Genomic DNA, 56,669 nt, shown 5'->3' with positions numbered 1-56,669 from the left:
TTTCATTATTAAACTTTTGAATGTTCCCAAAAATACAAAAAAATAAAACTTGCGAAGTTTGCTTGCTATTGTGACTAAAGTAAAAGTTCTTAATCCGTTAAAAAACAAAATTAAAAATGAATTTTTGATATGACAGATCTCTGAAATTAATCCCAAATTAAGTGCACGATTTTTCTTAAATTTGCAGGTCTTTCTGACAATCAACAAATCTTATAAATATGTTACCAAAAATAAATCCTACACAAACATCTGCATGGAAAGCCCTGGATCAGCAATTTGCCAATAACGATTTCGAACTTAGAACATTGTTCCATTATAATCCGAATCGTTTTCAGGAGTTTTCACTACAGACAGACAACTATCTTTTCGATTATTCTAAAAATCTGGTGGATACTAAGACTTTAGAATTATTATTGAAGTTGGCTGAAGAATCTCAACTGAAAGAAGCGATTGGGAAAATGTTTTCTGGCGATAAAATCAATGAAACAGAAGGAAGAGCAGTTCTTCACACCGCTTTGAGAGATTTTTCTGATAAGGAAATCATTGTGGATGGTGAGAATATCAAACCCGGCATCAAAAAGGTTCTTGATCATATGAAAACATTTTCGGAATCTGTAATTTCCGGTTCTCATAAAGGTTTTACGGGTAAAGAAATCACAGATGTGGTCAATGTGGGAATCGGAGGGTCAGATCTTGGTCCGGTGATGGTTTGTTCTGCATTAAAACATTTTAAAACAAGGCTTAATGTTCATTTTGTATCCAACGTAGATGGCAATCATATGGCCGAGGTTGTGAAGAACCTGAACCCTGAAACCACTTTATTCATCATTGCCTCCAAAACATTTACCACACAGGAAACTATGACCAATGCCAACTCAGCAAAAGAATGGTTTCTGAAGTCTGGTGCTAAGAATGAGGATGTCGCCAAACATTTTGTTGCATTATCAACGAATATTGAAGCTGTAAAAAAATTCGGGATTGCGGAAGAAAACATTTTCGAGTTCTGGGACTGGGTTGGTGGCCGATATTCGCTTTGGAGCGCTATTGGATTGAGCATTGTTTTATCCGTAGGCTATGAAAATTTTGAACAACTACTTAGAGGTGCCTATGAGACAGACGTACATTTCCAGACCAAAGATTTTAAAGAGAATATACCTGTGCTGATGGGACTTTTGGGAATATGGTACAGGAACTTCTATGCAGCCGGAACCTATGCGATTTTGCCATACTCACAATATCTTGACCGTTTTGCGGCCTATTTGCAGCAAGGTGATATGGAAAGTAACGGAAAATCTGTGGACAGGAACGGCGAATTCGTGGAGTATGAAACGGGCCCAATAATCTGGGGAGAACCTGGAACCAACGGTCAGCACGCTTTTTATCAACTAATCCATCAGGGAACAGAGTTGATTCCTGCGGATTTCATTGCTTATGCAAAATCTCCGAATGATGTAGGCGAGCATCAAGATATTTTGTTGGCAAACTTTTTTGCACAAACCGAAGCTTTGGCTTTTGGAAAAACTGAGGATGAGGTTTTTAATGAATTAAAATCATCTGGAAAAACTGAAGAAGAGACAGAATTCCTTTTGCCATATAAAGTTTTCGCAGGAAATACGCCAACCAACTCATTCTTGTTTAAAGAATTGAATCCGTTTACATTAGGACAGTTGATTGCTTTGTATGAGCATAAAATTTTTGTTCAAGGTGTGATTTGGAATGTGTTCAGCTTTGATCAATTTGGCGTTGAACTAGGAAAAGTTCTGGCCGGAAAAATACTCCCAGAGCTGGAAGCAGAAGGCAATGTAGAAACACACGACAGCTCTACAAATGGTTTGATCAATTTTTATAAATCTAACCGATAAAAAATATAAAAAATGAAATGTTGGGAAAGGAACATTTCATTTTTCTAATAAATCAAAAAAGTAAAAAGAAAGTAAAAATGGCACAAATTCTAGACGGACTGAAGGTCTCAAAAGAGGTAAAAGCTGAAATCAAAGAGGAGGTTGAAAGAATCCTCGCCAACAATAGAAGGGCACCGCATCTGGTGGCAATCTTAGTTGGAAACAATGGAGCGAGCAAGGCTTATGTGAACAGCAAAGTGAAAGATTGTGAAGAAGTTGGTTTCCAGTCTTCACTGATCAAATTTCCAAGTACGGTTTCGGAATCAGAACTATTGGAAAAGATTGATGAACTGAACAAATCAAAAGCTGTGGACGGCTTTATCGTTCAGTTGCCTTTGCCTAAACAGATTGATCAGGAAAAAATCATTATGGCCATCGATCCGAGAAAAGATGTGGATGGTTTCCATCCGGAGAATTTTGGAAAAATGGCTTTGGAAATGGATACTTTCCTGCCGGCAACACCATTTGGAATATTGACATTATTGGAACGGTATAATATTGAAACCAAAGGTAAGAACTGTGTGATCATCGGTAGAAGCAGAATCGTTGGGAAACCAATGAGCATCCTGATGGGAAGGAAAGATTTCCCGGGAAATTCTACGGTAACGTTAACACACTCTTACACAGAACATATAGAAGAATATACAAAACAAGCCGACATTGTGATAACAGCTTTGGGCGATCCGAATTTCCTGAAAAAAGAAATGATCAAAGAAGGTACGGTTATCATAGATGTCGGAATTACAAGAGTAGATGATGATTCTGAAAAAGGTTATCATCTTGCAGGCGATGTAGATTTTGAAAGCTGTGCACAAAAGGCTAGTTGGATCACGCCAGTTCCGGGAGGAGTTGGGCCAATGACGCGAGCGATGCTAATGAAAAACACTATCATTGCCTATAAAACTTCGGTTTATAATGACTAAGGAAGAAGAAGATATTTTATTACAAGAAGGTAAAATGCTCCCTGTAATGGAGCATTTTTACACTATTCAGGGTGAAGGATTTCATGCCGGCAAAGCAGCCTATTTCATTCGTTTGGGCGGATGCGATGTGGGCTGTCACTGGTGTGATGTAAAGGAAAGCTGGGATCCGAAACTCCATCCGTTGATGAATACGGAAGAAATTGCAGAAACTGCGGCGAGATATTGCAAAACAATTGTTCTCACGGGTGGCGAACCGTTGATGTGGAATCTGGAGATTCTTACGTCTAAGCTGAAAGAATTGGGTTGCACCATCCACATTGAAACTTCGGGAGCTTACCCTATGAGTGGTCATCTGGACTGGATCACACTTTCGCCAAAGAAAACAGGGCTTCCCCTCGCGGATATTTATAAAGAAGCAAGTGAGTTGAAGATGATTATCTTTAATCAAAATGATTTTAAATTTGCTCAGGAACAAGGCGGGAAAGTGAATGACAAGTGTGAACTCTATCTGCAGAGTGAATGGAGCAAGCGTGATGTGATGTATCCGAAAATTACAGATTTCATCCTGGAACACCCGAAATGGAGATCTTCTATCCAAACGCATAAATATCTAAATATTCCTTAAATTTGATTCATGCAAAGACTCCGATATTCGCGTTATTTCAAAGCATTTGTGATTTTACTGGACATGATTCTGGTATCATCCGTTTTTGTAATTTATTATTGGAGGAATTTTGAGGTTAAATATGATTCGGAAACGCTGGAGCAAAACATACTATCCATCCTGCTTCTTTGCTTTTTCTGGATTTTACTGAGCGGGAGGACAAGATTGTATCATATCCCGAGAAACGTTACTTACACCATATATCTGGAAAGAATACTCATTCATGTTTTTTTCTTTTTTATAGGCGTCATCATGCTCGGAAAAGTCAGCAACAATGACTTCCTGAAAACCGAGCGTTTCTACCTTGCTGGTATTCTACTATTGGTAGTGATACCGATTAAAACATTTATTTATTTTCTGTTAAAATACATCAGAAGTATTGGTAAAAACCATAGGAATGTAATGTTCATAGGCGAGAGTGCTTCTTCTAACATCCTTAGTGATATTATCAACCAGCGTAAGGATTACGGCTATAGAATCTACGACTATAAGGAAAATGATTATGATCTGCCAAAAATTATAGAGTTCTGGAAAGAAAACGGAATCCATACAATCTTTCTGCCCTCGGAACACAGTCTTGAAAAAACTTTCGAAGATGATCTATTCCGTCAGGCAGAACTGAACAAGGTTAAAATATCACTGGTGCCTAATATTATTCAGAATCAGTTTTTTGAGTATGAATTCAATTACATAGAAACTGTCCCGATATTATCCCAAGCCAAATATCCCTTGGATTTTTTCACAAATTCTTCCATCAAACGTCTTTTTGATATTATATTTTCAACCATTATTCTGGTTTTTGTCTGCTCCTGGCTTTTCCCGATTATTATCTTGCTTATCAAATTAGATGGTTCAAAAGGTTCTCCTTTTTTTATCCAGAAAAGATATGGCTTTCATGACGAAGTGTTTGACTGTTTGAAGTTCAGAACCATGAAGATAAATGAAAAGTCTTCTGAGAAAACAACAGATTATAATGATGAGAGAATAACAAAAATTGGTAAGTTTCTGAGGAAAACCAGTCTGGACGAGATGCCGCAGTTCATGAATGTTCTCAAAGGAAATATGTCTGTCGTAGGTCCCAGGCCGCATATGCTTCTGGTGGATGATTTTTACAAACCCAAAATAAGCAGATACAGCCTGAGAAGTATGGTAAAACCCGGTATTACAGGTCTAGCACAGGTAAGCGGACTGAGAGGCGATGAAGGTGATATGAACATCGGAATGAAAAAAAGAGTACTCGCAGATTCTTTTTACGTCAGAAACTGGAGTTTTAGTATGGATATTGTAATCATTCTGAAAACAGTCTTTCTAATTGTAGTTGGCGATAAAAAAGCCCGTTGATTATTAGAAAAAAAACCTAATTTAGCCGTATGTTAAAAAGATTATTTGAATCTGTCGGAGAATACTTTATGCTTTTGGGAAAAGTTCTGAATAAGCCTCAGAAGCGTAACGTTTATCTAAAACTTCTGGTAAGAGAATTTTATGACCTTGGCGTCAATTCTTTTGGCCTGGTTTTATTCACCTCTTTTTTTGTGGGTGCAGTGGTTGCGATACAGATGTTCAATAATTTCAGTGCTTCATCATTCCCCATTCCGAACAGTTTTATCGGCTATGCAACGAAAGTGGTTCTGATTCTTGAGTTTTCACCAACCATCATCTCCGTTATCCTTGCCGGCAAAGTTGGATCATATATTGCTTCCAGTATCGGAACGATGAGAGTTACAGAGCAGATCGATGCGTTGGATATCATGGGAGTGAACTCGCCCAACTTTCTTATTTTGCCAAAAATCGTTGCCAGTGTGATCTTTAATCCATTACTGATTGCAATTAGTATCGTTGTCGGAATATGGGGCGGTTACATCGCAGGGCTTGCTACAGGAAACTGGACCAAAGCAGACTATATCACTGGAATCCAAATGTATATGCCATCCTATTTTATCTGGTATGCCTTTCTGAAAACTGCGGTTTTTGCCTTTCTGATTGCAACCATCCCGGCTTATTTCGGGTATAATGTAAAAGGAGGATCACTGGAAGTAGGACGGGCTAGTACACAGGCTGTGGTCTGGACAATGGTCTCTGTTATCATCATGGATTTATTATTAACCCAAATGTTACTGAGCTAATGATTGAAGTAAAAGAATTAAGAAAAAGCTTTGATGATGTTGAGGTTCTCAAAGGGATTTCAACAACATTCGATACGGGCAAAGTAAATCTCGTGATCGGTCAAAGTGGCTCGGGCAAAACGGTTTTTCTTAAATGCCTTCTGAATGTTTATGAACCTTCCAGCGGCGGGATTTTGTTCGACGGAAGAGATATCATGAAGATGTCCCGAGAAGAAAAACAGATCCTACGTTCAGAGATTGGAACGGTTTTCCAGGGAAGTGCGTTGTTTGACTCAATGACAGTGGAGGAGAACATCAGCTTTCCGCTGGATATGTTTACCAATCTCACTTACAGAGAAAAGAAAAGAAAAGTTCTGGAAGTAATAGGCAGGGTGAACTTGGACAAAGCGAATAAAAAATTCCCGTCAGAGATATCCGGAGGAATGCAAAAGAGAGTGGCCATTGCCAGAGCAATTGTCAATAATCCAAAATACCTTTTCTGTGACGAGCCTAATTCCGGGTTAGATCCTTATACCTCCAATGTAATTGATGATCTGCTTCTGGAAATCACCAAAGAATATAATACAACAACCATCATCAACACACATGACATGAATTCTGTAATGACCATTGGTGAGAAGATTCTTTATCTGCGTCTTGGGATCAAAGAGTGGGAAGGAAACAAGGATATACTGGCTACAGCAAAGAATAAAAATCTTCTGGATTTCGTTTATTCTTCAGAACTATTCAAACAGTTGAGAGAGTTTATGCTGGAAAATGAACAGACAAGTTTAACACACAACAATAATAAAACCGAAAACAATGAGTAAAAAACTGATTAGTACATTAGCTTTATTTTTAGGAATAATGGCTTATTCGCAGGTTACAATAGGACTGAGAGCCAATGCGCTTTTCAATACCTCGTCTGCAAAATGGAAAGATATCGAAAGTACAGCAACCAACGCCTGGGAAAACAAAGGAGATAATAGTGCGGGCTTCAATATCGGGCTGGCGGCTAAGATCGGGTCTCCGGTTGGCGGTTGGTTTGTAATGCCGGAAGTTTATTATACTACATTCAAGAACAGCCTGACCGTTGACGATGTAACGGTAGAAGCGAAAAGTAACCGTATTGATGTTCCGGTATTAGTGGGACATAACTTTCTGCTAGGAAAATTGGCAGCTTTCGTGGGGCCTGTTGCATCATACAATCTATCATCAAAAAAGACTTACGATGATTTTAAAGTCAATGCAGAAAACGAATTCACCGTTGGTTATCAATTCGGAGCTCAGGCAACGCTTTCAAAATTTGTAATCAACGCCAGATATGAAGGTGCTTTCTCTAAAGATACCAGAAATGTGATAGATGCTGTCAGTGGAGATTATGTAGTAAGATATGACAACCGCCCGAGCATGTTTATCGTGGGTATTGGTTATAATTTTTAATTACATCTATCTTATTTAAAAATGAGAAGGCTGGAAATTAATTTCCAGCCTTCTTCATATATAGACCTTAAAAATTCACAAAAATTACTTTCTCTTGAGAAATCATTTTTGTAATACGAAAGTATAGGGTTTTATTCAACATTTATTTAACATAATAAATAAAAAATAGAACAATATTAATAGCTTTTACTTATTTTTGCTTTCAAAGAAGATTAACTGGAATGAAGGTTATACTTGAGCACATTACACCAGATGAAAATAGCTCTTTCAGAGTTTTACATATCAAAGATGTTCCTATCTCCGAACTGAACTGGCAGTATCACTATCACTCTGAAATTGAGATTGTTTGTGTTCTTAATGGTAAAGGCACAAGACACGTAGGCTATCATAAAAGTCATTTTGAAGACGGAGCGCTGGCTCTTATAGGCTCCAATATTCCACATTCCGGTTTCGGGCTCAATGCAACAGATCCGCACGAAGAAATCGTAATACAGTTCAAGGAGGACATTCTTTCCCTACCGGAAGGCGAGCCTGAATCTAATGCCGTCAGAAAACTTTTGGAAATCTCAAGATACGGCGTCCTTTTTTCCTCACAGGTAAAAAAACAACTCATCCCGAAGTTAGAATTGATAGCTGAATCTGAAGGATATAAAAGATATTTGTTGCTCTTGGAAATTCTTTTTGATTTGTCTAAGAAAGAAGATTTTGAACTGATGAATACTGAAGTGATGCCTTACACTATTGTATCCAGAAACAGGAATCGCCTGGAAGCTGTATTTACATACGTAGAGAACGGTTATCAGAACGAAATAGATATTATGCAGGCTGCAGATCTCGCTAACCTTACAAAACCGGCTTTTTGTAATTTTTTCAAAAAAGCAACATCTCTTACATTTGTAGAGTTTGTAAACAGGTATAGGATAGATAAAGCTTGCATATTGCTTTCACAAGAAAAAAGCATAGCAGAAAGCTGCTATGCTACAGGTTTTAATAATATCACTTATTTTAATAAGATTTTCAAAAAATACACAAACACTACTCCTGGACAATTTATAAAAAACTTGTAGTCATTCTAATAGGTCCTGTTAATTTCGGTTTGCGCTTTTTGTTTTTCAAGTTCAGCCTTCTCATGCTGAAGTTGCTTTAGTTCGCGTCTGATCTGTTCTTCTTTTACAGCACTGCCTTTGCTTACATAGCCCACTAATCCTCCAATGATCAGACCAATTCCTATTCCACAAAGAGAACCATACACCACACGCAGATCAACGGCCATGTCATTAAGATAAAACAATAATCCGCCAATGCCGAATAATATTATACCGATAATAATTAAACTTTTCATAGTTGTGATTTTAGTTTTTAAAATTAATTAAAAAAGTTTAAAGTTTACCGCCTGCTGCTTTATAATATTGCAAGGCTTTTGGCATATCGGCATTCAGATCTGCAATTCTGTTAGCCGGATTCGGGTGGGTAGATAAAAATTCAGGCGGTCTGTTTCCTGTAGAAGACGCTTCCATTCTTTGCCAGAAAGATGTAGCCGTTCTTGGATCATATCCGGCCATTGCCATCAGATAAAGTCCCATTTCATCGGCTTCTGATTCCTGTTTTCTCCCATAAGCCATCAAACCTACCTGTGCACCGATTGGATAAACTTTTTCAAAAACTCCTGCCCACTGGCTGTTGGACATTGTTCCGCCCAGAAGACTTCCGCCGTACTGAGCAAGCATTGCCTGAGATATTCTTTCGTTTCCGTGACCTGCAAGAGCATGTGATACTTCGTGCCCCATCACTACCGCAACCCCATTATCATCTTTACAGACTGGCATTATGCCTGTATAGAAAGCAACTTTTCCACCAGGCATACACCAGGCATTAAGCTGGCTGTCCTGTATGAGATTAAATTCCCAGTTGTATCCTGATAAGGCCGATTCTCTGCCAATGCTTTTGTAATAAGCATAAGCTGCATTTTTGATCTTTCCACCAACATTTTTTATACGATTGGCATCTGTAGTTCCGGTAATTACTTTTGCTTTTGAAAGCGTGGATCTGTATTCTGAAGCAGCAGCAGTAGCAATTTCCGAATTGTTTGCTATCTGCACAGATGATCTGCCGGTAATGGGGTTGGTAACACAAGCCATCAGGCCTAATCCAACAAGGGCATAAGAAGAAATTTTAAGGATTTTCATCGTTTATTTTAATATTTAATTGTGTTTTACAAGTTTTATTCCAAAAAATTATTCTTTATTCAGAAAAGCATCCCAGCCTTGTGCCGTAAGCGGAATCAGCTGGTTTGATCCTCTTGCGACCAGGACATTGTCAGTTGGATTATCGGTTGTATGACCAATGATTGTAAAGTCCGGATGATTTTTAATCTTCTCAAAATCTGAAGGAGAAATTGTGAAAAGAAGTTCATAATCTTCACCACCGTTCAGGGCTGCCATTGCCGGATTGAGGTTCAGTTCGTCCGCAGTATGAATTGTCGATTCATCCATCGGCAATTTTTCTTCATACACATGGAATCCGACTCTCGACTGATCGGAAAGGTGAAGAATCTCCGAAGCCAATCCGTCAGAAATATCGATCATAGAAGTCGGGAGAATATCCAGTTCGGCTAATTTTGCTTTGATATCTGTTCTCGCTTCAGGCTTCAACTGTCGTTCCAGGATGTAATCATAACCTTCCATTTCCGGCTGCATATTCGGATTTGCCAAATATACTGCGTGTTCTCTTTCCAGAATCTGAAGTCCGAGATAAGCTCCTCCCAAATCTCCGGTTACGACTAGCAGGTCGTTTGCTTTTGCGCCGCTCCTTTTGACGATTTTTTCTTCATTTTCAAGACCGATTGCAGTTACACTTAGCACCAGTCCGGCGTTGGAACTTGTTGTGTCACCGCCAATTAAGTCAACTTTATATCTGTTGCACGCCAGGGCAATTCCGGCATATATCTCTTCCAGAGCTTCTACAGGAAAACGATTGGAAACTGCAACGGAAACCAAAATCTGTGTTGGCATTGCGTTCATCGCAGCAATATCACTGAGGTTTACCACAACGGCTTTATAACCCAAATGTTTCAAAGGAACATAACCCAAATTGAAATGAATACCTTCTGCCAGCATATCGGTAGAAATTACAACTTTTTGATTTTCAGGATCAATCATTGCAGCGTCGTCGCCAATGGAAATTTTGGTTGATTTCTGAATTATCGGAAAATGTTCCGTCAAATGCTTTATCAGCCCAAACTCTCCGAGCTTAGAAATCGGGGTCAGTTCCTGAGATTTATCTTCTAACATAATTTTTTTTAGATAATTAATTGATTAGGGATTAAAAAGCTTCACAATGCTTTATTTGATACCTTCTGAAAATATTGAGGCATCGACGTTGTCTGGACGGAACGGCAGTGTTTTCAGGAAATCCCTGGAAATAGTCTGCACATTCTCAGATTTAAATGCGTTCATGACCTCCATAATATCTTCTGGCGGCGTTGTTGTTTTTCTTAACATAACATCGATCCAGACACCAGTCGCTTCCGCTGTTGCACAGTGGGTTCCGTCTGGCAAATAGAATTTGTGAACAAACTGGTAGATAGAACCGTCCTCTGACAAAGCAGCAACTTCCAGACCCACAAAAACCGTCTGATCTGCATAGATTTCTTTAAAGAAAGAATAACGCTCATGCAGCATAACAGGTCCAACGCCCCAGCGGTTGAGCTGTGTCAGTCCGATTTTGTTTTTGTTAAGAAAAGCCATTCTTGTTTGTGAGCAGTAGTCAACATAGGTCGAATTGCCAAGGTGACGGTTGGCATCGATATCACTCCATCGCACTTCAAATTTATGATAATATACAGACATTCTTTTGATTTTAAGATTCTTCAAAATTAACCATTTGAGGTGGATATTAAAAATGTAATTTTGCAACGATGAATTCTCAAAAAAGAAAAATTATAATCATTGGAGGTGGCGCTGCGGGAATTTTCACAGCGGCGAATCTCGACGAAAAGAAATTTGACGTCATTATTCTCGAGCAAAATTCGGATGTTTTGCAAAAAGTAAAAATATCCGGAGGCGGAAGGTGCAATGTGACACATGCCTGCTTCGATCCCAGAGAACTGGTACAATTCTACCCGAGAGGAAACCGTGAATTGTTGAGCGTTTTCACAAAATTCCAGCCCGGGGATACAATGGATTGGTTCGAGTCCAGAAATGTCCCGCTGAAAATCGAAAAAGACAATCGGGTATTCCCGGTTTCGGACTCTTCGCAAAGCATTATTAATGCAATGACCATCGAAGTAATTCGTAAAAATTTTGAAATAAAAACCCAGGTTTCAGTTTCGGAGATCATAAAACAAAAGGATAATTATTTAATAAAAACCAAACAAGGCGACTTTTCCGGAGATATCATTATCTATGCAACAGGTAGCTCCCCAAAATCTCTTAGGATTATTGAAAATCTGGGGCATACAATCGTTGAACCGGTTCCTTCTTTGTTTACTTTTAATATCAAGGATGATCTGTTGAAAGACATTCCCGGGACTAGTTTTGGGAATGCAGAGATCAGAATCCCAGGTTTGAAAACCGAAGAATCCGGCCCATTATTGATTACACACTGGGGACTTTCCGGACCAGCCGTTTTGAAAATTTCTGCCTGGGAAGCGAGAAAGCTTGCACAATTAAAATATCAGTTTGATATCGAGGTCAATTTTATTTCGATGCCGATAGCAGAAGTTGAAAAACAATTCAAGGATTTTAAAAACAGCCATCCCAAAAGAACAGTTGGGCAGTCAAAAATCTTCGATGTGACTAACCGGTTTTGGAACAGGATTCTGGAGGTCAACAGGATTGATCCGGAAAAACAGATTGCAAATCTCTCCGGAAAGGAGATGAATCATATCTTTGATTATCTTTGTCAGAAGAAGCTGAAAGTTACAGGTAAATCGACTTTCAAAGATGAGTTTGTAACAGCAGGAGGCGTAGATTTAAAAGAAATTAATTTTAAAAAAATGAGTTCTAAAATTTTACCTGATTTTTATATGGCTGGTGAAGTTCTTGATATAGACGCTATTACGGGAGGTTTTAATTTCCAGGCTTGCTGGAGCGAAGCCTGGCTGATCGCTCAAGATATTAATATAAAATGATGAAATATTTTATTAAATTTGAAACCATATTTAATTATATCATAAAATAATGAAACTATTTAAAAAAATACTTTGGATTTTAGCGATTCCAATGATATTGATGTCTTGTCACACCAGAGTTGTCACACCTAATAAACCGATGACCGACAATTCACTGGACTTGTATAAAAAGTATACTGTCGTTACCAAAGATGCAAAAGTTCAGAAATTAGAAATTGTAAAGTTGGATGCAACGAAAATCTACGGGAAAAACAAGACTGGAGAAATGGTAGAAATCGAGAAAAGTGAAGTCCGGGAAATCAAAAAACCGGATATCCTGTCTTCCGTTATTATCGGTTTGGCTGCTGTTGCCGCAGTGGTTTTTATTCCGATTTAATTTTTGTGATTAAAAATAAAATCACACATCCGGCGAAATAACAGATAATATCCAGCCAACTGAATGAGTTGCCCAGGACAATCATCATCAATTGATTGTGCTTGAAACCGAGAACTTCGGCAAAGTGAAAGTACTGGGCAAATTCTATCAGACAGGAAAAGATTAAAATTCCGATAATCAGCTTTGCCGAATGGATGTCGAAGAATGCTTTGATAAAATAATATATCAGGATCACAACGAGAACATCGCCCAGATAAGTTCTTACAAAAAAGCAATCTTTGAGTTTTGTTGCGATAAGAACTTCGGTAAAGAAAATGGCAATTGCGATCAGAAAGTTTTTATAATCGAATTTAAAATTGATTTTCACGATATAGTTTTTCATAATAACAAAAAAATCGGAATAATTATATTTCAATTATATTTCAATTATATTTCAATTATATTTCAATTATATTTCAATTATATTTCAATTATATTTCAATTATATTTCAATTATATTTTATAAATATCTTTGAAAAAATTTTTAACTATGAAAAAAGTACTACTATTATTTCTCTTACTTTTCAGCATTCCAGTTTTTTCTCAAGAAAAATCTAATCAAGAAACAAAAGACATTATTTATGATAAAACTGATGTAGCTGCAGAATATGAGGGAGGAATTAATAAATTTAGAGAAGGCTTTCAAAAAAACTTTGACCCCAAAAATAGTTTTAAAGGGACTGGAACTTATCAGACACTTATCACATTTATAGTTGATGAGAATGGTATAATAAGTCAAGTGTTTGCAACAGGTAAGAATGATTCTTTTAATAACCTAGCTATTAATGCGATAAAGAAAATTAAAGGAAAATGGACTCCTGGTATGGTAAATGGTCAGCCAGTTAAAAGCCGATTTAAATTCCCTATGACAATGAATTTTATGAACTGATTTACATTTCAGATTTCGGTTCAATTTTTGAAAAAGAAATGCTAACCAAATCTTATTGTTATGAAAAAGTTATTATTAATCAGTTCAATCGCATTGCTAGCCGCCAGTTGTGTTCCCGACAAAGAGAAAAGGGATAAGAGAAAAGAGGACCACAGCGCAGAACATATGAGGAATAAAGGTGTGGATTCTGCGGCGATTTCTTCTGAGAAAAATGTTGATACAGTCAGCGTAAAATAATTACCGCCCAATCATTTTTTTAATCGAGTTCAGCTTCATCAAAGCTTCAATCGGTGTCAAAGTATTGATGTCGATTTTCGTCAATTCTTCTCGGATATTTTCCAAAACCGGGTCATCCAATTGGAAAAATGAAAGCTGAAGATTTTCTTCTGTCACACGTTTTATTTTTTCACCGGAATCCTGAGTTGTTCTTGTTGATTCGAGTGTTTTCAGGATTTCATTAGCGCGGTTTACAACTTTTGAAGGCATCCCTGCCAACTTCGCAACGTGGATACCAAAACTGTGTTCGCTTCCGCCGGAAATCAGTTTTCTGAGGAAAATAATATTGTCTTTCGCTTCCTGAATGGAAACGTGAAAATTCTTGATTCTTTCGAAATTCACAGACATTTCGTTCAGTTCATGATAATGTGTTGCGAATAAAGTTTTCGGTTGTGTCGGATGTTGATGAAGGTATTCCGCAATCGCCCAGGCAATGGAAACCCCGTCGTAAGTGGAAGTTCCACGGCCGATTTCATCCAGCAAAATCAAACTTCTGTCGGAGATATTATTAAGGATATTTGCGGCTTCATTCATTTCTACCATAAAAGTAGATTCGCCAGCAGACAAATTATCGGTCGCGCCAACTCTTGTAAAAATCTTGTCGAGAGTTCCAATCTCGGCGTGTTTTGCAGGAACAAAACTTCCGATCTGTGCCAGCAAAGAAATAATTGCCGTCTGTCTCAGGATTGCGGATTTACCCGCCATATTCGGGCCAGTAACCATTATGATTTGTTGGGAATCTCTGTCCAGAAAAACATCATTCGGGATGTACGATTCGCCAAGCGGAAGCGATTTTTCGATGATTGGATGTCGGCCTTCCTGAATGTCAATCGAGAAAGAATCGTTCAAAATCGGTTTTGTATAATTATCTTCAACAGACAATTCTGACAATCCAACAGCGCAATCCAGTTCGCCAATCAATTTCGAATTTTCCTGCAATTGGTCAATGTAAATCAGAACATTGTCACAGATATTTCTGTAAAGTTCCAATTCTAATTTTCCGATTTTTTCTTCTGCGCCAAGAATCTGATTTTCATATTCTTTCAGTTCTTCCGTGATGTAACGTTCCGCATTCACCAAAGTCTGCTTTCTGATCCAGTCTTCCGGAACTTTGTCTTTATGCGTATTTCTGACCTCGATATAATAGCCAAAAACACCGTTGAAATCGATTTTCAAACTTGTGATTCCGGTTCGTTCGATTTCGCGCTGACACATTTCATCCAGAAATCCCCGGCCTTTATTTTGAAGATTTCTCAGATGGTCCAATTCCTCTGAAATTCCTTCTCGGATGACATTTCCTTTGTTGATGTTCACAGGAAGGTCGTCATTCAGATGCTCATTAATCAGAGTAATTAATTCCTCGAGATTAATGAAAGGGTCGATCCAGGCTAAAACATCGGGGAAATCCAGGAGCTTTTTTCTGATTTCATTAATGTTAATGATGCTTTGACGGAGATAACCTAATTCTTTCGGTGAAATCTTTTCTGCCGCTAATTTTCCAATCAATCTATCCAGATCTGAGATACTTTTCAGCAAATCTTTGATATCGTATTTTAAAGAATCTTCGTTGTTCAAAAACTCAATTAGGTTCAATCTTCTGTTGATGTCATTGATGTTTTTTAAGGGCAAAATCAATCGCCTTCTCAATAATCTTCCGCCCATGGGCGTACAGGTTTTGTCGATGATATCAAGCAGCGATTTACCTTGCTGACCGGCAGAATAAACTATTTCTAGATTTCTTAGCGTGAAACCATCCATCATCAGATAATCATCCTGCGGAATCACCTGGATCCTTGTAATGTGTTGCAACAATGCGTGATGTGTATCCTCAACCAAATAAGCGAAAATGGCTCCGGCAGCAGTGATTCCCAATTTAGAATCCTCGATTCCAAAACCCTTCAGAGATTGCGTTTTGAAATGAGAAGTCAGTTTTTCGTAAGCGTAAGGATATCGGAAAGCCCAGTCTTCCAGCTTGAAAACATTTTTATTTTTCAGCTGACTAGGAATCTCGGAAGTTCTCTGATAAATAATTTCGCTCGGGTCAAATGTGTGAACGATGTGAAGTAACTTTTCCAAATTCCCTTCACTTACGAGAAATTCTCCGGTAGAAACGTCCACCAGAGCCATCCCGAATTTCTCTTTTTCTTTATGAAGAGAAAGCAGAAAGTTATTTTTCTTTGAACTTAAAACCTGGTCATTGAAAGTGACGCCCGGCGTAATCAATTCTGTCACACCACGTTTTACAATTCCTTTGACGGTTTTCGGATCTTCCAGCTGATCACAAATAGCGACACGCATTCCAGCTCTCACCAATTTTGGTAAATAAGAATCTACAGAATGGTGCGGGAATCCAGCGAGTTCAATATGACCGTCACCATTGGCTCTTTTGGTCAGAACAATGCCGAGAATCTGTGATGTTTTTATCGCATCCTGCCCAAAAGTTTCGTAGAAATCTCCCACACGAAACAACAAAAGCGCATCTGGGTATTTCCCTTTGATGGTGTTGTATTGTGTCATTAACGGAGTTTCTTTCTTAGCCAATTGTCTGAATTTTTGAAGCGCTAAATTACGAAATTAATTCAGAGAATTGTGCTTAAACAAAGTGAATGCCTTGGCTGTCACACAATAGGATTTATCTTTGCCGTTTAAAATTTATACCAATAGTTCAGAAATACGATTTATCTGATTATATTTCAAAAGAAAATCGGAAATAATCCGTTTAATGTTTAAATTTAGCCAATGAAAAAATATCTTTATCTCCTGATCATACCATTTTCTCTTACCAATTGCTACACATACAAAACCAATTCAGAAATTGATGCCAAAAAACAAGACAGGCGGGAAACGCAAGTCAAACAGGATAATCAGCTGGAAGAAGGTGCAGCTATTGATAATCAGACTGGTATACAATCAGCTCCGAGCACAAAAATCAGCCGGAATTCTAAAGTAGTGAAAAATAAGATACCTCAAGCGACGAATATCACTGAACAGCTGGAACCCAATAAATTCTATAAAATTGATGTAGCCGACAGAAGCTATAAAATCCAGGTGGATAAATGGGAAAGTGACTCATTGGTTGCCCACGTCATCCATAAGCCAAAAAAAATCCTGAAGTTTCACAGAAATCAGATCAATCAGTCAACTATCGCTGAAAGACGTTTCTCACAACCTGTAGCTGATATTCTGACAGTTGTAGCTTATACGGGAATTGGTGTTGGAATATGGGCACTTGTCCGGTAAGTAAATTCATTTTTTCAACTGATGATATAATTCAAGTTTTTTGAAAGCTTAATCTTGCTAATTTTGTAAGAGTGAAAAAGATCGTTTTAACTTTTATTGCTCTACTGATCTTCTTAGCCAGTTTTCAAAGATCGCTGGTTTATTTGGATTATCAATTTAACAAAACTTTCTACGAAATAAACTGTATTAATAAAAGCGTTCCCAATCTTGGATGTCATGGAAAATGCCAGGCAAAACTGGAAAGTGAAAAACAAAAATCCACGATCAGTTCTTCCAATCTGGGATTTGAAATCCAGCTTATGCTGGTTGCCGGGTTATCTTTAGTAATGGAGAAAATATCGATTTTTTATCAGAATCCTTTTCCTTTTTTTAACTCCAAATCCTTAACAGGGTTTTACTTAGTTCTTCTAAAACCGCCTCAGATTTAGATTTTTTTAAGATGTGTAATTTATTTATTGTGATTTTTCATTAAGTCACAAGTTATCTTTTTATTTCAAATTTCTATGAAATCTATATCTAAAATTAAACAAATAATTTTTGTAAATATAGCTGTTGTATTGGGAAGCAATATTCTAATGGCTCAAACGGACAGCATCTATTATCCAATAGAAAAAGTAATTATCAATAAACAATTCTCGTCTAAAACTAAGAATATCCAAACGCAGTCTGCCGACTGGCTGAATCATGATGCCGGAAGCTTCCTCACTTCGGTTCCGGAATTTTCCGGGGTAAGAAAGTCCGGGAATTATTCTACAGATCCTGTCTTTCGCGGGTTCAAATATGAACAGCTCAATATCATTGCAGATGGTTCGCAAAATGCCATACAGGCTTGCCCCGGCAGAATGGATCCTCCTATTTCTCAGATCAATATGAATCAAATTGAAAAAGTAGAGATCTATAAAGGGCCTTATTTTTTCAGATATGGCAGTTCGGTTGGGGCGACGGTAAATTTTGTAAGTTTCAAACCGGAATTTTCCGGGTCGTTTAAAATAAAAGGTAGATTTTCTACGGCTTATGAAAGTAACGGTAATGTGTTGCGGAATGAAGTTTTGGCAAATCTCAGCACCAAAAAAATCACGTCTCAGTTTTTTGGTGCTTATCAGCAAGGAGAAGATTATAAAGATGGAAACGGCAACAAGGTTCCTGCAGAGTTTGAGCGTTATAACTTTGGAAACAAAACCATTTATGCCTGGAATTCAAATCATTATACCATATTCCAGATCAATGCCAATCAAGGTCGCAACACGGATTTCCCGGCTTTAACTATGAAAATGCTTTATGACAAAACGTGGATGTTTCAGTTGATGCATCATTCCGAATTTCAAAATTCTCTGCTGAAGGAATTTAATTTCAGTTCTTATTCCTCCACAGTTCATCATTCTATGGGCACGGAAAACCGGTCTATGGTTTCGGATGTTTCTTCCGGAACTTATGGTTTGAGAGGCGAGCTGAAATTTGAAAAAGGCAAACATCTTTTATACACAGGTCTGGATTATAAAAATGAAAGAGCTAAAAACACGGCTCTTACTATGACAATGATGGGCGGAATGACAATGATGCGGGACGGAACCAGCTGGCAGGATTCAAAAATTTCCCAGGTTGGATGGTTCAATGAGTATCAGTATGCCTGGGACAGATTCAGACTGAGAATTTCTTACAGAATGGATTACAATACTGCAGATGCAGCCGAGACATCTTCTGTCTTTAAGAAGCTTTATGGCAAGACAAATTCTGACAATTTGAATAATAACATCAGTGCAGGCTTTGAAAAACGAATCGGGAAACAGTCACAAATCTCTCTCTGGATTGGCCGAGCTCAAAGAAGCGCAAGCCTTACAGAAAGATTTATCAACAGATTTCCTGTGGGAAATGATTCTTACGACTATCTCGGGAATCCACTTTTGAAGCCGGAGACCAATAATCAGGCGGATCTGATTTATACTTTCGGGAATAATAAAAAACTCTATTTTCAGGTTAATGTGTTTTACTCATTATTAGAAAATTATATTTCAGGCGTACTGAGAACAGATATTATCACGGGCTCGATAATGATGCCTGTAGCAATCCGTCAGTTTCAAAATATTGATGAGGCTTTTAAAACAGGATTCGAAAGTCAGATGAACTGGCAGATTTCTAAGATTCTGCGTTCAGAACTGGCGGTTGCCTATACTTATGCTGAAGACAAATCTACCAAAAACCCTTTGCCGGAGATCGCACCTTTGGATTTAAGATGGAACCTGAAGGCAGATTTCAATCCGTTTTTTGCAGTCATCAGCTACAGATTTGCAGGAAAGCAAGATAGGATCAATCCCAGTTTTTCAGAAATGAGAACACCGGATTTCTCTCTGGTTGATTTGCATTTTGGATATAAACTTCAAAACTTTGGCAGATTTGGGATAGATATCAATAATCTTTTCAACAGATCTTATTCGGAATATCTCAACAGGAGGCTGATGAATAATAATTTGCAAAGAATTCTGATGCCTGGAAGAAATATAGGAGTTACCTATTCTTACGAATTTTGATCGAGCTTAGAAGCCGCAAAGCTATAGTTAATCGTGACTTCGCGGCTTTTTTTTATAAGGAAATCAATCGTTTGTTTAAAATTAAATCGGGATCATAAATAATATCAGTTAAAAATTATTTATAGTTAATCCAAATAGCCTCATATTTGTACCGAAAAGCTAAAACCAAATAACATTAAAATAAAAGTTTGAAAAAATTCTACCAAAATGAAGGTTGAGCAAATATACACAGGCTGTCTGGCACAAGGCGCATATTATATCACTTCTGAAAACGAAGCAGCAATTATTGACCCGCTAAGAGAAGTGAAACCCTATCTCGACCGTTTGGAGAAAGATCAGGTGAAACTGAAATATATTTTCGAAACCCATTTTCACGCAGATTTTGTGTCGGGACATCTGGATTTATCCAAGAAAACAGATGCTTTGATTGTTTACGGACCAACAGCTCAGCCTGAGTTTGAAGCGATTATTGCGGAAGATGGTCAGATTTTTGAGATAGGAAAAATTAAGATCAAAGTGCTTCACACGCCCGGGCACACTTTGGAAAGTTCAACTTTTCTTCTTATGGATGAAGATGGAAAAGAAACGGCGATTTTCTCTGGGGACACTTTATTTTTGGGTGATGTCGGAAGGCCGGATCTGGCTCAGAAAGCTGGTGAAATTACCGAAAAAGATTTGGCAGGAATGTTATATGAAAGCCTGCAAAGTAAGATTTTACCTTTGGATGACTCCATTACGGTTTATCCGGCTCACGGTGCAGGTTCTGCTTGTGGAAAGAATATGCAGAAAGAAACCGTTGATACTTTAGGTAATCAGAAAAGAACCAATTACGCACTGAATCAGCCAGATAAAGAATCTTTTATTACCGAAGTTCTTGACGGATTAACGGCACCTCCAAAATATTTCGGGATGAATGTCGCAATGAACAAAGGCGGTTACGAAAGTTTTGACCAGGTTCTGAAAAAAGGAAATCATCCTTTGTCAGTAGAAGATTTTGAAATAGCAGCAGAAGAAACCGGAGCTTTGATACTGGATACAAGAAGCGCTGCGATTTTTCACAAAGGTTTTGTACCGAATTCTATCAACATCGGTATTAAAGGTGATTTTGCGCCTTGGGTGGGTGCGATGATTGTAGATGTTCAGCAACCGATTCTTTTGGTTTCTGATGAAGGAACCGAAGAAGAAGTGATCACCAGACTGAGCAGAGTAGGATTTGATAATGTCATAGGATTTTTGGAAGGAGGTTTCGAAGCCTGGAAAAATTCTGGCAAGGAGACAGACGAAATAAAAAGAATCACTGCAGAAGAATTCGGTGAAGAATTTACTGAAAATGTAAAAGTTATCGACGTTAGGAAAGAAACGGAATACGAAGCAGAACACATCAATGAAGCTTACAGTAAGCCTCTGGCTTATATCAATGATTGGGTAAATTCCGTGGATAACTCTGAACATTTTTACATCCATTGCGCCGGTGGTTACAGAAGTATGATTGCGGCAAGTATTTTGCAGGCAAGAGGCTATAGGAATTTTACTGAGATTGATGGTGGATTCAATGCGATTAAGAATACAGAAAAATTCCCGTTGAGCAATTTTGTCTGCCAGACTAAAACTTTGTAAATCTAACTTATAATATAATGTCACAAAAATTTAAGGAACTCATACAATCCGAACGTCCTGTTCTGGTGGATTTTTTTGCCACCTGGTGTCAGCCGTGCAAAGTGCAGTCTTCTGTTTTGAATTCTGTAAAAGAGCAGGTTGGTGAAAAAGCGAGAATTGTAAAAATTGATATTGACCAATTTCCGTCGATTGCAGCTGATAACGGTGTCCGCGGTGTTCCGACTTTAGCGATTTTCAAAAACGGAGAATTGCTTTGGAAAGAAAGCGGCGTTCACGATGTGAATTCTTTGGTGGGGTTGTTGGAGCAGTATTCTAATTGATTGAATTAGAATTTTGTATTGTGTGTTTTACTTCAATCACATTTAAATCATTTTTCATTCTACCATTTTGAATGTTAAGATGATTAAAAATAGTAAATAAACTATTATCTAAATCTAAAATGTCAAATTGGTACTTTCCCTTTTTAGAAAGATAGGTATGATATTTTCTGAAGTAAATTCTAAAACTTACCTCTTGAGAATTCTGACATCGATAATATTTGGCTTCATCAAAATTTAAGTCTATTAACAATTGATTTATTCTCTTTAAAAATTTTTCTTCATTTATCTTATCCATAAAACAGGCTAATTCAAGTCCGAACGTATTATAAGAAAAAAAGATTTTGGGTTCGATGTATTTATATCCATCTTTATAAACCTCACAAACGTTTTTAAATATTATTTCTGATTGAGAAAAATCAAAATCATTTGTTAATTCAAAAACATATTTTTCTAATATATTTTCAATTTTAATAATCAATTGAAAATCATAATCAAAAAATGTCCATTCAAAGATTTCAATTTTTAAAATGCCATTATTATCTTTTAAAATAGTGAGATTTGTATCTTTATATATTTTAAAAAGCTCATTTACTTCTTCAAGGAATTTTTGTTCCGAATCTTTGATTTTAACTGTACATTTAATTTCAGGAGGAGTGCTTCCAATACCACCAATTGCACTAGTAAAACTAAAGTAGTTTAAACAGTAAGTTTCTTTTGGAAAATCGTAAGACCAAGTTTTTCCTATAGCTATTTTATACGGAATAGGATTCTTCATAGATTTAAAGCTTAATTTCAAACTCATCCTTTTCATTCAAAAAAGGAAATTTATTTCTAAACTCTTTCAATTCATCCAAATTCCATTCCGTGATGATGAGGTTTTTATCTCTTTCGGAAGTTTCTCTTCCGTCAGGGAAATAGACTAATGAACTTTCTTCATACTCCAGGTTATAACCATCTGTTCCAATCCGGTTTAATCCAAACAAAAATGCTTGATTTTCAATTGAACGTGCTTTTAATAGAGATTTCCAAGCTTCAACTCTGGACTTTGGCCAATTCGCAACATATAAAACGGCATCATAATCATTCTGGTTTCTTGAAAAAACAGGAAACCGCAAATCAAAACAAACCTGCAAAAGAATTTTAAATCCTTTATAAACAATGACTTTTCGCTCTGTTCCGGCCGTATAGATTTTATCTTCCCCTGAGTAAGAAAACAAATGTCTTTTGTCGTAATATTCGAAACTGCCGTCAGGAAAAACAAAATAAAACCGGTTATAGAATTTTCCATTTTCTTCCACGGAAACACTTCCTGCAACTGCTGAATTTTTGTTTTTAGCAAAGGATTTCATCCAAGCCAAAGTTTCTAGATTTCTGTCGGCAACTTCTTCAGCTTCCATACAAAATCCTGTTGGAAACATCTCCGGTAAAAGAAATAAATCAGCTTCAAGGAAACGAAAAGCTTCTTCAATTTTTTTGAAATTCTCTTCTTTGTTTTTCCATGAAATGTCCAGATTTAGGCCTGCAATTTTAAGTGTTGACATACTTCAGAACTTTACTGCAATTTATCATTTTAATCGTCCTAATCATAATAAAGTCTTAATAAAAATCGTTCGGAAAATGAGTCTTTACGTTAAAATATCCTAAAAATTCGTTAAAAAGAATCTTTGTAACCTTCTGAAAATGATTATTCTATAATTTTGCACCACTAATACAAAAATAAATTTTATAATTAATGAAGAAATTCCCCCTATTGCTGTGCTTAGTCTATTTGATAACCACTTCTTTTTATCCGGCAAGTTCTGAGAACAAAAATTCTGAGACCAAGCATACGATAAGAGAAATCAAGCTAAGCCCGAAACAGAATTTCTCATCAAATCCAGCAGAAGAAATCTATAAACAGCTTCAGTTTACGGAAGAAACATTGAATTTTGAAGTCTTTGAAAAAGCATTTTTAGGATTCCAAAATTTGAAAAAATCCGGAAAGCTGGAACCGTCGGCCAAGTTGCTTTCGGTTTGTGATTTTAGTTTGTCTTCTAACAAAAAAAGACTTTGGGTTCTGGATCTGGATGAGAAAAAAGTATTGTTTAACACATTGGTTGCTCACGGAAAAGGAACCGGTGAAGAGTTTGCTATGAATTTTTCCAACACGGAAGATTCTCACCAGTCGAGCCTCGGGTTTTATGTTACAGAGCAGGCTTACAATGGTGACAATGGTTATTCTATGAGGCTGTTCGGGATGGACAGAGGTTATAATGACAATGCTCTGGAACGGTGTATTGTGATGCACGGTGCCAACTATGTGAGCGAGGATTTTATCAGATCCGAAAAAAGATTAGGAAGAAGCTGGGGTTGCCCTGCTGTTCCGAGAGAGCTTGCACAGCCGATTATCAATACGATAAAAGACCGGACATGTCTTTTTATTTACTATCCGGATCAGAATTACCTTTCCGGTTCTCAATGGCTGAAAAATCCGGAACAGAAGAATCAAATTCTGGATTCGCCGGAACAAAAAATGGCGACTAACTGAAATTAGAAATTAATAAAAAAGAATATCCTTTCATAAATTATGGAGGGATTTTTTATGAATCGGATTCAACTAAAACAATGAAAATGTGTATTTTTGTTCTGATTATTTTGCAATTATTAAAATGTTGTATGGTAATCGATTCAAAAATAACAATAACCTGAAATCTATAACTATGAAAAAAAATGCTCTTATTTTGACGTTAATTACAGTTTCAACATTAGTTTCCTGCAAGAAAAATGAAAGCAGAAAGTCTACTTCAGAATCTTATTCTTCAGAAACAACCGTTACGGATGAGAACGGCAAAATCGACAGTGTTACGACAACTTCTATGGTAAAGACAATCGGCGGCAAAAAAACCGAATCCTATTCTTTTCCCTATAAAGCTGCTGATGGCGGCCGTATGAAAGCTACTTTCATCAACAATGGAAAATCAAAAACAATTACTTTGGAGTCTAATAATAATAAGTTTGTACTGGACTTTAGAAAGAAAACTTCAGAAGGCGAATTCTATGAAAGAAATACAATTTCCGCCGAAACGAAAGGTGATTCACTTTTGATTTCTCAGGATAATAAAGTGATACATTTGGCAAGAGTGAAATAAAAACTGGGGATTTAAAAATATAATTAAATCCCCAGTTTTTTTCTTATTTCCGATTATTTAACGATTATACTCGATCAAAATATCGTCCTCATCGTTGTGGTTAAAATATTTTGTAGGAAATCCATTAGCATTATAAGAAAAGTTACTGTTCAGTTCTTGTGTATAATTGGCTGTCTCTTGTGTCTGACCGTTTTCTGTGGTAATTTGTTTATAGGTATATTTTAAAAGATTATTGGCCTGAGTGTCTGCAATCACTGGCGCTGCGTCTAACTCGCTGGTTATTATTTTTGAAAAGCCTTCAACATTTTTTAAAGGAAAACTATTAGAATCATAGGTATAGCTGCGACTTTCTTCCATTTCATAACCTGTACTTTTAAAATATCGGATTGTTTTTGTAATATTTCCGTTGGATAAAAAAACGTCGGTGTAAGCAGTTGTGTTGGGTGGGAGATATCTGTTGTTCTGAATTCTCACCTGATTGTCATTGATCCAGGTGTAATTGAAAATCAAATCACTACCACCATCATGGTATTTTCTTGTCAGAGTTTTAATTCTGTTCTTTTCGTAATCTATTTTTATCGTTGCATTTAGTGAATTTTTTTCGTCAAAATAATTGACCGTAGTAATCAAATTTCCAGAATAAAAGTATTCTAATTTGTCACCTGAACTTGAAATGATTGACTTAATTTTATTTCCATCATATTGATACGTTCGTGTAAAAATAGAATTGTTGAAAAATCTTAATTTGTGAATGATTTTTGTAGGTAAAATACTAGTATCTATTTCTCCATCATCACTTGTAGAACAGCTTATTAGTAAAACAATAAATAAAGAGTAAAAAAGTAGTTTTTTCATAGTTATTTAATTTTATTCAAAAATAAAAAAATCCCAACGATTAAGTTGGGATTTTCATTATATAAAATTATTTTCTTAGATCTTAGAAAGCAAAGTCCTGAAATTCACTTTCTCATCAATAATCCGTCTCAGCTCAGAAACAGGAACTCTTTCCTGCTCCATTGTATCTCTGTATCTCAGAGTTACGGTGTTGTCATTCAAAGAATCGTGGTCAACAGTGATACAGAAAGGTGTTCCAATCGCATCCTGTCTTCTGTAACGTTTTCCGATGCTGTCTTTCTCTTCAAAAATCACATTGAAATCGAACTTCAGATCATTGAAAATCTTATCAGCAAATGCAGGTAAACCGTCTTTTTTAACTAACGGAAGAATCGCCGCTTTTACAGGAGCCAAAGCTGGCGGTAAACTTAAAACAGTTCTTTCTGAACCATCTTCCAAAACTTCATCTTTCAGTGAGTTAGAGAAAATTGCCAAAAACAATCTGTCAAGACCAACCGAAGTTTCTACAACGTAAGGCACATAATTCTCATTTCTTTCCGGGTCAAAATACTGGATCTTTCTACCGGAGAATTTCTCGTGCGCCGAAAGGTCAAAATCTGTTCTAGAGTGGATGCCTTCCAATTCTTTGAAACCAAAAGGGAAATTAAACTCGATATCAGCCGCAGCATTTGCATAATGCGCCAATTTTTCGTGGTCGTGAAAACGATAGTTTTCTGCGCCCAAACCAAGAGCCAAATGCCAGTTAAGACGTGTTTTTTTCCAGTTTTCATAGAATTCCAGCTCAGTTCCCGGCGGAACAAAATATTGCATTTCCATTTGTTCAAATTCTCTCATTCGGAAAATAAACTGTCTCGCAACTATTTCATTTCTAAAGGCTTTACCAATCTGAGCAATCCCGAAAGGCAGTTTATGACGAGAAGTTTTCTGAACATTCAGGTAATTCACAAAAATACCCTGAGCGGTTTCAGGTCTTAAGTAAAGGTCTGTTGCAGAATCCGCAGAAGCGCCCAATTTCGTCCCGAACATCAGGTTGAACTGTCTCACTTCCGTCCAGTTTTTAGAACCTGTGTCAGGATCGGCAATTTCCAATTCTTCAATCAGAGCTTTTACATCCGCAAGGTCTTCTTTTTCAAGAGATTTTGCCAGCCTGGAAAGAATTGTCGCTCTTTTTTCGCGGTATTCCAATATTTTTGGATTGGTAGCCTCAAACTGAGCTTTGTCAAAAGCATCACCAAAACGCTTGGCGGCTTTTTCTATTTCTTTATTTTCCTTGTCTTCTATTTTGGCGCAATAATCCTCCACCAAAACATCCGCACGGAAACGTTTTTTAGAATCTTTGTTGTCGATCAACGGGTCATTGAAAGCATCTACGTGTCCGGAAGCTTTCCAGATTGTAGGATGCATAAAAATGGCAGAATCAATCCCAACGATATTTTCGTTCAGCTGAACCATCGCTTTCCACCAGTATTGTTTGATGTTATTTTTCAGCTCCGCACCGTTCTGTCCATAATCGTAGATTGCAGAAAGTCCGTCATAGATCTCGCTGGAAGGAAAAATAAAACCATATTCTTTAGCGTGGGAAACCACTTTTTTGAAAACATCTTCTTGCTTTGCCATATTTAGTTTAATTGATGTGCAAAAATAAGAATTTTACAGCAAATTTTTCGTATTCAATTGTATAAGATTGCTTTTGCTCATTTAGTTTCTCAAAAGCAGGCTTATTCTGAAAATCCTTTCTCCAGACTTTCGAGAGAATCTATGACTTGCCGTATTTTCTGCTGTTGTTTGCGGGTTCTTTTCGGCTTGATGTAAAACCATACAAAAAGAATCCACGCAAAAATCAGGGAATAAGTAAATGCTCCCCATAAAGCCGACATTCTTTGTGTAAATTCAAAAAGATAAAAAGCCAGTCCGAAAAAATTTAGGAGGAAATAGATTGTAAAACCTTTGGTCTGAATATACATTTGTTTCTTCTGCAGAATTTTCATCTGTTTGAGATAGTCCTGATTGCTCAGTGAAGGATTGATACCATTGATAATTTTTACTTTTTGCAGATTCAAAAAAATGAAAAATAATAATGCAGTAACAATCAGCATTATTCCTGATTTTGTGAGAACATGCAAATCCGGAAAACTGACCCAAACCCAAATTATAACACCGCAGGTTGCTAAAAGAGAAGTGATGAGACAAGAGGATATCAGCAATTGATTTTTCCTGTAAGCATTGGCTTTTTTGATGATAAACCGGCTGTCAGGTGTATTGGTTTCTTTCTGTTTCCAGAGATCCTGAAAATTATAATTGGTTTCCATACTTTCTGAATTTTTCGGTTAATTTTTCTTTGATTCTGTGGATTCTTACTCTAACATTGGCAGGCGAAATTCCTACAACTTCCGCAATGTCCGACTGTTTCATTTCTTCAAGTTCGAGGGAAATAATGATTCTCTCCATTTCCGGCAATTCGGAAATGCATTGGTAAAGAAAACCGGTCATTTTATCTTTTTCCAGCTTGTTGTCTTTCTCAGAATTATCCTTGATCTGATAAGGCAGTTCGCTTTTTGGCATTCGTCTTTCGAGATTGATTTGTCTGAGGCAGATATTCGTCGCAATCCTGTAAATCCAGGTTCCGACTGTTGCTTCCTGACGGAACTTTGGCAACTGCTGGAAAACCGCAACAAAGGTTTCCTGACAAAGATCCTTCGCCAGATCATCATCATTCACATAACCCATACAAAGACGAAAGATCTTCTTCCGGTAATCGTGGTAAATGTCTTCGAAGTGTAAGTTCTGCATTGGTCCTTTTTTAGATTTAGAGTATATTCAATCAAAAATGTTACAATTGAAGTGAAGATAAAATCTTTTTATGATTCGTAAAGGATTGATTATAATGAAAATCTCTACTTTTGCCCAATGCTAGAAATTCTTTATTGGGACGACTACCTTATTGCGATTAACAAACCGAGTGGACTTTTGGTTCATAAATCAAAATATGCCGGGCCGGCTGACGAATATGCTGTAGAGAAATTGACGGACCAGATTGGGAAAAAGGTTCATCTCGTTCATCGTTTGGACCGGAAAACTTCGGGTGTTTTGCTTTTTGCGTTGGATAAAGAAACACTCAAATTACTGAGTAATCAGTTTATGAACCGCGAAGTAGAAAAAAAATATCTGGCGATTCTGCGCGGTTGGACAAAGGAAGAAGAAACGATTGATTATGACCTGACCAATGAAAATGAGATCGTTCAAAATGCCGTGACGCACTATAAACGGCTGATGATTTCCGAGATTGATCTGCCATTTCTAAAACATCAGACCTCCCGTTATTCTTTGGTAGAAGCGATCCCGGAAACGGGAAGGTTTCATCAGTTAAGAAAACATTTCAAACATATTTTGCATCCGATTTTAGGTTGCAGAAAACACGGTTGCAATAAGCAGAATAAATTATGGCTGAATAGTTTTAATCTTACTGCAATGCCTTTGCATGCTCATCAGCTTAATTTTAAACATCCCATTACCAATCAAGATATTTCCATAAATGCGGGTCTGAATGTGAATCCTGGTTTTTTGCAAATAGGAAAGATCTTAAGTTTTGATTTTGATAATTATATTTAATTTTTGAAACCATAGAACGAAAAAAGCTTCCCATTTCTGAGAAGCCTTTCTGATCATATTTACTAACTATTACTTTTTGATGATTTTTTTGCTTACAATACTGTTGTCAGCTGTTACTATTCTAAGAATATAAACACCTTTCGGAAGCTGAGAAACGGTCATTTCATTGTTCTTCGTTTCAAGCAGTTTTTTCCCGTCCATGCTGTAAAGTATAACGGACTTCAGATTCTTATCATCAATGTGAATGACGTCAACCACAGGATTCGGATAGACTAAAACTTTTGCCTTTTCCGCAGAGACATTATCTGTTGCCAAGACATCCAGATTCAGATTATATCCCAAAAGTCCAAGGTCTCCGGAAGCGATATAGATAAACGCTTTTTTGTCTGAGAAATCGATAGTTACGGAATTGGTTTCTGAATATAAAAGCTCAGCACGGTCAACCGTTTTCCAGTTGATCCCGTTGTCCACAGAATAATGGATGTTAAAACTGGTATACATAGAAGAGTAAGTTATTGCTATCAGAACACCGTTATTGACATCAGAATAGGATACTTTGTATGCTACAAAGTTAGAAACCTGACTCCATGTTGCACCTTTGTCGCCGGAAACAAATACGCCTTCTGATGTTGCCAAAGCCAATTGATTCAGGTTTTTCGGATTTTGATCAATATCAAAAATAACAGACTCGGATGGGAACGAAGTGTCGATGGAAACCGCCGTCCAGTCGTTTCCGCCATTTGTGGTTTTATAAAGCTCTGAGCCGACAATTATAAAGAATTCATCAGAAATCTTGTTCGGATGCAGGATTTTGTAAACGGCACCCTGAGCCGGAAGTGGTATGTTAGTGACCAGAATGTCGTTCGGATTATTAAAATTGATCTTGTCCAGCTCGCCCTGATCCCAATTGTTGAAGGTTGCAAAAATCTGATTGTTAACCTGAGGATCAGGAATTATATTGGTTAATCCATTTGTAAAAGTTTCAAAAACAGGAGAAAAATCAGCGCCGAAATTATCACTCATTGCCAATGTAGAACCCAAAAATCCGCCTTTGAAAGAATAAACCCTTCCTTCTTTTTTGGAATCGGAAATGTAAGCCGGGCCATTATTATTAGTGAAAATATTAAGCGGCTGGATGTCGAATGCATTTTCAGAATTATCAGCCAGATTTCTATGGACAAAACCATTCTGAACGCTGTAGAAAAGATGTTTCGACATTTCATTTTTGAACAGGTTGACTCTTCCTGTAGAACTGAAAAATGGCGTTTGAACCTGCGTCATCGTTGTTCCGTTATCTGTGGAGAACAACGGTTTATAATTCGCTGTAATAAATAATTCTCCTGCTTTGAACGGGTTGAAACTTGCTTTAATGCCGTAATAGTAACTATCAAGATTATCATAAGGATATTCCACATTTTGCCAGGTTGCGCCACCGTCTTTTGTGGAAACAATCTCATCTTCCTCCAAAACAATAATGTGGTTATTATCCAGAGGGTTATATTTAATATCAATAATGTTGTTAAGGATTCCGTTGCTTCCCCAAGTGATATTTTTGTCTTCCCAAGTATTTCCGGCATCTGTGGAATGATGAAGCTTTTCCGGACTCATTCCAAAGCTGATTCCTGTTCCTGCATAGATTTCATTAGGATTATTCGGGTTGAATTCCAGCGTTGCGAGGACACTTCCTTCTAGCTTTGTCGTGAAAGTATCTCCCCCGTCGCTGGAGATCATCAATCCGCCAGAAAACCCTTCGCTGCCGTTTCCGTTGGCAATGTAGATTTTGTTTTTATCAGCCGGGTTAAAGGCTACATAGCTTGTGATAATATTATGATTGTCTTCTACAGAATAATAGACTTCTTTCCAGTTTTGTCCGCCGTCATTAGTGGTGTAAACGCGGTTGGCAGTTCCGAATCCGTAAGGAAACTGTGAGCTCACAATTAGATTGTCTTTATCATCACCGAAGAAATTATAAGCCGAAACATATGCGCCTTCAGAATAATTAGGCATTGTGAAAGTCTTAGTAATAGTTTTGGTGCTAATATCAAAAATATGCAATTCACCAATTCCTCCTTTTGTAGTAGAAAAAGACAAAAAAGTACCATCCTTGCTGATATTAAGCTTGGTATTATTACTGATATTACCAAATTCAGGAGGTAAAGAATAAAATATTTCCCAAGATGCTCCATTGTTGTGAGAAACCACAATGTGATTGACGATTGTCGTGGCATAAATGGTATTTTGCTCCGTGGTGCTGTAAGTAACCTCGAAAATTCTCCCGAATTCATTTTTTCCCAAAACCTGAAGCTGGGCATCGATATTATTGGTGAAAAGCGCAAATATAAGACCCGCTAAAAAAGTAAATTTTTTCATATATCTAATTTTATCAAACAAATGTTATGATTAATATTAGCAACACAAAAAATTAATGTAGAAATAGTAGGACGCTGAATTAGAAAAAACGTGACATTTCTGTTAAATACTTGTAATATAATTATATAAGTCTAAGTTTTCGGCGAGTGACATTTTCTTTTCGATGCGTTCCTTTCGCTTGCGGCAAGCTTCTGGAGTGATGTTAAAAATGACAGAAATTTCCTTTATGGAAAGGTTCATATACACATAAGACAGAAACCGTATATCGTTTGAATTAAGGTCCGGATGAAGTTGCTTCAATTTGGAAAGAAAACCTTTATTGACTTCTTCAAAATGAACCAGGAAGCCCTCTTCCTCATGGGTCTGTTTCTGTAGAATTTTGAATTGCTGGATGATATTGCTGACATCCACTTTTTTGAGATCATCTGATTCCCGCGACAACGTTTTGATGAGGTCATCAATCAGTTCAATCTTTGTGGAAAGCTGTAGAGCTTTGGTTGTCAGTTTCCTGTTCTTGGCCTCGATTTCATTTTTGAATTTCTCCTGCTCCAAAAGTACCAGAACTTCTTTTTCTTTTAATTGATTTTCAAGGATTTCCTTATTCTTTTTTTCTTTTTCGAGTTCGAGCTTGGCGATTTCCGCATTGCTTTGCTCAATGATTTTTTGCTGTTTGTTTTTAACAATACTGTTTCTCAACGCCCAGAAAATTATCAGAACAATAAAAACCGCAAGCAAAGTTCCTTTGATGAAAAAAGAACGCTGCGAGGATAATTTTCCCTGACTTTCCGCCAGATCTTTCTGAGAATTCTGAAGCTCAAATTTGATTTTACTGTTCTCGAAAAGCTGCCCGTTTTTGATTCTGTTCACAGAATCTTTTACCGTCATTATCGAATCTTTATAAGAAACGGCACGATCGATATTATTTGTTTTTTTGTAAAGCGTGCTGAATCGCTCGAAAATATTTTCCTTAAAATCAAAATTCAGGTTGTTTTTTTCTGCCAGTTCGAGATAATGAAAAGACTTAGGCAAATCGTTTCTATGTTCGGCAATCACGGAAAGATTATAAAAAATCTGCGTTTTGTACTCGGCATATTCCACACCATTCAGTTTCGGAAGTAGCTCATTGGCCATTTTTTCTGCAGCATCATATTGTTTCAGATTCACCAGCGTTTCCATATAGGTCGATTTTGCCAGCAAATAGTAGGGGGAATTTGCGGTGAGTCTCAGCGCTTCATCAATATAATTTTTGGCTGTTTTATAATCGCCTTTTTCATTATAGACAATAGTCAGATTAATAGCGTATAAACCTTTGGAAGTGTTATTGTTAACTTTTCCTGCTAGTTCATAGGCTTTGGAGAAATAATCTTTGGCCTTGTCGATTTTATTATCCCGGGAATAGAGAATGGCAATGTTGTTGAGAACAGTCATTTCTGATTTTTCATCGAGATGAGCAACCGCAATTTTGTAGGCATCCAGATAATTATTGAGCGCCTCACCGTAATCCAGCATCATATAGTAATTGGCGCCGATGTTGTTGACAGCCAGGAACTCCTCCCTATACCAACGGTTATCCTGCGCAATTTTTTTGGTTTTGCTAAGGATCTGGAGAGATTTGGCAAATTCCTTCTTATTCATCGCTTCCACTGCTTTGATGACCATTTTTTCGCAGTCTTTTGGCGTCATCGCAAAAGTCTGGAAAGGCAGAAAAAAGAGAAAAAATATATAAATTAAACTTCTGTAAAAAGCAATTGAAATCATTTATAGCTTGAGATAAAATCTAAGTAAAGATATAAAGATTTTAATTTATTTTTCTGAATTCTGAAAATGCGTCATATAGTGAACAAAGGCACAGGAATTATAACAGTAATAAACAGTTTAAAGCACAAGAAATTCGAAGATTTTAAATACTTTGTGCCTTAAAAATATTAGATATCAAAATTAATCTTTGTGGCATTGTGTTTAACACTTCATAAAAGTGATTTTTTAAACCAATTATCCTAACAAAAACGTAAATTTGTAAAACTTTTCTCCGATGTACAAAAGCCTTATTCGTCCGCTTCTTTTCAAATTCGACCCAGAAGAAGTTCATCATTTTACATTTTCTTTATTGAAGAATTTTGGATTTCTAGCCAAATTACTTTTGCCAAAACCAATTACAGATAAACGTCTGGAACGTGAAGTTTTTGGATTAAAATTTAAAAATCCGGTTGGATTGGCTGCGGGTTTTGATAAAGATGCAAAACTCTTCAACGAGTTGTCTGACCTTGGATTCGGTTTCATAGAAATCGGAACTTTGACACCGAAACCTCAGCCAGGAAATGAAAAAAAACGCTTGTTCCGATTGAAAGAAGACTCTGCAATCATCAACAGAATGGGTTTCAATAACGGTGGCGTTGATGAAGCAATTAAAAGATTAAAGAAGAACAAAAACGTTCTCATCGGCGGAAACATCGGAAAGAATAAAGTGACGCCAAATGAAGAAGCAGTTAACGATTACAAAATCTGTTTCGAGAAATTATTTCCTTATGTAGATTATTTCGTGGTTAATGTCAGTTCGCCAAACACACCAAATCTCCGTGAACTCCAGGAGAAAAAACCTTTGACCGAATTATTATCAACGCTTCAAAATCTCAACCTTGAAAAGCCAAAACAAAAGCCGATTCTTCTGAAAATTGCACCAGATTTGACGGATGAGCAACTTTTGGATATTATTGATATTGTTAAAGACACTCAAATCGCTGGCGTGATTGCAACCAACACAACTTTATCCAGAGAAAATTTAACTTCAGAAAATAAATCTGAAATGGGCGGATTGTCCGGAAAACCTTTAACAAAACGTTCGACAGAAGTCATAAGATTTTTATCGGAAAAAAGTGGCAAAGCATTCCCGATTATTGGTGTTGGCGGAATTCATTCGGCGCAAGATGCTTTGGAAAAGCTGGAAGCTGGCGCGAGTCTTGTTCAGCTTTACACAGGATTTATTTATGAAGGGCCGGAATTGATTAATGAAATCAACAAAGCGATTCTAAAACAAAAGATTTAATATTTGAAGAGAAATAAAGTCTTCGACTCCGCTCAGACTGACATTTCTTAAAGAAAGTTTACTATGTCACGTTGAGCGGAGTCGAAGCGTTTGAAATTAAATTATAAAATTACTTATGGAACTCATCACACTTAAGATTTTCAATACAGAAATCGAAGCAGAAATGCTCAAAATTTTCTTGGAAACGAATGGAATAGAAACCTTTATTTTCGGAAATATTTTAGCCAACACTTACAATTTGTTCAACAATACGAGTGGCGGTGTTCAGCTGAAAGTTGCTGAAAATGATTTCGAAAAAGCGAATGAACTGATGACTGAGTTTTACAGTAAAGACAGTCAATAAAGACGAAACCTCGCCAAATCTGACGAGGTTTTTTGATTCATATTTTAAAGTTTTAAAACTTAAAATCTACACCCACGTAGAAATTCTGTTTCATAATCGGTGCATAGACCATTCCGCCGTCAAAATAATTTCCAAATGGATTTGCTGCATCAAGAATCGCAACTTTTTGCTGATAACCAGTCAAGTTCTCTCCGCCCAAATAAACTCTGATTTTCTCCGAGAAGTTTCTGGAAATCTGAGCATTCAAAGTCGTATAACTTGGTGAATAATCTCCAATCTGGAATTCTGCCGGATTCGATTTGGTGTTCGGGAGTCTTTGTTTTCCAACTAAATTTAAAGTGGTGTCAAAACTCCAAAATCTGCCTCTTTCAGTTTTATTGGTTGAATAAGCCAGGTTCGCAAATCCACGATGTTTAGCCATAAAAGGCACTTTTTTCAATCCGCTCAAATAATCCAAAGCTACATCATAATATTTGTAGGCAATTCTGAATTCCAGATTTTTCACAGGCTGGAAATCCCATTGCGTTTGGAAACTATTGGCAAACGATTTTCCTTCAAGATTGTAGAACAAAATTTTCTGAGCAGATTCATCCAAATCCGTCACCACCTGATTCTGGAAATCCGTCCTGAAAAAATCAGCCAAAATAGTCGATTGTCGCCCAAACAATTTGAATTCCTGCTGAAGACTAATGCCATAATTCCACGCAATTTCTGGCTTCAAACCATAGATTTCACCACCATTATTGATGATTTGGATTTGACGATTCGATGCAAAATAAGACTGACTTTCTGCAAAGATATTAGCAGTTCGGAAACCTCTTCCAGCCGAAACTCGGAAAATGGTTTTCGGAGTCAAATCATATTTGAAATTCATTCTCGGCGTAAACTGCGTTCCCGCAAGATTGTGAAAATCAACACGAGCACCTGTTACCAAAGTGAATTTTTCGCCCGTCAAAGTATATTCTGCAAACAATCCTGGAACAGTTTCGGTTCTTTTGTAGTCTTCGATTCCACTGAAACTGACATCTTGAATGTAGTTTTCATCGTACTTATCATAAAGGAAACTCGCTCCAACTTTATATTTGTTGTTCGTATTTCCGATGATACTTTCGAAAATCAAATTAGAATAATAAGACGTTTCTTTCCCAAAATAATTCCTCAATCCAAAAAAGCTATCTTGCTGATGATAAGTTAATTGATTCATCCAGCCCAAACTTTGATAAGGTTTCCCTTTGAAAACATAACCTGTTTTGTTCCAAACCTGAAATCTCGAAATATCAATCCCAACACCATAAAGCGATTGGTCCTTTTGTGGAATTCTTTTATTGAATCCGATTTGTCCAGCCGTTCGTTCGTCTTTCAGATAATTAATTCCGAAATGTGAAGCAAAACCAGAGTTCTCCAAATCATTGTAATTCAATAAATAAGCTACGTTTAACTGGCTTCCTTTCGGTCTGTCAAGAAAACCGTCATCGTTCATGTCCGTATCGCCAAAAGTTCCGTTTCCGTGGAGCAAAACACTTTGACTCCATTTGTCGGAAACTGGAGAAGTATGAGTAACATTTGCTTCAACACGACCATTGTTATCAGAAAACAAATTGATTTCCGTTTCCGATTTTTTATTGTCAGCATGCGTTTTCAAAAGTTCTGTATTGATTTGTCCCGTGATACTTTCGTAACCGTTAAGAACCGTACTTCCACCTTTGGTCAACTGGATTCCGCCAATCCATTTTCCAGGAATGAAATTCAATCCATAAGGCGCAGCCAATCCACGGATTTCCGGCAGTTGTTCTTTTGTCAGAAGTGTATATTTCTGGTCTAATCCTAGCATTTTTAACTGCTTGGTTCCAGTCACTGCATTGCTGAAAGAAACATCTACTGTTGCATTGGTCTCAAAACTTTCGGAAAGGTTGCAGCAAGCCGCTTTCAACAGTTCTTTGGAACTGATATTGAAAATCAAACCAGCTTCTTTTTTGCTGATTGCTGTTGCTTCTTTTTCTCTCGTCAGTTTTACACCTTGGATTTGTTTCTCATCAGAATCTGAGTCGTGGTCAGTATTTTCATTTGACGCTTTATAATCAGAACCTCTTGTGTACAAACAACACGCAGGCAGATTTTTATAAGCATCTTCAGGCGCTTTATATTTCTCATTGTCGTGGCCAACTTCTGCAATTTGTTTCAGGATATCATCACATTTGACTTTCGATTCGTCAAGCGTCATCGTCAACGTTTGATTATCGGCGGTCCAGTTGGCGGTCTGTGCTCCGGCTTTCAAGGCTGCTTTTTCTATTCTGGCTTTGCACATATTGCAATTTCCTTTTACCAAAAACTGTTCTGTAACGGTTTGTGCAAAAGAAAATATGGAACAAACGAGCAGCACAGAAAACATAAGTTTTCTACTTAAATAATTCATCGTCAAAAATTTAAATTAATTACTTAAGCTCGCAGACTTGTTTTGTATCTGCATTTTTCGCCATTTTTTTGCTGTTGTCAGGACGGTCGTACTGGCAGCAAGCATCCAAATCTTCATAGACTTTGTCAGAAGCACGGAACATTTCATTATCGTGACCAACTTCCGCAACACTTTTCAGGATCGATTTTTTATCCGTTTTGGAAGCGTCATAGCTCACAGTCAGTACTTTTTTGCTCATACTCCAGTCAGCTGACTTTACGTTTTTGTCAGATTTAGCAGCCATTTCGATGCGATCTTTGCACATGCCGCAGTTGCCTTCTACTTTCGCTTTGAAGGATTTGGTTTGAGCAGAAAAATTGGAGAATAGAAATATGGAAAGGAATAAAAATCCTGATTTTATGATTGTATTCATTTTGATTAATTTTAATTGGTTTGAATTAAGATTTTTTTAAATAAATCTTTGGATTTTAATTCTCGCAGATTTTACGGATTTAACAGATAAATTTTCAGATAAATTTGTAATATTTACTAAATCAGCGAGAGATTACTAATTAAAATTAACCAAGTTTAGGCGGTTGCCAGATATTGAAAGACCTTGCTGAGGGTGATTGTGAATAATAAGAAAACGGATTGCTGATTGTGAAAAACGGTGTCTTCAGTTTGTTGTCTAAATTATTCAGAACAACGGAGAAAACAAATCCCGAACTGCAGGTTTTGCAAGTGGTGCAATTGTCTTTGCAGTCTTTTTCTTTTTTGGAATCGTGATGACAGGAATCTGATTTTTTCTCGCCCTTTTTGCAACAGTCAGAACTGTCTTTCTGAACTTCGCAACAAGAACTCTGAGCAACCTGAGCATTAAAATTCTGCTTTGGAAATACAAAAATTCCCAAACAGAAAATCATTAATATCAATTGCAGTTTTCTCAACATGGCTTTGCAAAATTATGAAATTTATACCAACCACAAAAGCCACAAAATTTTTTCACAAGACACAACGATTATTCAGGTAAAATTTTGTGTCTAGAAATTTAATACGTTAGGAATATTAATTGCATTCTACAAGAAAACAAATCTATGAACAGCACGATTTCTAAAATCAAAGGCATTTTCAATCTTCTGAAACATATTGATATGGACCAGATCTCCAAAATTTCTCAAAAAGTTGACATTCCAAAGCTGATGGATCAATTTTCAAAGCTGGACGAAAATCAAATCAAAGGTTTAACAAAAATGCTGGATTCCTCCGGAAAGAAAAAAGAATTGCCACCCATCAACGGTGACTTTTATGAATTGCATTTGAAACTGACGGATGAACAAAGAGCAATTCAGCTGAAGGTTAGAGAATTTATGGAGAAAGAAGCAAAACCTTTGGTCAACAGATATTGGCTGACAGACGATTTCCCGCACGAACTCATTCCAAAATTTAAAAAATTAAATCTCTGTGGCGTAACTTACGAAGGTTACGGCTGCCCTAATTTGCCTTTCCTGATGGAAGGTGTTATTGCGATGGAAATTGCCAGGGTAGACGCTTCTTTGGCAACATTTTTCGGCGTTCAGTCAGGATTGTCAATGGGTTCGATTTATATGTGCGGCTCAGAGGAACAAAAACAAAAATACCTTCCCGGAATGCAACAATTCGATTTGATCGGTGCATTTGGATTGACAGAACCGGAAGTTGGTTCCGGCGCAGCTGGCGGATTAACGACAACCTGCAAAAAAGTAGAAGGCGGCTGGATTCTGAACGGACAGAAAAAATGGATTGGAAACGCCACTTTTGCGGATGTGATTATTATTTGGGCAAGGGATGATGATGACAATCAGGTTAAAGGCTTCATTGTTGAGAAAGATACACCAGGATTTGAAGTCGAAAAAATCAAAGGAAAAATGGCGCTAAGAATTGTGCAGAACGGACTCGTCACAATGAAAGATTGCTTCGTTGCCGATTCTCAGAAAATGGAACACGCCAACAGTTTCAAAGACACCGCAAAAGTTCTTCAGATGACAAGAGCTGGCGTTGCGTGGATGGCGACAGGCTGCGCAAGAGGTGCTTACGAGAGCGCTTTGGATTACACCAGAAAACGCAGGCAATTCGGAAAACCGATTGCTTCGTTTCAATTAGTGCAGGGACATTTGGTGGAAATGTTGTCGAATTTAACCGCGATGCAAACCTTGGTTTTTCGACTTTCGGAGATGCAGGATACTGGTATTTTGAAAGACGAACATGCATCTTTGGCAAAAGTTTTTTGCAGTCTCAGAACCAGAGATGTCGTTGCACAGGCAAGAGAAGTAATGGGCGGAAACGGAATTCTCCTGGAACACGATGTTGCCCGCTTTGTTGCCGATGCAGAAGCGATTTATTCATACGAAGGCACAAAAGAAATCAATTCGCTGATTGTCGGCCGTTCAATTACAGGAATGAGTGCGTTTGTTTAACTATCTTATGATAATGGAATCCAACATTGGATTTAGTAAATTTACACAGATGAGAAGCTTGCGTTTCATCTGACCTTTAAAACAATAGAAATAACAAATGAAAAAATTAATTTTTTTAATGATAATGACTTTATTTTTGCAACAGTGCGCGCAGAAAAAAGTCGACTTAACCAAACAACCCACACAACAAACTAAAATGGAAGATAACACACACGCCAACAATCCGTACTACTCAAGAACCGACAGAACAAAACTTCATGTTTCCAATGAAGAATGGAAAAAAATCCTTTCGCCGGAAGTTTATGCCATTGCAAGAGAAGCTAATACAGAATATCCCTTCACTGGGAAATATAATGAGTTTGATGAATTGGGCGAATATTACTGTGCTGTTTGCGGCAACCATTTATTCCGTTCTGATTCCAAATTTGCGAGCACTTGTGGCTGGCCAAGCTTCTTCGAAGCGGACAAAGAAGGCGTGATTTACAAACGCGATTCTTCTCACGGTATGGAGAGGACAGAAGTTCTTTGCAAACGCTGCGATTCGCATTTAGGTCACGTATTCAATGATGGGCCGCCACCGACAGGCACTAGATATTGCATGAATTCGGCGAGTCTGGATTTTGTGGCAGACAGCAAAAAATAGTCTAAAATCAATCCCGGAAATTATTCGGGATTTTTCTTTGATATCACTTAAATTTGCAGTAATTAATCTACAGTAAAATTGAAAACAATATTCATTACCGGCGCCACTTCCGGAATTGGAAAAGCGACTGCTATTCTACTTGCACAACAAAAGAACAAATTGATTATCTGTGGGAGAAATCAGAATGTTTTAGACGAACTAAAAGCTCAATTATCTCAACAAACCGAAATTTTTAGTTTAAACTTCGATGTCCGGAATTCTGATGAAGTTTTCTCTGCTATTAATTCACTTCCCGAAGATTGGAAAAACATTGATGTTTTGATTAATAACGCTGGAAATGCTCACGGATTAGACCCTATTTCCGATGGAGACATAAACGATTGGAATGCAATGTTAGACGGCAATGTAAAAGGTTTGCTTTATGTTTCTCAACCGATTATTAAACTGATGAAAGAAAAACAAAATGGACAAATCATCAATATCAGTTCTGTTGCTTCTAGACAAACTTATGCCAATGGCGTGGTTTATTGTGCTTCCAAAAAAGCAGTCGATGTGATTTCTGAAGGCATGAGAATCGAATTGACAGAATTCGGAATCCGTGTGACGAATATCCAGCCGGGCGCTGTGAAAACTGATTTTTCTAAAGTAAGATTCAAGGGTGACAGTGAGAGAGCGGCGACCGTTTATGCCGGCTATGAACCATTACTTCCGGAAGATATTGCTGACACTATTGCTTATTGCATCAATGCTCCGGAACGCGTTTCGATTGCAGAAATTGCGATTTATCCAAAAGCACAAGCAGAACCAAGAACGATTTATCGCAAGTCATAATTCTGTATTTGACAAATATTTGAAATATTTTTGAATTTATGATAATAATCAATCCGGAATCGTTCGGGATTTTTTAATTTTAATGCATGATTTTATAAAGTCAATATTTTTAATATTACACAAATGAAAATGCTTCAAGTGTTTTTGATGTTTTGTTTCGTCCTCGGATTGTCACAACATTCAAGAACAGAAAAAAATCTATTGTTTCAGGTTTCAAAATTAGATTCGCTGATGGAAGAGAATGATTCTAAAATTCTGGATTTATTTTCTGACGATGTTTCGTTTGGCCATTCAAACGGATGGGTTCAGAATTATGCAGATTTCAAAAAAGATTTCGAATCCGGAAAAGTGAAATATGAATCCGTAAAGCAAACTGAATTAAAAGAATTTAAAACAAAAAATAAATTTGCAATTATCCGAAGAATTATTGCAGTGAAAGGATTTTATAACAAAGAAATCTTTGACATGAAACTCTCGGTTCTAGAATTCTGGATCCGGCAAAAAGGAAAATGGAAACTGTGGAGCCGACAAGCGGTGAGCTCAAAAATTTAATTTTAAAAACTAAAATATGGAACGCTTTTTTCTCACATCAAAACAATGGAAAGTTTTCCTGCTGTTTTTTGTCACTTTTCTGCTAGTCATTGGACTTTTTTATCTCGTCTTAACGTATTCCCAAGACACAATTTTTACAGGATTTGCAATGGCGATAGCATGTTCAGGCTCATTAAGCCTTTTATTGAGCTGGTATTATTTTCTCAATCACGGTATGAACAGCAAAATCCAGAATAAAAAGCTGAAGTCATCGTCTAACGGCATTTGGTTCTTTATGATTTTTCCTGTGTTGTATATGTTTTTGGCCTTTCTTATTTTCCCGACTGGGTTTTTGATTACGACAACAGAGCATCTGTTTAATATCTGGTGGATCATTTTGATTTTTCCGATCCATTTATTTGCCGTTTTTAGTTTTTTCTATGTGGTTTATATCACGGCAAGGTCTATTAAAATCGCAGAATCACAGGAAGATGTAACATTTGTGGATTTTGCGGGAGAATTTTTTCTTCTCTGGTTTTTCCCGGTCGGAATATGGTTTTTGCAACCGAAAATCAACAGGATTATTGGAAATTAAACCTTTAAACGGATCTAAATTTCTGAAAGGATTTTTAATTCTTAACTTTGACGAATGAAAATCCTGCACATAGAAACATCATCAAAAAATTGTTCGGTTGCCATATCTGAAGACGACAAATTATTATGTCTTTGCGAAGAAGTTTCTGATAATTATAAGCAATCAGAAAGTCTGCATACATTTGTAGAATGGGCTTTGGAAGGTGCCAAACTTTCTTTAAAAGACCTGGATGCGGTTTCTCTGGGTAAAGGTCCGGGTTCTTATACCGGCCTCAGAATTGGTGCCGCTTCCGCAAAAGGCTTTTGTTATGGATTGAATTTGCCCTTGATTGCCATCAATTCTTTGGATTCTATGGTTGAAGGATTTGTAAACCAGGGTTATGAACTGATTATTCCTTTGATTGATGCCAGACGAATGGAAGTCTATACCGCATTTTTCGATGGAAAAAGTGGTGAAATGATTTCTGAAACCCAAGCCAAAATCCTTGATGAAAATTCTTTTTCCGAATTAGCGGATAAAAAAATGCTTTTCATTGGTGATGGCACAAAAAAAGCTCAGGAAATTCTGAATCTTCCGAATGCTGATTTTAAATCGGATATTTATCCGTCAGCAAAAGGATTGATTAAGAAATCTGTTAAAAAATTTAATAAAAAAGATTTTGAAAATGTGGCTTACTTTGAACCTTTTTATTTGAAAGATTTTCAGGGAATTAAGAAGGCTGAGCGCAAAAAAAAATCCTGAATAAATCAGGATTTATATTTTTACTTTTTAGAAATTTTATAAAGTTTTCCACTATCAGTTATGCCGTATAGATTGCCGTCCATTCCGTTCAGAACATCTCGGAATCTTTCTTTCTGGTCAAGCAACAGGCGTTCTTCGCCAACTACTTTATTGTCTTTAATCACAATTCTGTTGATATGTTCGCCGCTCAGGCAGCCTATGAAAAGATTATTTTTCCATTCATCTATGTTGCCTGTGTAGAATGTCACACCGCTGGGCGAAACTACAGGATCCCAATAATATACAGGCTGTTCGGTTCCTGCTTTTTGCGTAGTCCCGTTATTAATCTTTTCCCCGGAGTATTCGATGCCGTAAGTCACGTCGCCCCAGCCATAGTTTTTACCCGGCATGATAAGGTTGATCTCGTCACCACCTCTTGGACCCATCTCGATGTCCCAAAGCTGGCCTTTCTCATCCAGAGCCATTCCCTGCGGATTTCGGATTCCGTATGCATATATCTCAGGCTTGTAACCGCTTTTTCCTATGAAAGGATTACCTTCAGCCGGTTTTCCATCTTTTGTAATTTTTAGTATTTTTCCGAGAAAATTATCTGTTTTCTGTGCATATATCCTTGTCTGTTTATCAGAACGTTCGCCGGTACTAACGAAAAGATTTCCATTTTTATCAAATTCCAGGCGACTGCCATAATGTTTATCACCATCATAAGTCGGTGTTGCACGGAAAATCACTTTCACATCAGAAATTTTCTTCATGTCAGTTGAGAGTTTCCCTTTCCCCACAGCTGTATGATTACCATTTTCATAAGGCTCGGAAAAACTGAAATAGATGATGTTATTGGTTATAAAATCAGGATCAAGTGCTACATCCAACATCCCGCCTTGTCCTTTAGCATCAACTTTTGGGAAGCCGTCGATTTTAGAAATCTGTTTTCCGTCTGCAGAAACGATATTCATAAACCCGGATTTTTCTGTTATCAGGAAGCTTCCGTCAGGCAGGTTGATAATTCCCCAGGGCTTTCCTAGTGATGTGTTCAGGATTTCTACATTATAAGGTGTGGTAGTTTTTACTGGTGTAATTCTTGTCTGTCCTGCAAAAGCCGGTTTGTAGTCTGTATTTGGTTTTTCTTCTTTTGCGGTCGGTTCGCTGGGCTTTCCTTTACTTTGGCAAGAATATAAAGCAGCCATCAGAGAAAATAATGCTGAGAGGTAATAAGATTTTAACATAACTTTTATTTTCTTTTTTGTAATGGAAAAATAATGCCAGTAAAATCTGAAAGAACAATAATTAACTAACAATCATAAATTTATTTATTTCGTATTTTTGTTAGATGCAATTCAAACTTCAATCAGAATATCAACCAACCGGAGATCAGCCGCAGGCCATAGAAAAATTAGTGGAGGGAATCAATATCGGGGAAAAATACCAGACGCTTCTCGGTGTAACTGGTTCCGGAAAGACCTTTACCGTTGCCAATGTTGTCCAGCAGGTTCAGAAACCGACTTTGGTGCTTGCTCATAACAAAACGTTGGCAGCTCAGCTTTTTATGGAATTCAAGGAGTTTTTTCCGGATAATGCAGTGGAATATTTTGTGAGCTATTACGACTATTATCAACCCGAGGCTTTTATTGCTTCTACCAATACTTATATAGAGAAAGATCTGAGCATCAATGAAGAAGTTGAAAAATTAAGATTATCAGCTACTGCAAGCTTGCTTTCCGGAAGACGTGATGTTCTGATTGTGGCTTCGGTTTCCTGTATCTATGGTATCGGAAACCCGACCGAATTTCATAAGTCATTGATTACGATTGAGAAAAATGAAAAATTATCCAGGACAAGACTGCTTCATTCATTAGTGAGTGCACTATATTCCAGAGCGCTGAATGATTTTCAGAGAGGTACTTTTCGTGTTAAAGGAGATGTGATTGATATATATCCGGCTTATGCTGATACTGCAATCAGAATCCAGTTTTTTGGTGATGAGATCGAGAAGATACAGAGCTTTGATCCGGTTTCAGGTAATGTTATTTCTAATTTCGAGTCCATCAATATTTATCCTGCTAATCTTTTTGTAACGACGCCAGAAACAATGCAGAGTGCGATACGTCAGATTCAGGATGATCTGGTAAAGCAGGTCGATTTCTTCCGCGAAATTGAGAAGCCTCTGGAAGCCAAGCGACTGGAAGAACGTACAGAGTTGGATCTGGAAATGATAAGAGAATTGGGATATTGTTCAGGGATTGAAAATTATTCCCGTTATATGGACGGACGTTTACCTGGTTCCAGACCGTTCTGTCTGCTGGATTACTTTCCAAAAGATTTCCTGATGGTTATCGATGAAAGTCACGTTACTATTCCTCAGGTTCATGCGATGTATGGTGGCGACAGAAGCAGGAAAGAGGTTTTGGTAGAACACGGATTCCGTTTGCCGGCAGCGATGGATAACAGACCGCTGAAGTTCAATGAGTTTGAAGATATGCAGAATCAGGTGATCTACGTTTCTGCAACACCTGCAGATTACGAACTGGAAAAAACCGGAGGAACTTACATAGAGCAGATTATCCGTCCGACAGGGCTTTTGGATCCTATTATCGAAGTGCGTCCTACGATGAACCAGATTGATGATCTGATAGAAGAGATCCATAAAAGAGTAGAGCTGGATGAAAGGGTTCTGGTAACAACATTAACCAAAAAAATGGCTGAAGAACTGACGAAGTATTTCACAAAAGTCGGAATCCGGACACGGTATATCCATTCTGATGTTGAGACTTTGGAAAGAATCCAGATCATGCAGGATTTGAGATTGGGACTGTTTGATGTTTTGGTGGGAGTTAATCTTTTAAGAGAAGGATTGGACTTGCCGGAGGTATCGTTGGTTGCGATTCTGGATGCGGATAAAGAAGGAATGCTCCGTTCGCGCAGGTCGATGATACAAACTGTCGGCAGAGCTGCCAGAAACCTTAACGGCAGAGCAATAATGTATGCTGATAAAATGACAAAATCGATGCAGAACACTATTGATGAAACCAATTACCGCCGTGAAAAGCAAATGCGATATAACGAAGAACACGGTAAAGTTCCTCAAGCATTGAACAAAAAAATCAGTGAAAACCTGGTCGGCAGAAGCAAAGATTTCCCGGATGAAAAATATACGCATAAGGAACTGTTGATGGAAGTCGCAGAGACCAAAGCCAACTACGGAAGCGAAGATATCGAAAAAATCATCGTTCAAAAACAAAAAGAAATGGAAGCTGCTGCGAAAAACCTTGATTTCATAAAAGCGGCCAAACTTCGGGATGAGATTGCTGCGCTGAAGGGATAGATTACTTCAGAAAATATTTATAAAATTTCAGATTTTTTTTTAATCTGAGTTTTAACTGTCGTTTATCCATAGCAGAAAAAATTGATTTGTAGCAAAAATCGAAAGTGTTATCAGAAAGAACAGCATATTCCTGGCTTACAATTTTGATGATATCCAAGTCATCGGTTAAACGGGAAAAATTGTTCAAACGTTTTGAAATCTCGATTTCATCATGAAAATTCATCCTGTTGAGATCAACAAGATAAAAATTATAAATCCCTTTTTCATTTTTAATAAGAAAATTTCCCGGAGCATTGTCAATGAATTCTATACCATTCTCATGGAGATCATAAATCAACGATGTATAATTCCTGATGATGTGTTCCCTGTCCGGAAAGTGAGAATCAGAAAACACCTCTTTTAGAGTAAAGCAATTTTCAAGCTGTTCGCTGATGTAGAAGCTGGACGTTAAACCCCAGAAATCATGAAATTCAACATAAGCCATGGGATTTGGCGTGTGAAAGCGATTTTCTAACAGGATATTAGCATACTCAAAAGAACGTCTGGCTTTAGATTTTCTGTAAAATTTATAGACATGACGATTGATGAAGTTATGCTGTTTAAAGGATTTGAAATTAAATTTTCTTCCATCGATTTCGACAAACTTAACAATATTCCTAGCATCGGAACCAATTAAAGTACCACTATTTCTGAAGTTTTCAATAATCGATAAAACCTCATTTTTGTATTGTGAAAACGCTTCGGAAAATAATAAATTCATAATCTCTGCTTATAAACTTAGAGACGTTTTAATAAGCTCGATTACTTTATTGTTATCAAAATTATTAGTATTTATCGAAAAACTGTTACGGTTGTAAGGTTTATAAATCTTTTCATCAGTTATAGAAAAAAGACCTACAGTTGGCGTTCCGGAAGCGCTTGCTAAATGCATCACACCATTATCTGCCGCGATGAAAACAGCTGTATTTGCTAGAAAACCACCCATTTTGCGAATGTCCTTGCTATAGAAAGTGGGAATTTTAAAGTTCAGTTTTGAGATGTTTTCTACAGGCAGGAGTTCGATGATATTATAATCCGGAAAAGTGGCTTCAAGCTTTTCATAGAAATCGTTCCACCATGACTCGGAATAGCATTTGTCGCCTGTTGCATTTGTAAAAAGACAAATGGTTTTTTTTTCATTTTTCACCAGTTCGGATAGTTTTTGCTTCCCGTTTTCTATTTCATTCTGATCCAATTTCAGGTCAAGAAAAGGAATGTCTTTGTTTTCATTCTTTATACCAAAATCAGACAGGTAGCTTCTGAGATTATAAATTGTGTTTTTTGCAATGTGATGATAATCATCGTATTCTGATTCAAGGGCTACCACATCTTCTCCGAAAAATTTGTAATCGGACTTGGTAAAAAGCACTGATAATCTTCCTGATGATGAACCCTGAGTGGCATTGATTACCAGATCGTAATTATTCCACCGCAGAGAAAACCAGCCTTTTATATATTTTAAAATATTACTGAAAGGTCTTTTCGGAAGCTGGATGATTTTGTCAATGTTTTTATAATTTTTGTAAATAGCAGGTGTTACACCACCTTTCACAAACAAATCGATTTTACTGTTCGGAAAGATATTTTCAATTTCCTGAACCAAAGGTGTCAACAAAAGAAGATTTCCAAGCCTGTGATTAGGTCTGGAAATCAGCACTCTTTTGATATTGATATCTTTGTTGGATTGCCCTTTTTGCTGTGATTTGCCAATATTTTTGGTAAGGCTTTTCATCAAAGCCCTTCTTATAGCATTTATTTTTTTTTTCATAAGGATAATCGTTGCGGTGCGAAAGATTTATCGTCTGAGCGGTTTTAATAAATCTGTCAGACCGTTCAGCTTTATTTCGTAGATTGTGGACAGCTGCATCCCTAATTTTCCTTTTGGAAATCCACCGTTTCTCATAAACCATTCGAGGTAGGAAATTGGCAGATCCATAAGAATTGTATTCTGATACTTACCAAACGGCATTTTTACTTCGCAGATTTCTTTCAGTATTTGAGGGTTAAATCCTTCCATTAGACAATTAAAGTGGTTGGGTCATCAAGCTCATCATCCTGATTTGGTATTTTCAACGGAGGCGGAGTATCGTCTTCAGAAAATTCGTCTCTGTAAACCTGAATTAATAAAACGGTGATCGACATCAGAATAGGACCAAAAATCAATCCCATAAATCCAAAAATATTCATCCCCATGATAATGCCGAAAACTGTAATGAGAGGATGGATGTCTTCCAATCGTTTCAGTAATGTAAATCTCAGTAAATTATCCGTTAACCCGACGATTACAAGCCCGTAAACAAGGATCCCAATTCCTGGTCCGGTTTGTCCTTCAGCTATCATAAAAATCGCTACAGGAACATAGATAATGGCAGCACCAACCACAGGAAGCATAGACGCAAGCGAGGTTAATGCAAATAAAAGCATCGGACTTGGTGCACCGAAGATCCAATAACCAATCAGCGCAACCACGCCCTGACCCAGTGCCACAACAGGAATCCCGATAGCGTTCGCTAACACCAGCTTGTTAAATTTGGTGCCAAGCAGTTGGGTGTTGGTTCTTTTGAAAGGCATTGCCCTCGCCACCACTTTTTCAAAAACCCTTCCTTTAACGAACATAAAATACAAGATAAAATACATCGAAGTGATAACTGTGAATGTATTAAAAGTTGTACTTAATGCCTTGGTAGAAAAATTTCCCGCAAAGTTGGAAACTTTCGTAATATTTTCTTTGCTTAAAATATCAAAACCGACTTTCTGATAGATAAACTGATGGATCTTCTCAAGAAAAACATTGAATTTTTGCATATAAATCTGCGCATTATCCAGCTTTGAAACAAGCTGGTCAATAATGAAATAAACAGGCAGAATTAAAATAATTAGTGATGCCAGCATCAGTAATGTTGCCGCTAACCAGGGTTTCCAATTCTTTTCTTCTATAAGGTAGAAATTATATTTTCTGCAGATGATGTAAAGCGTCACTGCTCCTAAAACTGCAGGAATGAACAATGCCAGATTCCAGCAAATCAATCCGACCAATACAGTGATCAGAAGAATCAAAGCGATCTGTTTAATAACGATAGAGTCAATTTGTTTACCGGAATCTGACATAGTTTATTGGGTTTTAATTATCCTAATTGTCTTGGCGCTCCGCAAAAAGCACAGTAAGCAGAATACATTGCTATATATGCAAAAGGAATTGTTAGATAAATTCCTACACAACATAATATGATTCCAGAAATACTGATGAGGCCAGCCAAAATCCCAGTAAGCAAAATCGTGCCATAATTTTCCTGAACTATTGCAAAAGATTTTTTTATGGCATCAAAAGCACTTGCTTTTTCAAACAAAAGAATCGGGTATCCCAAAAAGAAAAAAGGCATCACAAATATAGCAGGCAACACACACATTATTAATAAAATAAAGAATGCAATCTGCGTGATCAAAGCGTAAATAATAATATTGATAAAATTTTGTCTGTAAGCAAAAAACACATCGGAAACAGTAATTGCCTGCTTGAAATTTGATTTATTTGCAATATAAATAAGACTCACGAAAATTGGAGACAATAAAAGTGAAACCAGAAAATTTGCGCCACTGTAAGCCGTGAATCCAGGTGCACTGATAAAATCTTTATAGCCCACACTTTGTCCAGCTGAGGTTCTTTCTTTGATTTGTTCAACAAAAACTTGAGAATCGAAACCTGTAAGTAGTTGAATAACAAAGCTTAATAAAAAATAGATTACTACTGCTAAAAGGCAGTATAAAAAGGTGTTTTTAAAAATCTCGAAAGCATGAGAAATGATACTTCCCGTTTCTCTACTTGGGGAATTGGCTGGTGAGTCAAATTCATTAAAATTTTCCATTGAATTAATTTTTGTAGTTGTTACTCAAAACTACATAAAATTTTTCTGAAATGGATAAACCGAAAAATAATTATTCCTGAAAATCAGCTACCAAATGTTTGTAAAGAACATAAATCACAGCATTCCAAAAAGGAAAGGTTACAAAAATCCCGAAAAAGAACATTACCAGTCCGCTGTAAGAAATGATGATCGAAGCCAGTGTTGCCAAAAGCAATAGTAAAACATTGTTTCTGAAAACGGAAACGCTGATCCTGAACGACAGAAAGAAATTGTAATTTTTGAAAAAAACCAGAGACGGAATCATCAGCAACATCGGAATCCAAAGGATTGTAAAAAATAATAAATAATTATTGATAATATTCCAAAACAAAGCATAGATCGCAAACAAAAAGAAATAATGCCCGCGAAATCCTGCAAAGAGGTCAGACATCTGTGGCAGATCGCCAAGATCCAGTTTTCTGTAAATCTTCAGAAAACCTATGTTTAAAGGAAAAAGCACCGATTTTATAACGATCACCACCATTGCAAAATACTGGGCGTTCTCAGTCTGCATCAGTTCTTCGTACTTATTCAGAAAGACTTTTGTATCAGAGTAAAAAAGGTTCTGAAATTTCTGAATCTCTTCAAAAAGGCCGTAATAACGAAATGCATACATAGAAAAAAACATAAATATGCTGAAATAAAGTACCGTGAACAGCAGCTGAAAAGGCAGTGTTCTTATCCAATATTGATAAGCTTCTGTCAGTATTTTTCCAATTTCCGGTTTTTGCGTCGTCATTTATCAAACTTTTTTGCAAAAGTAAAGGATTGAATTTGATAAACCACATTTTAAGTCTTTATCTTTTTATCAATCATCTTTTCTCTTATTTTTGTTTTTATGTTTCAGAACCCACAGTTTCAGAAAATGGACGAATTATCAGAAAGAAAAGAACCATTTTTTTTTCTGGTTAATTTTTTGATGAATGACGTCAGGATTTTCACTCATAATGACATTGAGAATAAAGCTTTGTTAATTGATTTTCACAATGTTAGAAACGTGAATTATCAGCACAAAGCAATTCCTGATTTTGAATGGAAATCATTCCCACAAACATTAGAAAATTACAAAAAAGGATTCGGATTGGTTAAGGAAAATCTCAGGAAAGGGAATTCTTATTTGACTAACTATACGACAACAACTGAAATCCAAACCAATCTCAGCTTGGAAGATATTTTTCGGTTTTCAAAGGCAAAATACAAGGTTCTGGTTCCGGATGAGTTTGTGTTTTTCTCGCCGGAAACATTTGTAGAAATCGTTGACAACAAGATTTTTACACATCCAATGAAAGGAACAATTGATGCGGAAATAGAAGATGCAGAAAAGATTCTGAAAAATGACCCGAAAGAAAAGGCGGAACATTATACGGTTGTGGATTTATTGAGAAATGATTTGAGTATGGTTGCTGACAGTGTACAGGTTAAAGAATTCCAGAGAATAGATTATATCAAAACCAAGCAGAAAAATCTATTGGCTATGAGTTCTGAAATAGAAGGCGAGATTAAACCCGAATTCAAGAATAAGATTGGAACCATTCTTCAGAAATTGTTGCCTGCAGGTTCTATTCTTGGCGCTCCAAAACCGAAAACTTTGGAAATCATTCTCGCAGCGGAACAATTTGACAGAGGGTTTTATACCGGAATTGCTGGTTTTTTCGATGGCAAAAATCTGGATTCCTGTGTGATGATACGTTTTATTGAAAAAGAGAATGATAAACTCTTCTTCAAAAGCGGCGGTGGAATTACCCATCAAAGTGACCTTGTTAGTGAATACGAAGAAATGAAAAACAAAATTTATGTCCCGATTTATTGAAAGTATAAAGGTGGAAGACCAGAGAATTTTCCTGAAAGAACTTCATCAGAGAAGAATGAACGACACATTCTCGAATTTCGGACAAGTTTGTAAAATCGATATTCATAGTTTATTTCTCAATCTGGAGCACGAAGAAGATGGACTTTACAAATTCCGGATTGAATATGACTTGGAGAATAATTTCAGAACACAAATTATTCCTTACGCCATTTCAGAATTATATGATTTTGAATTGGTTATTGATGATGAAATCGACTATAGCTTTAAGTCTGCTGAAAGAACTCATTTGCAGAATTTGAAAGATAAAAGCCACGCTGATGAAGTCATTATTGTGAAAAATAATCGAATTACAGATACTTCATATTCCAATCTTTTGTTCCTGAAAGATAAGATTTGGTTCACGCCAAAAAATTATCTTCTGAATGGCGTGATGAGACAGAATCTTCTTCAATCTAAGGAAATCAAAGAAACAGAAATCACTTTAGATAATATCAAAGAATTCTCACATTTTCAGCTCATCAATGCGCTGAATGATTTCGATGATATGTTCATTTACCCCATTGAAAAAATTATTAATCTACCGAAAGAGGAATCTGATTTGGAATTTTAATTCAGAATTAATTGCATTTGTGCAAGAAATCGATTTTTCACAGATGATTCCAATTTGTTGTATGTTTGGAAACCAAACTTGCTGTAAAATTTTTCTGCATTTGGGTCAGCGTCTAAAATAATTTTTTCAATATTGAGATTTTTAGCTTTATCAATAAAATCAGTCATCAACAGTTTCCCAATTCCTGAACCAATATATTCCGGCAAAATAAATAGAAAATCAAGCTTCAAAATATTATTTTCAAGTTTTAGAAAAGAATAATAACCAATAATTTTTCCATCAGAAATCAATTTAAAAACGTTATTTTTAATGATGTAATCCGGAGTTATTGTGAGATCTTCTTTCCATTTATCGAGTAATTCTTTGTCGTAACCCCAAAAGGCTTTTCCCAAATAAGTAATCTTACTTAGAATGATGTGGTCATCTATTTGAGCCTTTTCGATTTGCATAATTTTTACTTTAATGATTCAAAATATTGCTTCAAAACATCCGCATTATTACATTCCGAAGTCATTACTTCCAGAATTTTCGGTTTCGGATTAGACTTGAAAAAATTAAGTAAGACGCGGTCAAGAGAGATTTCATCTTCAACCCGAGTATAATCAAAGCCAAAATTCTTGGCTAATAATTCTGCATTTCTGTGGTGTTGCGTGGCGATAAACTCGTCCAAGGCATTCGTTCCGCTTGGTCCGGGAATAATTTTGAAAATATTGCCTTCACCGTTATTAAAAATCACAATTCTCGTGTAAGGCGGAATATACTGATTCCAAAGCCCGTTGATATCATAGAAAAACGACAAATCGCCGGTTATCAGAATCGTTGGTTCGTCTTCCATCATCGCAAATCCCATTGCTGTAGAAGTACAGCCATCGATTCCGCTGGTTCCGCGATTACAAAACACGTCATATTTCTGATATTCAAATAATTGTGCATATCGAATTGCCGAAGAGTTAGAGAAGTGAATCCGGTAATTTTCCGGAATATGATTGGACAATTGATTAAACAAATAGAAATCCGAGAAAGGAGCTTTGTTCAGATATTCTTCGTGTTTGGCGTCTTTTTTATCTTTCAGAACGTCCCAAAGATTGAAAAACGTTCTGGGTTCCAGATTGATAGATTTCAGTAATTTGGAAAAGAAAATTTCCGGTTTGGTTTCAATCTTTTGACTTAGAACAAAATAAGTATCTGGCTGCCAGTATTCATCTATATGCCAGTGTTGTTTTGGTTTCGCTTTTCTCAGGAATTGCTTCACTCTTTTGGAAACCACATTCTGTCCAATGGTGATTAATAGATCGGGTGCATAAATGTGATAATCTTCTTCAGAAAAATCAGTAATGTAACGATCGATATGAGCAAAAAACTTATCGTGCTGAAGATTGGAATTCATTTCTGTTAAAATAACAACAGTGTGATTCTTAACTAATTGCGATAGTTGTGTTTCCAATTCTGGATTTGGATCTAAGGTTCCTGTCAGAATCATAATTCGTTTCGAAGTGTTCCAGTCCGCGATCAGATTCGAGGGAAGTTCATAATTTTTTTTCTGAATCGTTTTTTCAACGTCAGGCATTACAGGCAACTCGTCCAACAAATTGTAAAGAGGCTCTGTTAAAGGGATATTGATGTGAACAGGGCCTTTTTTTTCAATGCACAATTCAACTGCTTTTTTGATGGTTTCAAAATTATAATCATCAGCGTCATCCTTTTCATCTTCCAGTAATTCGAAATCGCCGTAAGAATGTTGCTGGAAAATATTTTTCTGACGAATGGTTTGTCCGTCGAATAAATCCACAAAATCCGCCGGTCTGTCTGCTGTCAGAACCAAAAGCGGTACATTCTGATAAAAGGCTTCCACAACAGCAGGATAATAATTGGTTGCTGCTGAACCGCTAGTACAAGTAATTGCAACAGGCTTTTTAATCGATTTTGAAATTCCCAAACCGACAAAAGCCGCCGCTCTTTCGTCCACAATACTGTAGCATTGGAACGCATCAATCTCAGAAAAATGAATCGCCAAAGGTGCGTTTCTGGAACCCGGGGAAATGATGATTTTGTCGATTCCGTATTGTTCAAGAATATGAGCGAGAATCTGGATGCTTCGTTTTGCGGAATATTGCTTCATTTGGGAAAATTACTGAGAAATAAATCAGATTGCAAATTTAATCAAAAGACTTGTTTTATTTTATCGCAAAGGAGGAAAATTATAGACACCCGATAGATTTTAAGTCGCAAAGGTTGTATTGTGATTTTAATTTTGCGACTTTGCGGTAAAAACACCTAAAACAATCGCAATTGCTGAGTCTTGCTTCCTGTAAAATGCTCTGTTGTCAAAATTGCTCTTACACAATTATTAAAAAACTTCTTCTTTCCGATTTCAAATGTTTTATGAATCATTTCAGCAATATTGCCTTCGCCTTGGTAGCGCTGGAAAAATCGTTTTTCACCAAGATTTCCGCCTCGCATGGAGCGGATGAGGTTCAGAACTTTGTCTTTTCTGTCTGGGAAATTCGCTTCCAGCCATTGGATGAAAACGGGTTCAACTGTATCATTTAGTCTAACCAGAGTGTAACCGCAGCTTCTTGCGCCGGCATCGGAGACGGATTTCATTATAAAAAGGCTTTCCTCACTTGTCAATCCGGGAATGACGGGCGCAATCATCACATTCACAGGAATATTTTTACCGGATAAAACTTCAATGGCCTTCAGTTTATTTTTTGCAGTAGAAGTTCTGGGTTCCATCACACGTCTCAAATCTTCATTAAGTGTCGGAATGCTCATATTGACAGCAATCAGATTTTTCTCTGCCATTTTTTCGAGAATGTCCAGATCTCTTAGGATCAAAGCGTTTTTTGTTATAATAGAAACAGGATTCCTGTAATCCAGACAAATCTGCAGCAGCTTTCTGGTGATTTTAAATTGTCTTTCAATCGGTTGGTAACAATCTGTATTTCCGGAAAGCATAATGGGTTTCGGAACATAAGATTTCTTCTGGAAGGTTTTTTCCAAAAGTTCCGGTGCATTTTTCTTGACCATTAATTTTCTTTCAAAATCGATTCCGGCACTGTAACCCCAAAATTCGTGCGTTGGCCTTGCAAAACAATAGGAACAGCCGTGCTCGCAGCCTTGATAAGGATTCATCGAATAATCCATTGAGAGATCCGGACTCTTCACAATATTGATTATTGTCTTCGGAAAAACTTCTGTAACCTGAGTCTTGATTTTGTCCATTTCATAGTCTTCCGGCTCGAAGGTATATCTGTCGAACCGGTTGGTGACGTTGCGCTGTGCACCCTGACCTTTTGGAATTAAATCTGACATAAGTTGATGAAAACTAATGCAAAGGCACAAATAAAAATGATTAATTAATCTGTTTTTAAGCCGCAAAGTTTTGCGTCTTAATGAGGTTAATTAGGAAATGAACTTTCCGTCTTTGCAATAAAATGATTGAATTTCTGTTTCAAAATTATCACTTGAAAAATGAAAACTATCTTAAAATTCCGTAAAGTTTTCCACAAAAAATCCGGCTCGTAAGAACCGGAAATATATATAATTATTGAATTTGGTGCTAAAGAAAGGCGTCCAATTCTACACCATCATTTGGATTAGCGTAAGCTTTTCTCGGTGAACCGAATAACAGATGATGGTCAGAATAATCGCTGTTATAAACTTTATTCTTAAAGTATTTTCTGGCCGCAATCACACTCAGAACAGCGGCTGTCCCAAATATTCCTGCAAATATAATTTCGATACTATTCTTCATAAAGACAATTTTTGTCAAAACAAATAAGCAAATAGCGTTCCTTTTTATGTCTGGAGATATTTTTACAGTTCAGCCTTGTTTTTTTACAGTTCAGTAAATAATTATTGTTTACCTTCTGGCATTGAAATAATTTTGAACCAGGAAATCAAGCTATGAACAAAAAACCTTTAACAACACTAACTTGGATAACGCTCGGTTCGTCCATCTTTTTTTTCACTTTTTTCTCTGAGGAAAAAACGTTGGAAAGCTTCG

At 36.9% G+C, this 56,669-nt stretch carries 61 protein-coding genes (2 of these 61 only partly in view); 32 read left to right on the top strand and 29 right to left on the bottom strand.

Going from position 1 to position 56,669, the window contains the following annotated elements:
- Positions 1–6: the 5' portion of a prolyl oligopeptidase family serine peptidase gene (locus BUA97_RS07315; RefSeq protein WP_072997239.1), read on the bottom strand. The gene continues 2,115 nt to the left of window position 1, outside the view; the window shows 6 of its 2,121 coding nt (coding positions 1–6); its start codon is at positions 4–6; its stop codon lies beyond the left edge, outside the window.
- A 212-nt stretch (positions 7–218) separates the two neighbouring features.
- Between BUA97_RS07315 and pgi the strand changes: the two genes are divergently transcribed.
- The 8 genes from pgi to BUA97_RS07275 all read left to right on the top strand — a co-directional run bounded on the left by pgi (position 219) and on the right by BUA97_RS07275 (position 8,100).
- Positions 219–1,862, top strand: coding sequence for a glucose-6-phosphate isomerase (gene pgi / locus BUA97_RS07310; RefSeq protein ID WP_072997138.1), 1,644 nt, complete (start codon positions 219–221; stop codon positions 1,860–1,862).
- Between the two features lie 77 nt (positions 1,863–1,939).
- On the top strand, positions 1,940–2,824 hold the full coding sequence (locus BUA97_RS07305) for a bifunctional 5,10-methylenetetrahydrofolate dehydrogenase/5,10-methenyltetrahydrofolate cyclohydrolase (RefSeq protein WP_072997238.1): 885 nt from the start codon (positions 1,940–1,942) through the stop codon (positions 2,822–2,824).
- Positions 2,817–3,449 carry a 7-carboxy-7-deazaguanine synthase QueE gene (locus tag BUA97_RS07300; protein WP_072997137.1) on the top strand — a complete coding sequence of 211 codons (633 nt, stop codon included), beginning with the start codon at positions 2,817–2,819 and terminating at the stop codon, positions 3,447–3,449. Before BUA97_RS07305 ends, BUA97_RS07300 begins: the two co-directional genes overlap by 8 nt.
- A gap of 9 nt (positions 3,450–3,458) precedes the next feature.
- Positions 3,459–4,829, top strand: a complete 1,371-nt coding sequence (locus BUA97_RS07295; protein WP_072997136.1) for an exopolysaccharide biosynthesis polyprenyl glycosylphosphotransferase — start codon at positions 3,459–3,461, stop codon at positions 4,827–4,829.
- A gap of 29 nt (positions 4,830–4,858) precedes the next feature.
- The gene (locus BUA97_RS07290) at positions 4,859–5,611 is read left to right on the top strand and encodes an MlaE family ABC transporter permease (RefSeq protein WP_072997135.1); all 753 of its coding nucleotides are present in this window, start codon (positions 4,859–4,861) and stop codon (positions 5,609–5,611) included.
- A complete protein-coding gene (locus BUA97_RS07285; RefSeq protein WP_072997134.1) occupies positions 5,611–6,420 on the top strand; it encodes an ABC transporter ATP-binding protein in 810 nt (269 codons plus the stop codon). Before BUA97_RS07290 ends, BUA97_RS07285 begins: the two co-directional genes overlap by 1 nt.
- Positions 6,413–7,033 (top strand): outer membrane beta-barrel protein, encoded by a 621-nt coding sequence (locus tag BUA97_RS07280; RefSeq protein ID WP_072997133.1) that lies wholly within the window; start codon positions 6,413–6,415, stop codon positions 7,031–7,033. The genes BUA97_RS07285 and BUA97_RS07280 overlap by 8 nt, the downstream gene beginning before the upstream one ends.
- Before the next feature lie 221 nt (positions 7,034–7,254).
- Positions 7,255–8,100 (top strand): AraC family transcriptional regulator, encoded by an 846-nt coding sequence (locus BUA97_RS07275; protein ID WP_072997132.1) that lies wholly within the window; start codon positions 7,255–7,257, stop codon positions 8,098–8,100.
- Between the two features lie 5 nt (positions 8,101–8,105).
- Here BUA97_RS07275 and BUA97_RS07270 read toward each other — a convergent pair whose 3' ends face one another.
- From BUA97_RS07270 to BUA97_RS07255, 4 genes are read right to left on the bottom strand one after another with little or no spacing between them, the layout of a single operon-like run.
- Positions 8,106–8,375 (bottom strand): lipopolysaccharide assembly protein LapA domain-containing protein, encoded by a 270-nt coding sequence (locus BUA97_RS07270; protein WP_072997131.1) that lies wholly within the window; start codon positions 8,373–8,375, stop codon positions 8,106–8,108.
- 37 nt (positions 8,376–8,412) lie between these two features.
- Positions 8,413–9,219: a M48 family metallopeptidase gene (locus BUA97_RS07265; RefSeq protein WP_072997130.1), complete on the bottom strand. Its 807-nt coding sequence runs from the start codon at positions 9,217–9,219 to the stop codon at positions 8,413–8,415.
- 48 nt (positions 9,220–9,267) lie between these two features.
- The gene (thiL, locus tag BUA97_RS07260; RefSeq protein WP_072997129.1) at positions 9,268–10,323 is read right to left on the bottom strand and encodes a thiamine-phosphate kinase; all 1,056 of its coding nucleotides are present in this window, start codon (positions 10,321–10,323) and stop codon (positions 9,268–9,270) included.
- 51 nt (positions 10,324–10,374) lie between these two features.
- Complete coding sequence (locus BUA97_RS07255; RefSeq protein WP_072997237.1) at positions 10,375–10,881, bottom strand: acyl-CoA thioesterase; 507 nt, start codon at positions 10,879–10,881, stop codon at positions 10,375–10,377.
- A gap of 68 nt (positions 10,882–10,949) precedes the next feature.
- Between BUA97_RS07255 and BUA97_RS07250 the strand changes: the two genes are divergently transcribed.
- A complete protein-coding gene (locus BUA97_RS07250; protein ID WP_072997128.1) occupies positions 10,950–12,164 on the top strand; it encodes a BaiN/RdsA family NAD(P)/FAD-dependent oxidoreductase in 1,215 nt (404 codons plus the stop codon).
- A gap of 49 nt (positions 12,165–12,213) precedes the next feature.
- Entirely contained in the window at positions 12,214–12,540 is a 327-nt protein-coding gene (locus tag BUA97_RS07245) for a bacteriophage spanin2 family protein (RefSeq protein ID WP_072997127.1), read from the top strand.
- On the opposite strand, the gene BUA97_RS07240 is transcribed toward BUA97_RS07245, so the two are convergent.
- Complete coding sequence (locus BUA97_RS07240; RefSeq protein WP_072997126.1) at positions 12,527–12,922, bottom strand: ribosomal maturation YjgA family protein; 396 nt, start codon at positions 12,920–12,922, stop codon at positions 12,527–12,529. The two genes, BUA97_RS07245 and BUA97_RS07240, sit on opposite strands and share 14 nt — an antisense overlap.
- Before the next feature lie 147 nt (positions 12,923–13,069).
- Here BUA97_RS07240 and BUA97_RS07235 point away from each other — a divergent pair, with 147 nt between their 5' ends.
- Positions 13,070–13,468 (top strand): energy transducer TonB, encoded by a 399-nt coding sequence (locus tag BUA97_RS07235; RefSeq protein WP_072997125.1) that lies wholly within the window; start codon positions 13,070–13,072, stop codon positions 13,466–13,468.
- Positions 13,469–13,528: 60 nt separating this feature from the next.
- On the top strand, positions 13,529–13,705 hold the full coding sequence (locus BUA97_RS17125; RefSeq protein ID WP_175546178.1) for a hypothetical protein: 177 nt from the start codon (positions 13,529–13,531) through the stop codon (positions 13,703–13,705).
- On the opposite strand, the gene mutS is transcribed toward BUA97_RS17125, so the two are convergent.
- Positions 13,706–16,261, bottom strand: a complete 2,556-nt coding sequence (gene mutS, locus BUA97_RS07230) for a DNA mismatch repair protein MutS (protein ID WP_072997124.1) — start codon at positions 16,259–16,261, stop codon at positions 13,706–13,708.
- Between the two features lie 222 nt (positions 16,262–16,483).
- Between mutS and BUA97_RS07225 the strand changes: the two genes are divergently transcribed.
- From BUA97_RS07225 to BUA97_RS07205, 5 genes are all read left to right on the top strand, one after another.
- The gene (locus BUA97_RS07225; RefSeq protein WP_072997123.1) at positions 16,484–16,984 is read left to right on the top strand and encodes a hypothetical protein; all 501 of its coding nucleotides are present in this window, start codon (positions 16,484–16,486) and stop codon (positions 16,982–16,984) included.
- 71 nt (positions 16,985–17,055) lie between these two features.
- Complete coding sequence (locus tag BUA97_RS07220) at positions 17,056–17,412, top strand: hypothetical protein (RefSeq protein ID WP_072997122.1); 357 nt, start codon at positions 17,056–17,058, stop codon at positions 17,410–17,412.
- A gap of 75 nt (positions 17,413–17,487) precedes the next feature.
- Positions 17,488–19,509 carry a TonB-dependent receptor domain-containing protein gene (locus tag BUA97_RS07215; protein ID WP_084081270.1) on the top strand — a complete coding sequence of 674 codons (2,022 nt, stop codon included), beginning with the start codon at positions 17,488–17,490 and terminating at the stop codon, positions 19,507–19,509.
- A 207-nt stretch (positions 19,510–19,716) separates the two neighbouring features.
- Positions 19,717–21,126, top strand: coding sequence for an MBL fold metallo-hydrolase (locus BUA97_RS07210; RefSeq protein ID WP_072997121.1), 1,410 nt, complete (start codon positions 19,717–19,719; stop codon positions 21,124–21,126).
- Between the two features lie 17 nt (positions 21,127–21,143).
- Positions 21,144–21,446: a thioredoxin family protein gene (locus BUA97_RS07205; protein WP_072997120.1), complete on the top strand. Its 303-nt coding sequence runs from the start codon at positions 21,144–21,146 to the stop codon at positions 21,444–21,446.
- On the opposite strand, the gene BUA97_RS07200 is transcribed toward BUA97_RS07205, so the two are convergent.
- Together BUA97_RS07200 and BUA97_RS07195 are read right to left on the bottom strand one after the other, a co-directional pair.
- Positions 21,439–22,221 (bottom strand): hypothetical protein, encoded by a 783-nt coding sequence (locus BUA97_RS07200; protein ID WP_139258254.1) that lies wholly within the window; start codon positions 22,219–22,221, stop codon positions 21,439–21,441. The two genes, BUA97_RS07205 and BUA97_RS07200, sit on opposite strands and share 8 nt — an antisense overlap.
- Positions 22,222–22,225: 4 nt before the next feature.
- Entirely contained in the window at positions 22,226–22,987 is a 762-nt protein-coding gene (locus BUA97_RS07195; RefSeq protein WP_072997118.1) for a nitrilase-related carbon-nitrogen hydrolase, read from the bottom strand.
- A 191-nt stretch (positions 22,988–23,178) separates the two neighbouring features.
- On the opposite strand from BUA97_RS07195, the gene BUA97_RS07190 reads away from it, so the two are divergent.
- Together BUA97_RS07190 and BUA97_RS07185 are read left to right on the top strand one after the other, a co-directional pair.
- Entirely contained in the window at positions 23,179–23,973 is a 795-nt protein-coding gene (locus tag BUA97_RS07190) for a murein L,D-transpeptidase catalytic domain family protein (protein ID WP_072997117.1), read from the top strand.
- Between the two features lie 172 nt (positions 23,974–24,145).
- Positions 24,146–24,574, top strand: a complete 429-nt coding sequence (locus BUA97_RS07185) for a hypothetical protein (RefSeq protein WP_072997235.1) — start codon at positions 24,146–24,148, stop codon at positions 24,572–24,574.
- Between the two features lie 57 nt (positions 24,575–24,631).
- Here BUA97_RS07185 and BUA97_RS07180 read toward each other — a convergent pair whose 3' ends face one another.
- The 4 genes from BUA97_RS07180 to BUA97_RS07165 form a co-directional block, all read right to left on the bottom strand.
- Entirely contained in the window at positions 24,632–25,429 is a 798-nt protein-coding gene (locus tag BUA97_RS07180; RefSeq protein WP_072997116.1) for a hypothetical protein, read from the bottom strand.
- 75 nt (positions 25,430–25,504) lie between these two features.
- The gene (locus BUA97_RS07175; protein ID WP_072997115.1) at positions 25,505–27,046 is read right to left on the bottom strand and encodes a glycine--tRNA ligase; all 1,542 of its coding nucleotides are present in this window, start codon (positions 27,044–27,046) and stop codon (positions 25,505–25,507) included.
- Positions 27,047–27,147: 101 nt separating this feature from the next.
- Entirely contained in the window at positions 27,148–27,738 is a 591-nt protein-coding gene (locus tag BUA97_RS07170; RefSeq protein WP_072997114.1) for a hypothetical protein, read from the bottom strand.
- The gene (locus BUA97_RS07165; protein WP_072997113.1) at positions 27,722–28,219 is read right to left on the bottom strand and encodes an RNA polymerase sigma factor; all 498 of its coding nucleotides are present in this window, start codon (positions 28,217–28,219) and stop codon (positions 27,722–27,724) included. Before BUA97_RS07165 ends, BUA97_RS07170 begins: the two co-directional genes overlap by 17 nt.
- Positions 28,220–28,336: 117 nt before the next feature.
- Between BUA97_RS07165 and BUA97_RS07160 the strand changes: the two genes are divergently transcribed.
- Positions 28,337–29,038, top strand: a complete 702-nt coding sequence (locus BUA97_RS07160) for a pseudouridine synthase (RefSeq protein WP_072997112.1) — start codon at positions 28,337–28,339, stop codon at positions 29,036–29,038.
- Between the two features lie 69 nt (positions 29,039–29,107).
- Here BUA97_RS07160 and BUA97_RS07155 read toward each other — a convergent pair whose 3' ends face one another.
- Together BUA97_RS07155 and BUA97_RS07150 are read right to left on the bottom strand one after the other, a co-directional pair.
- Positions 29,108–31,408 (bottom strand): T9SS type A sorting domain-containing protein, encoded by a 2,301-nt coding sequence (locus BUA97_RS07155; protein WP_072997111.1) that lies wholly within the window; start codon positions 31,406–31,408, stop codon positions 29,108–29,110.
- A gap of 102 nt (positions 31,409–31,510) precedes the next feature.
- The gene (locus tag BUA97_RS07150) at positions 31,511–33,166 is read right to left on the bottom strand and encodes a tetratricopeptide repeat protein (protein ID WP_072997110.1); all 1,656 of its coding nucleotides are present in this window, start codon (positions 33,164–33,166) and stop codon (positions 31,511–31,513) included.
- A 274-nt stretch (positions 33,167–33,440) separates the two neighbouring features.
- Here BUA97_RS07150 and BUA97_RS07145 point away from each other — a divergent pair, with 274 nt between their 5' ends.
- Together BUA97_RS07145 and BUA97_RS07140 are read left to right on the top strand one after the other, a co-directional pair.
- On the top strand, positions 33,441–34,451 hold the full coding sequence (locus BUA97_RS07145) for a quinone-dependent dihydroorotate dehydrogenase (RefSeq protein WP_072997109.1): 1,011 nt from the start codon (positions 33,441–33,443) through the stop codon (positions 34,449–34,451).
- Between the two features lie 115 nt (positions 34,452–34,566).
- Entirely contained in the window at positions 34,567–34,794 is a 228-nt protein-coding gene (locus BUA97_RS07140) for a putative signal transducing protein (RefSeq protein ID WP_072997108.1), read from the top strand.
- 52 nt (positions 34,795–34,846) lie between these two features.
- Here the strand turns inward: BUA97_RS07140 and BUA97_RS07135 are convergent, their stop codons facing one another.
- The 3 genes from BUA97_RS07135 to BUA97_RS16985 all read right to left on the bottom strand — a co-directional run bounded on the left by BUA97_RS07135 (position 34,847) and on the right by BUA97_RS16985 (position 38,063).
- Positions 34,847–37,183, bottom strand: a complete 2,337-nt coding sequence (locus tag BUA97_RS07135; protein ID WP_245795842.1) for a TonB-dependent receptor domain-containing protein — start codon at positions 37,181–37,183, stop codon at positions 34,847–34,849.
- Positions 37,184–37,226: 43 nt separating this feature from the next.
- Positions 37,227–37,619, bottom strand: coding sequence for a heavy-metal-associated domain-containing protein (locus BUA97_RS07130; protein ID WP_072997106.1), 393 nt, complete (start codon positions 37,617–37,619; stop codon positions 37,227–37,229).
- Positions 37,620–37,883: 264 nt separating this feature from the next.
- Positions 37,884–38,063 carry a hypothetical protein gene (locus BUA97_RS16985; RefSeq protein ID WP_139258252.1) on the bottom strand — a complete coding sequence of 60 codons (180 nt, stop codon included), beginning with the start codon at positions 38,061–38,063 and terminating at the stop codon, positions 37,884–37,886.
- Between the two features lie 274 nt (positions 38,064–38,337).
- Here BUA97_RS16985 and BUA97_RS07120 point away from each other — a divergent pair, with 274 nt between their 5' ends.
- The 6 genes from BUA97_RS07120 to tsaB all read left to right on the top strand — a co-directional run bounded on the left by BUA97_RS07120 (position 38,338) and on the right by tsaB (position 42,980).
- On the top strand, positions 38,338–39,639 hold the full coding sequence (locus tag BUA97_RS07120; RefSeq protein ID WP_394332922.1) for an acyl-CoA dehydrogenase family protein: 1,302 nt from the start codon (positions 38,338–38,340) through the stop codon (positions 39,637–39,639).
- Between the two features lie 97 nt (positions 39,640–39,736).
- Positions 39,737–40,282 (top strand): peptide-methionine (R)-S-oxide reductase MsrB, encoded by a 546-nt coding sequence (msrB, locus tag BUA97_RS07115; protein ID WP_072997103.1) that lies wholly within the window; start codon positions 39,737–39,739, stop codon positions 40,280–40,282.
- A 78-nt stretch (positions 40,283–40,360) separates the two neighbouring features.
- Positions 40,361–41,113: an SDR family NAD(P)-dependent oxidoreductase gene (locus tag BUA97_RS07110; RefSeq protein WP_072997102.1), complete on the top strand. Its 753-nt coding sequence runs from the start codon at positions 40,361–40,363 to the stop codon at positions 41,111–41,113.
- Between the two features lie 123 nt (positions 41,114–41,236).
- Entirely contained in the window at positions 41,237–41,665 is a 429-nt protein-coding gene (locus BUA97_RS07105) for a nuclear transport factor 2 family protein (RefSeq protein ID WP_072997101.1), read from the top strand.
- A gap of 16 nt (positions 41,666–41,681) precedes the next feature.
- Positions 41,682–42,239: a hypothetical protein gene (locus tag BUA97_RS07100; RefSeq protein ID WP_072997100.1), complete on the top strand. Its 558-nt coding sequence runs from the start codon at positions 41,682–41,684 to the stop codon at positions 42,237–42,239.
- Between the two features lie 54 nt (positions 42,240–42,293).
- Positions 42,294–42,980 carry a tRNA (adenosine(37)-N6)-threonylcarbamoyltransferase complex dimerization subunit type 1 TsaB gene (gene tsaB, locus BUA97_RS07095; RefSeq protein ID WP_072997099.1) on the top strand — a complete coding sequence of 229 codons (687 nt, stop codon included), beginning with the start codon at positions 42,294–42,296 and terminating at the stop codon, positions 42,978–42,980.
- Between the two features lie 20 nt (positions 42,981–43,000).
- Here the strand turns inward: tsaB and BUA97_RS07090 are convergent, their stop codons facing one another.
- Positions 43,001–44,203, bottom strand: coding sequence for a PQQ-dependent sugar dehydrogenase (locus BUA97_RS07090; protein WP_072997098.1), 1,203 nt, complete (start codon positions 44,201–44,203; stop codon positions 43,001–43,003).
- A gap of 104 nt (positions 44,204–44,307) precedes the next feature.
- Between BUA97_RS07090 and uvrB the strand changes: the two genes are divergently transcribed.
- The gene (uvrB, locus tag BUA97_RS07085) at positions 44,308–46,299 is read left to right on the top strand and encodes an excinuclease ABC subunit UvrB (protein ID WP_072997097.1); all 1,992 of its coding nucleotides are present in this window, start codon (positions 44,308–44,310) and stop codon (positions 46,297–46,299) included.
- 1 nt (position 46,300) lies between these two features.
- On the opposite strand, the gene BUA97_RS07080 is transcribed toward uvrB, so the two are convergent.
- From BUA97_RS07080 to BUA97_RS07055, 6 genes are all read right to left on the bottom strand, one after another.
- Positions 46,301–47,059: a lipopolysaccharide kinase InaA family protein gene (locus tag BUA97_RS07080; RefSeq protein ID WP_072997096.1), complete on the bottom strand. Its 759-nt coding sequence runs from the start codon at positions 47,057–47,059 to the stop codon at positions 46,301–46,303.
- Between the two features lie 9 nt (positions 47,060–47,068).
- Entirely contained in the window at positions 47,069–48,106 is a 1,038-nt protein-coding gene (locus BUA97_RS07075) for a glycosyltransferase family 9 protein (RefSeq protein WP_245795823.1), read from the bottom strand.
- 27 nt (positions 48,107–48,133) lie between these two features.
- On the bottom strand, positions 48,134–48,355 hold the full coding sequence (locus BUA97_RS07070) for a DUF3820 family protein (RefSeq protein ID WP_072997094.1): 222 nt from the start codon (positions 48,353–48,355) through the stop codon (positions 48,134–48,136).
- The gene (locus BUA97_RS07065; RefSeq protein ID WP_072997093.1) at positions 48,355–49,446 is read right to left on the bottom strand and encodes an AI-2E family transporter; all 1,092 of its coding nucleotides are present in this window, start codon (positions 49,444–49,446) and stop codon (positions 48,355–48,357) included. The genes BUA97_RS07070 and BUA97_RS07065 overlap by 1 nt, the downstream gene beginning before the upstream one ends.
- A 17-nt stretch (positions 49,447–49,463) precedes the next feature.
- On the bottom strand, positions 49,464–50,201 hold the full coding sequence (locus BUA97_RS07060; protein ID WP_072997092.1) for a beta-carotene 15,15'-monooxygenase: 738 nt from the start codon (positions 50,199–50,201) through the stop codon (positions 49,464–49,466).
- Between the two features lie 70 nt (positions 50,202–50,271).
- Positions 50,272–50,979: a hypothetical protein gene (locus BUA97_RS07055; protein WP_072997091.1), complete on the bottom strand. Its 708-nt coding sequence runs from the start codon at positions 50,977–50,979 to the stop codon at positions 50,272–50,274.
- Positions 50,980–51,105: 126 nt separating this feature from the next.
- Here BUA97_RS07055 and BUA97_RS07050 point away from each other — a divergent pair, with 126 nt between their 5' ends.
- Positions 51,106–52,050 (top strand): aminodeoxychorismate synthase component I, encoded by a 945-nt coding sequence (locus BUA97_RS07050; protein WP_084081283.1) that lies wholly within the window; start codon positions 51,106–51,108, stop codon positions 52,048–52,050.
- Entirely contained in the window at positions 52,034–52,660 is a 627-nt protein-coding gene (locus BUA97_RS07045) for an aminotransferase class IV (RefSeq protein WP_072997089.1), read from the top strand. The genes BUA97_RS07050 and BUA97_RS07045 overlap by 17 nt, the downstream gene beginning before the upstream one ends.
- Here BUA97_RS07045 and BUA97_RS07040 read toward each other — a convergent pair.
- The 4 genes from BUA97_RS07040 to BUA97_RS07025 all read right to left on the bottom strand — a co-directional run bounded on the left by BUA97_RS07040 (position 52,657) and on the right by BUA97_RS07025 (position 56,417).
- Positions 52,657–53,109: a GNAT family N-acetyltransferase gene (locus BUA97_RS07040; protein WP_072997088.1), complete on the bottom strand. Its 453-nt coding sequence runs from the start codon at positions 53,107–53,109 to the stop codon at positions 52,657–52,659. The genes BUA97_RS07045 and BUA97_RS07040 overlap by 4 nt on opposite strands.
- A 5-nt stretch (positions 53,110–53,114) precedes the next feature.
- Positions 53,115–54,779: a 2-succinyl-5-enolpyruvyl-6-hydroxy-3-cyclohexene-1-carboxylic-acid synthase gene (gene menD, locus BUA97_RS07035; RefSeq protein WP_072997087.1), complete on the bottom strand. Its 1,665-nt coding sequence runs from the start codon at positions 54,777–54,779 to the stop codon at positions 53,115–53,117.
- A 155-nt stretch (positions 54,780–54,934) separates the two neighbouring features.
- Positions 54,935–55,975: a PA0069 family radical SAM protein gene (locus tag BUA97_RS07030; RefSeq protein WP_072997086.1), complete on the bottom strand. Its 1,041-nt coding sequence runs from the start codon at positions 55,973–55,975 to the stop codon at positions 54,935–54,937.
- A 247-nt stretch (positions 55,976–56,222) separates the two neighbouring features.
- Positions 56,223–56,417: a hypothetical protein gene (locus BUA97_RS07025; protein WP_072997085.1), complete on the bottom strand. Its 195-nt coding sequence runs from the start codon at positions 56,415–56,417 to the stop codon at positions 56,223–56,225.
- A 152-nt stretch (positions 56,418–56,569) separates the two neighbouring features.
- On the opposite strand from BUA97_RS07025, the gene BUA97_RS07020 reads away from it, so the two are divergent.
- Positions 56,570–56,669, top strand: the start of a protein-coding gene (locus tag BUA97_RS07020) for a 2TM domain-containing protein (protein ID WP_072997084.1). The gene runs 1,220 nt beyond the window's last position; the window shows 100 of its 1,320 coding nt (coding positions 1–100); it begins with the start codon at positions 56,570–56,572; its stop codon lies off the right edge, out of view.

The organism is Epilithonimonas mollis, assembly GCF_900142325.1.
Lineage (GTDB): Bacteria > Bacteroidota > Bacteroidia > Flavobacteriales > Weeksellaceae > Epilithonimonas > Epilithonimonas mollis.
Note: the sequence above shows the minus strand (reverse complement) of the source record. Positions and strands in the feature narration are given on the sequence as shown.

Coding starts and splice junctions, on each gene's coding strand:
- BUA97_RS07250 (WP_072997128.1), top strand. CDS start 10,950: ATGAATTCTCAAAAAAGAAAAATTATAATCATTGGAGGTGGCGCTGCG.
- BUA97_RS07075 (WP_245795823.1), bottom strand. CDS start 48,106: ATGAAAAAAAAAATAAATGCTATAAGAAGGGCTTTGATGAAAAGCCTT.
- BUA97_RS07100 (WP_072997100.1), top strand. CDS start 41,682: ATGGAACGCTTTTTTCTCACATCAAAACAATGGAAAGTTTTCCTGCTG.
- BUA97_RS07290 (WP_072997135.1), top strand. CDS start 4,859: ATGTTAAAAAGATTATTTGAATCTGTCGGAGAATACTTTATGCTTTTG.
- BUA97_RS07215 (WP_084081270.1), top strand. CDS start 17,488: ATGAAATCTATATCTAAAATTAAACAAATAATTTTTGTAAATATAGCT.
- BUA97_RS07170 (WP_072997114.1), bottom strand. CDS start 27,738: ATGGAAACCAATTATAATTTTCAGGATCTCTGGAAACAGAAAGAAACC.
- BUA97_RS07210 (WP_072997121.1), top strand. CDS start 19,717: ATGAAGGTTGAGCAAATATACACAGGCTGTCTGGCACAAGGCGCATAT.
- mutS (WP_072997124.1), bottom strand. CDS start 16,261: ATGACACAATACAACACCATCAAAGGGAAATACCCAGATGCGCTTTTG.
- BUA97_RS07135 (WP_245795842.1), bottom strand. CDS start 37,183: ATGTTTTCTGTGCTGCTCGTTTGTTCCATATTTTCTTTTGCACAAACC.
- BUA97_RS07175 (WP_072997115.1), bottom strand. CDS start 27,046: ATGGCAAAGCAAGAAGATGTTTTCAAAAAAGTGGTTTCCCACGCTAAA.
- BUA97_RS07140 (WP_072997108.1), top strand. CDS start 34,567: ATGGAACTCATCACACTTAAGATTTTCAATACAGAAATCGAAGCAGAA.
- BUA97_RS16985 (WP_139258252.1), bottom strand. CDS start 38,063: ATGCTCAGGTTGCTCAGAGTTCTTGTTGCGAAGTTCAGAAAGACAGTT.
- BUA97_RS07150 (WP_072997110.1), bottom strand. CDS start 33,166: ATGATTTCAATTGCTTTTTACAGAAGTTTAATTTATATATTTTTTCTC.
- menD (WP_072997087.1), bottom strand. CDS start 54,779: ATGAAGCAATATTCCGCAAAACGAAGCATCCAGATTCTCGCTCATATT.
- BUA97_RS07050 (WP_084081283.1), top strand. CDS start 51,106: ATGGACGAATTATCAGAAAGAAAAGAACCATTTTTTTTTCTGGTTAAT.
- BUA97_RS07080 (WP_072997096.1), bottom strand. CDS start 47,059: ATGAATTTATTATTTTCCGAAGCGTTTTCACAATACAAAAATGAGGTT.
- BUA97_RS07120 (WP_394332922.1), top strand. CDS start 38,338: ATGGACCAGATCTCCAAAATTTCTCAAAAAGTTGACATTCCAAAGCTG.
- BUA97_RS07305 (WP_072997238.1), top strand. CDS start 1,940: ATGGCACAAATTCTAGACGGACTGAAGGTCTCAAAAGAGGTAAAAGCT.
- BUA97_RS07030 (WP_072997086.1), bottom strand. CDS start 55,975: ATGTCAGATTTAATTCCAAAAGGTCAGGGTGCACAGCGCAACGTCACC.
- BUA97_RS07225 (WP_072997123.1), top strand. CDS start 16,484: ATGAAAAAATATCTTTATCTCCTGATCATACCATTTTCTCTTACCAAT.
- tsaB (WP_072997099.1), top strand. CDS start 42,294: ATGAAAATCCTGCACATAGAAACATCATCAAAAAATTGTTCGGTTGCC.
- BUA97_RS07265 (WP_072997130.1), bottom strand. CDS start 9,219: ATGAAAATCCTTAAAATTTCTTCTTATGCCCTTGTTGGATTAGGCCTG.
- BUA97_RS07255 (WP_072997237.1), bottom strand. CDS start 10,881: ATGTCTGTATATTATCATAAATTTGAAGTGCGATGGAGTGATATCGAT.
- BUA97_RS07055 (WP_072997091.1), bottom strand. CDS start 50,979: ATGACGACGCAAAAACCGGAAATTGGAAAAATACTGACAGAAGCTTAT.
- BUA97_RS07275 (WP_072997132.1), top strand. CDS start 7,255: ATGAAGGTTATACTTGAGCACATTACACCAGATGAAAATAGCTCTTTC.
- BUA97_RS07060 (WP_072997092.1), bottom strand. CDS start 50,201: ATGGAAAATTTTAATGAATTTGACTCACCAGCCAATTCCCCAAGTAGA.
- BUA97_RS07065 (WP_072997093.1), bottom strand. CDS start 49,446: ATGTCAGATTCCGGTAAACAAATTGACTCTATCGTTATTAAACAGATC.
- BUA97_RS07285 (WP_072997134.1), top strand. CDS start 5,611: ATGATTGAAGTAAAAGAATTAAGAAAAAGCTTTGATGATGTTGAGGTT.
- BUA97_RS07155 (WP_072997111.1), bottom strand. CDS start 31,408: ATGAAAAAATTTACTTTTTTAGCGGGTCTTATATTTGCGCTTTTCACC.
- BUA97_RS07165 (WP_072997113.1), bottom strand. CDS start 28,219: ATGCAGAACTTACACTTCGAAGACATTTACCACGATTACCGGAAGAAG.
- BUA97_RS07185 (WP_072997235.1), top strand. CDS start 24,146: ATGAAAAAAAATGCTCTTATTTTGACGTTAATTACAGTTTCAACATTA.
- BUA97_RS07280 (WP_072997133.1), top strand. CDS start 6,413: ATGAGTAAAAAACTGATTAGTACATTAGCTTTATTTTTAGGAATAATG.
- BUA97_RS07270 (WP_072997131.1), bottom strand. CDS start 8,375: ATGAAAAGTTTAATTATTATCGGTATAATATTATTCGGCATTGGCGGA.
- BUA97_RS07145 (WP_072997109.1), top strand. CDS start 33,441: ATGTACAAAAGCCTTATTCGTCCGCTTCTTTTCAAATTCGACCCAGAA.
- BUA97_RS07295 (WP_072997136.1), top strand. CDS start 3,459: ATGCAAAGACTCCGATATTCGCGTTATTTCAAAGCATTTGTGATTTTA.
- BUA97_RS17125 (WP_175546178.1), top strand. CDS start 13,529: ATGAAAAAGTTATTATTAATCAGTTCAATCGCATTGCTAGCCGCCAGT.
- uvrB (WP_072997097.1), top strand. CDS start 44,308: ATGCAATTCAAACTTCAATCAGAATATCAACCAACCGGAGATCAGCCG.
- BUA97_RS07105 (WP_072997101.1), top strand. CDS start 41,237: ATGAAAATGCTTCAAGTGTTTTTGATGTTTTGTTTCGTCCTCGGATTG.
- BUA97_RS07205 (WP_072997120.1), top strand. CDS start 21,144: ATGTCACAAAAATTTAAGGAACTCATACAATCCGAACGTCCTGTTCTG.
- BUA97_RS07045 (WP_072997089.1), top strand. CDS start 52,034: ATGTCCCGATTTATTGAAAGTATAAAGGTGGAAGACCAGAGAATTTTC.
- BUA97_RS07040 (WP_072997088.1), bottom strand. CDS start 53,109: ATGCAAATCGAAAAGGCTCAAATAGATGACCACATCATTCTAAGTAAG.
- BUA97_RS07180 (WP_072997116.1), bottom strand. CDS start 25,429: ATGAAAAAACTACTTTTTTACTCTTTATTTATTGTTTTACTAATAAGC.
- BUA97_RS07195 (WP_072997118.1), bottom strand. CDS start 22,987: ATGTCAACACTTAAAATTGCAGGCCTAAATCTGGACATTTCATGGAAA.
- pgi (WP_072997138.1), top strand. CDS start 219: ATGTTACCAAAAATAAATCCTACACAAACATCTGCATGGAAAGCCCTG.
- BUA97_RS07190 (WP_072997117.1), top strand. CDS start 23,179: ATGAAGAAATTCCCCCTATTGCTGTGCTTAGTCTATTTGATAACCACT.
- msrB (WP_072997103.1), top strand. CDS start 39,737: ATGAAAAAATTAATTTTTTTAATGATAATGACTTTATTTTTGCAACAG.
- BUA97_RS07200 (WP_139258254.1), bottom strand. CDS start 22,221: ATGAAGAATCCTATTCCGTATAAAATAGCTATAGGAAAAACTTGGTCT.
- BUA97_RS07025 (WP_072997085.1), bottom strand. CDS start 56,417: ATGAAGAATAGTATCGAAATTATATTTGCAGGAATATTTGGGACAGCC.
- BUA97_RS07160 (WP_072997112.1), top strand. CDS start 28,337: ATGCTAGAAATTCTTTATTGGGACGACTACCTTATTGCGATTAACAAA.
- BUA97_RS07130 (WP_072997106.1), bottom strand. CDS start 37,619: ATGAATACAATCATAAAATCAGGATTTTTATTCCTTTCCATATTTCTA.
- BUA97_RS07245 (WP_072997127.1), top strand. CDS start 12,214: ATGAAACTATTTAAAAAAATACTTTGGATTTTAGCGATTCCAATGATA.
- BUA97_RS07090 (WP_072997098.1), bottom strand. CDS start 44,203: ATGTTAAAATCTTATTACCTCTCAGCATTATTTTCTCTGATGGCTGCT.
- BUA97_RS07235 (WP_072997125.1), top strand. CDS start 13,070: ATGAAAAAAGTACTACTATTATTTCTCTTACTTTTCAGCATTCCAGTT.
- BUA97_RS07240 (WP_072997126.1), bottom strand. CDS start 12,922: ATGAAAAACTATATCGTGAAAATCAATTTTAAATTCGATTATAAAAAC.
- BUA97_RS07070 (WP_072997094.1), bottom strand. CDS start 48,355: ATGGAAGGATTTAACCCTCAAATACTGAAAGAAATCTGCGAAGTAAAA.
- thiL (WP_072997129.1), bottom strand. CDS start 10,323: ATGTTAGAAGATAAATCTCAGGAACTGACCCCGATTTCTAAGCTCGGA.
- BUA97_RS07300 (WP_072997137.1), top strand. CDS start 2,817: ATGACTAAGGAAGAAGAAGATATTTTATTACAAGAAGGTAAAATGCTC.